At 37.0% G+C, this 57,671-nt stretch carries 62 protein-coding genes (1 of these 62 running past the window's edge); 52 read left to right on the forward strand and 10 right to left on the reverse strand.

The window, feature by feature from the left end:
- Positions 1-259 precede the first annotated feature (259 nt).
- The gene (locus tag ACIQZG_RS04235) at positions 260-2,155 is read right to left on the reverse strand and encodes an S-layer homology domain-containing protein (RefSeq protein WP_402753920.1); all 1,896 of its coding nucleotides are present in this window, start codon (positions 2,153-2,155) and stop codon (positions 260-262) included.
- A gap of 334 nt (positions 2,156-2,489) precedes the next feature.
- Between ACIQZG_RS04235 and ACIQZG_RS04240 the strand changes: the two genes are divergently transcribed.
- The 4 genes from ACIQZG_RS04240 (at position 2,490) to murJ (ending at position 9,274) form a co-directional block, all read left to right on the forward strand.
- On the forward strand, positions 2,490-4,754 hold the full coding sequence (locus ACIQZG_RS04240) for an S-layer homology domain-containing protein (protein WP_402753921.1): 2,265 nt from the start codon (positions 2,490-2,492) through the stop codon (positions 4,752-4,754).
- Positions 4,755-5,496: 742 nt separating this feature from the next.
- Complete coding sequence (locus ACIQZG_RS04245; protein WP_402753922.1) at positions 5,497-6,642, forward strand: polysaccharide pyruvyl transferase family protein; 1,146 nt, start codon at positions 5,497-5,499, stop codon at positions 6,640-6,642.
- A complete protein-coding gene (locus tag ACIQZG_RS04250) occupies positions 6,639-7,739 on the forward strand; it encodes a glycosyltransferase (RefSeq protein ID WP_402753923.1) in 1,101 nt (366 codons plus the stop codon). The genes ACIQZG_RS04245 and ACIQZG_RS04250 overlap by 4 nt, the downstream gene beginning before the upstream one ends.
- Entirely contained in the window at positions 7,736-9,274 is a 1,539-nt protein-coding gene (murJ, locus tag ACIQZG_RS04255) for a murein biosynthesis integral membrane protein MurJ (protein ID WP_402753924.1), read from the forward strand. The genes ACIQZG_RS04250 and murJ overlap by 4 nt, the downstream gene beginning before the upstream one ends.
- A gap of 237 nt (positions 9,275-9,511) precedes the next feature.
- Here murJ and ACIQZG_RS04260 read toward each other — a convergent pair whose 3' ends face one another.
- Together ACIQZG_RS04260 and brnQ are read right to left on the reverse strand one after the other, a co-directional pair.
- On the reverse strand, positions 9,512-10,897 hold the full coding sequence (locus ACIQZG_RS04260) for a S41 family peptidase (RefSeq protein WP_402753925.1): 1,386 nt from the start codon (positions 10,895-10,897) through the stop codon (positions 9,512-9,514).
- A 109-nt stretch (positions 10,898-11,006) separates the two neighbouring features.
- Positions 11,007-12,323: a branched-chain amino acid transport system II carrier protein gene (gene brnQ / locus ACIQZG_RS04265; RefSeq protein ID WP_402753926.1), complete on the reverse strand. Its 1,317-nt coding sequence runs from the start codon at positions 12,321-12,323 to the stop codon at positions 11,007-11,009.
- Between the two features lie 249 nt (positions 12,324-12,572).
- Between brnQ and ACIQZG_RS04270 the strand changes: the two genes are divergently transcribed.
- Positions 12,573-13,448, forward strand: a complete 876-nt coding sequence (locus tag ACIQZG_RS04270; protein ID WP_402753927.1) for a C40 family peptidase — start codon at positions 12,573-12,575, stop codon at positions 13,446-13,448.
- Between the two features lie 617 nt (positions 13,449-14,065).
- Here ACIQZG_RS04270 and ACIQZG_RS04275 read toward each other — a convergent pair.
- Together ACIQZG_RS04275 and secA2 are read right to left on the reverse strand one after the other, a co-directional pair.
- Complete coding sequence (locus tag ACIQZG_RS04275) at positions 14,066-14,968, reverse strand: accessory Sec system S-layer assembly protein (RefSeq protein ID WP_402753928.1); 903 nt, start codon at positions 14,966-14,968, stop codon at positions 14,066-14,068.
- On the reverse strand, positions 14,968-17,334 hold the full coding sequence (gene secA2, locus ACIQZG_RS04280; protein ID WP_402753929.1) for an accessory Sec system translocase SecA2: 2,367 nt from the start codon (positions 17,332-17,334) through the stop codon (positions 14,968-14,970). Before secA2 ends, ACIQZG_RS04275 begins: the two co-directional genes overlap by 1 nt.
- A gap of 224 nt (positions 17,335-17,558) precedes the next feature.
- Between secA2 and ACIQZG_RS04285 the strand changes: the two genes are divergently transcribed.
- Positions 17,559-18,635 carry a glycosyltransferase family 4 protein gene (locus ACIQZG_RS04285; RefSeq protein ID WP_402753930.1) on the forward strand — a complete coding sequence of 359 codons (1,077 nt, stop codon included), beginning with the start codon at positions 17,559-17,561 and terminating at the stop codon, positions 18,633-18,635.
- Between the two features lie 402 nt (positions 18,636-19,037).
- Here ACIQZG_RS04285 and ACIQZG_RS04290 read toward each other — a convergent pair whose 3' ends face one another.
- Together ACIQZG_RS04290 and ACIQZG_RS04295 are read right to left on the reverse strand one after the other, a co-directional pair.
- Positions 19,038-20,102, reverse strand: coding sequence for an LCP family protein (locus ACIQZG_RS04290; protein WP_402753931.1), 1,065 nt, complete (start codon positions 20,100-20,102; stop codon positions 19,038-19,040).
- Positions 20,103-20,212: 110 nt separating this feature from the next.
- A complete protein-coding gene (locus tag ACIQZG_RS04295) occupies positions 20,213-20,848 on the reverse strand; it encodes a YigZ family protein (protein ID WP_402753932.1) in 636 nt (211 codons plus the stop codon).
- Positions 20,849-21,020: 172 nt separating this feature from the next.
- On the opposite strand from ACIQZG_RS04295, the gene ACIQZG_RS04300 reads away from it, so the two are divergent.
- The 4 genes from ACIQZG_RS04300 (at position 21,021) to ACIQZG_RS04315 (ending at position 24,817) form a co-directional block, all read left to right on the forward strand.
- Positions 21,021-22,166 (forward strand): sensor histidine kinase, encoded by a 1,146-nt coding sequence (locus tag ACIQZG_RS04300; protein ID WP_402753933.1) that lies wholly within the window; start codon positions 21,021-21,023, stop codon positions 22,164-22,166.
- 40 nt (positions 22,167-22,206) lie between these two features.
- On the forward strand, positions 22,207-22,881 hold the full coding sequence (locus ACIQZG_RS04305) for a response regulator (protein WP_402753934.1): 675 nt from the start codon (positions 22,207-22,209) through the stop codon (positions 22,879-22,881).
- Between the two features lie 295 nt (positions 22,882-23,176).
- Positions 23,177-23,725, forward strand: coding sequence for a Cif family virulence factor (locus tag ACIQZG_RS04310; protein WP_402753935.1), 549 nt, complete (start codon positions 23,177-23,179; stop codon positions 23,723-23,725).
- A gap of 249 nt (positions 23,726-23,974) precedes the next feature.
- Positions 23,975-24,817 (forward strand): DegV family protein, encoded by an 843-nt coding sequence (locus tag ACIQZG_RS04315; RefSeq protein ID WP_402753936.1) that lies wholly within the window; start codon positions 23,975-23,977, stop codon positions 24,815-24,817.
- A 613-nt stretch (positions 24,818-25,430) separates the two neighbouring features.
- Here ACIQZG_RS04315 and ACIQZG_RS04320 read toward each other — a convergent pair.
- Positions 25,431-26,819: a recombinase family protein gene (locus ACIQZG_RS04320; protein WP_402753937.1), complete on the reverse strand. Its 1,389-nt coding sequence runs from the start codon at positions 26,817-26,819 to the stop codon at positions 25,431-25,433.
- Positions 26,820-26,892: 73 nt separating this feature from the next.
- Positions 26,893-27,549 carry an XRE family transcriptional regulator gene (locus tag ACIQZG_RS04325; protein ID WP_402753938.1) on the reverse strand — a complete coding sequence of 219 codons (657 nt, stop codon included), beginning with the start codon at positions 27,547-27,549 and terminating at the stop codon, positions 26,893-26,895.
- Between the two features lie 117 nt (positions 27,550-27,666).
- On the opposite strand from ACIQZG_RS04325, the gene ACIQZG_RS04330 reads away from it, so the two are divergent.
- Entirely contained in the window at positions 27,667-27,951 is a 285-nt protein-coding gene (locus ACIQZG_RS04330) for a helix-turn-helix domain-containing protein (protein WP_402753939.1), read from the forward strand.
- 4 nt (positions 27,952-27,955) lie between these two features.
- Positions 27,956-28,207 carry a hypothetical protein gene (locus ACIQZG_RS04335; protein ID WP_402753940.1) on the forward strand — a complete coding sequence of 84 codons (252 nt, stop codon included), beginning with the start codon at positions 27,956-27,958 and terminating at the stop codon, positions 28,205-28,207.
- A 225-nt stretch (positions 28,208-28,432) separates the two neighbouring features.
- On the opposite strand, the gene ACIQZG_RS04340 is transcribed toward ACIQZG_RS04335, so the two are convergent.
- Entirely contained in the window at positions 28,433-28,771 is a 339-nt protein-coding gene (locus tag ACIQZG_RS04340; protein ID WP_402753941.1) for a hypothetical protein, read from the reverse strand.
- Positions 28,772-28,831: 60 nt separating this feature from the next.
- Between ACIQZG_RS04340 and ACIQZG_RS04345 the strand changes: the two genes are divergently transcribed.
- The 40 genes from ACIQZG_RS04345 to ACIQZG_RS04540 all read left to right on the forward strand — a co-directional run.
- The gene (locus tag ACIQZG_RS04345; protein WP_402753942.1) at positions 28,832-29,257 is read left to right on the forward strand and encodes a hypothetical protein; all 426 of its coding nucleotides are present in this window, start codon (positions 28,832-28,834) and stop codon (positions 29,255-29,257) included.
- Positions 29,241-29,393, forward strand: coding sequence for a hypothetical protein (locus ACIQZG_RS04350; RefSeq protein ID WP_402753943.1), 153 nt, complete (start codon positions 29,241-29,243; stop codon positions 29,391-29,393). Before ACIQZG_RS04345 ends, ACIQZG_RS04350 begins: the two co-directional genes overlap by 17 nt.
- Positions 29,394-29,409: 16 nt before the next feature.
- Positions 29,410-29,625: a hypothetical protein gene (locus tag ACIQZG_RS04355; protein WP_402753944.1), complete on the forward strand. Its 216-nt coding sequence runs from the start codon at positions 29,410-29,412 to the stop codon at positions 29,623-29,625.
- 12 nt (positions 29,626-29,637) lie between these two features.
- Entirely contained in the window at positions 29,638-29,910 is a 273-nt protein-coding gene (locus ACIQZG_RS04360) for a transition state genes transcriptional regulator AbrB (protein ID WP_402753945.1), read from the forward strand.
- An 8-nt stretch (positions 29,911-29,918) separates the two neighbouring features.
- The gene (locus tag ACIQZG_RS04365) at positions 29,919-30,107 is read left to right on the forward strand and encodes a hypothetical protein (RefSeq protein ID WP_402753946.1); all 189 of its coding nucleotides are present in this window, start codon (positions 29,919-29,921) and stop codon (positions 30,105-30,107) included.
- On the forward strand, positions 30,104-31,222 hold the full coding sequence (locus tag ACIQZG_RS04370; protein WP_402753947.1) for a hypothetical protein: 1,119 nt from the start codon (positions 30,104-30,106) through the stop codon (positions 31,220-31,222). Before ACIQZG_RS04365 ends, ACIQZG_RS04370 begins: the two co-directional genes overlap by 4 nt.
- Complete coding sequence (locus ACIQZG_RS04375) at positions 31,223-31,492, forward strand: hypothetical protein (protein ID WP_402753948.1); 270 nt, start codon at positions 31,223-31,225, stop codon at positions 31,490-31,492.
- Positions 31,493-32,080 carry a host-nuclease inhibitor Gam family protein gene (locus tag ACIQZG_RS04380; RefSeq protein ID WP_402753949.1) on the forward strand — a complete coding sequence of 196 codons (588 nt, stop codon included), beginning with the start codon at positions 31,493-31,495 and terminating at the stop codon, positions 32,078-32,080. It begins immediately after the preceding gene.
- A 12-nt stretch (positions 32,081-32,092) separates the two neighbouring features.
- Positions 32,093-32,482, forward strand: coding sequence for an organic solvent tolerance protein OstA (locus ACIQZG_RS04385; protein WP_402753950.1), 390 nt, complete (start codon positions 32,093-32,095; stop codon positions 32,480-32,482).
- Between the two features lie 24 nt (positions 32,483-32,506).
- A complete protein-coding gene (locus ACIQZG_RS04390) occupies positions 32,507-33,211 on the forward strand; it encodes an AAA family ATPase (protein WP_402753951.1) in 705 nt (234 codons plus the stop codon).
- Positions 33,212-33,213: 2 nt separating this feature from the next.
- Positions 33,214-33,696: a DUF669 domain-containing protein gene (locus tag ACIQZG_RS04395; RefSeq protein WP_402753952.1), complete on the forward strand. Its 483-nt coding sequence runs from the start codon at positions 33,214-33,216 to the stop codon at positions 33,694-33,696.
- 78 nt (positions 33,697-33,774) lie between these two features.
- Positions 33,775-34,485, forward strand: coding sequence for an AP2 domain-containing protein (locus tag ACIQZG_RS04400; RefSeq protein WP_402753953.1), 711 nt, complete (start codon positions 33,775-33,777; stop codon positions 34,483-34,485).
- Positions 34,485-36,833: a phage/plasmid primase, P4 family gene (locus tag ACIQZG_RS04405; RefSeq protein WP_402753954.1), complete on the forward strand. Its 2,349-nt coding sequence runs from the start codon at positions 34,485-34,487 to the stop codon at positions 36,831-36,833. Before ACIQZG_RS04400 ends, ACIQZG_RS04405 begins: the two co-directional genes overlap by 1 nt.
- Positions 36,834-37,127: 294 nt before the next feature.
- Positions 37,128-37,553 (forward strand): hypothetical protein, encoded by a 426-nt coding sequence (locus ACIQZG_RS04410; RefSeq protein WP_402753955.1) that lies wholly within the window; start codon positions 37,128-37,130, stop codon positions 37,551-37,553.
- Between the two features lie 109 nt (positions 37,554-37,662).
- Complete coding sequence (locus ACIQZG_RS04415) at positions 37,663-38,082, forward strand: YopX family protein (protein WP_402753956.1); 420 nt, start codon at positions 37,663-37,665, stop codon at positions 38,080-38,082.
- Positions 38,079-38,618 (forward strand): ERCC4 domain-containing protein, encoded by a 540-nt coding sequence (locus ACIQZG_RS04420; RefSeq protein WP_402753957.1) that lies wholly within the window; start codon positions 38,079-38,081, stop codon positions 38,616-38,618. The genes ACIQZG_RS04415 and ACIQZG_RS04420 overlap by 4 nt, the downstream gene beginning before the upstream one ends.
- Positions 38,619-38,629: 11 nt before the next feature.
- Positions 38,630-38,848, forward strand: coding sequence for a hypothetical protein (locus ACIQZG_RS04425; protein WP_402753958.1), 219 nt, complete (start codon positions 38,630-38,632; stop codon positions 38,846-38,848).
- 120 nt (positions 38,849-38,968) lie between these two features.
- Positions 38,969-39,481: a hypothetical protein gene (locus ACIQZG_RS04430; RefSeq protein WP_402753959.1), complete on the forward strand. Its 513-nt coding sequence runs from the start codon at positions 38,969-38,971 to the stop codon at positions 39,479-39,481.
- On the forward strand, positions 39,478-40,017 hold the full coding sequence (locus ACIQZG_RS04435) for a nucleoside triphosphate pyrophosphohydrolase family protein (protein ID WP_402753960.1): 540 nt from the start codon (positions 39,478-39,480) through the stop codon (positions 40,015-40,017). The genes ACIQZG_RS04430 and ACIQZG_RS04435 overlap by 4 nt, the downstream gene beginning before the upstream one ends.
- Before the next feature lie 15 nt (positions 40,018-40,032).
- The gene (locus ACIQZG_RS04440) at positions 40,033-41,190 is read left to right on the forward strand and encodes a DNA cytosine methyltransferase (RefSeq protein ID WP_402753961.1); all 1,158 of its coding nucleotides are present in this window, start codon (positions 40,033-40,035) and stop codon (positions 41,188-41,190) included.
- A 34-nt stretch (positions 41,191-41,224) separates the two neighbouring features.
- The gene (locus ACIQZG_RS04445) at positions 41,225-41,641 is read left to right on the forward strand and encodes a transcriptional regulator (protein ID WP_402753962.1); all 417 of its coding nucleotides are present in this window, start codon (positions 41,225-41,227) and stop codon (positions 41,639-41,641) included.
- Positions 41,642-41,815: a hypothetical protein gene (locus ACIQZG_RS04450; protein WP_402753963.1), complete on the forward strand. Its 174-nt coding sequence runs from the start codon at positions 41,642-41,644 to the stop codon at positions 41,813-41,815.
- Between the two features lie 240 nt (positions 41,816-42,055).
- A complete protein-coding gene (locus ACIQZG_RS04455) occupies positions 42,056-42,256 on the forward strand; it encodes a hypothetical protein (protein ID WP_402753964.1) in 201 nt (66 codons plus the stop codon).
- Positions 42,257-42,531: 275 nt separating this feature from the next.
- The gene (locus ACIQZG_RS04460; RefSeq protein WP_402753965.1) at positions 42,532-42,897 is read left to right on the forward strand and encodes a hypothetical protein; all 366 of its coding nucleotides are present in this window, start codon (positions 42,532-42,534) and stop codon (positions 42,895-42,897) included.
- Positions 42,898-42,899: 2 nt separating this feature from the next.
- Positions 42,900-43,247: an HNH endonuclease gene (locus ACIQZG_RS04465; RefSeq protein WP_402753966.1), complete on the forward strand. Its 348-nt coding sequence runs from the start codon at positions 42,900-42,902 to the stop codon at positions 43,245-43,247.
- 186 nt (positions 43,248-43,433) lie between these two features.
- On the forward strand, positions 43,434-45,152 hold the full coding sequence (locus tag ACIQZG_RS04470) for a terminase large subunit domain-containing protein (RefSeq protein ID WP_402753967.1): 1,719 nt from the start codon (positions 43,434-43,436) through the stop codon (positions 45,150-45,152).
- Between the two features lie 53 nt (positions 45,153-45,205).
- Positions 45,206-46,369 carry a phage portal protein gene (locus tag ACIQZG_RS04475; RefSeq protein WP_402753968.1) on the forward strand — a complete coding sequence of 388 codons (1,164 nt, stop codon included), beginning with the start codon at positions 45,206-45,208 and terminating at the stop codon, positions 46,367-46,369.
- Positions 46,347-47,117: a head maturation protease, ClpP-related gene (locus tag ACIQZG_RS04480; RefSeq protein ID WP_402753969.1), complete on the forward strand. Its 771-nt coding sequence runs from the start codon at positions 46,347-46,349 to the stop codon at positions 47,115-47,117. Before ACIQZG_RS04475 ends, ACIQZG_RS04480 begins: the two co-directional genes overlap by 23 nt.
- A gap of 26 nt (positions 47,118-47,143) precedes the next feature.
- Positions 47,144-48,283, forward strand: a complete 1,140-nt coding sequence (locus tag ACIQZG_RS04485; RefSeq protein WP_402753970.1) for a phage major capsid protein — start codon at positions 47,144-47,146, stop codon at positions 48,281-48,283.
- A gap of 34 nt (positions 48,284-48,317) precedes the next feature.
- Positions 48,318-48,497, forward strand: coding sequence for a termination factor Rho (locus tag ACIQZG_RS04490; RefSeq protein WP_402753971.1), 180 nt, complete (start codon positions 48,318-48,320; stop codon positions 48,495-48,497).
- Between the two features lie 9 nt (positions 48,498-48,506).
- A complete protein-coding gene (locus ACIQZG_RS04495) occupies positions 48,507-48,815 on the forward strand; it encodes a hypothetical protein (RefSeq protein WP_402753972.1) in 309 nt (102 codons plus the stop codon).
- Positions 48,802-49,167 carry a phage head closure protein gene (locus ACIQZG_RS04500; RefSeq protein ID WP_402753973.1) on the forward strand — a complete coding sequence of 122 codons (366 nt, stop codon included), beginning with the start codon at positions 48,802-48,804 and terminating at the stop codon, positions 49,165-49,167. Before ACIQZG_RS04495 ends, ACIQZG_RS04500 begins: the two co-directional genes overlap by 14 nt.
- A 1-nt stretch (position 49,168) precedes the next feature.
- The gene (locus ACIQZG_RS04505) at positions 49,169-49,522 is read left to right on the forward strand and encodes an HK97 gp10 family phage protein (protein WP_402753974.1); all 354 of its coding nucleotides are present in this window, start codon (positions 49,169-49,171) and stop codon (positions 49,520-49,522) included.
- Positions 49,522-49,842 (forward strand): hypothetical protein, encoded by a 321-nt coding sequence (locus ACIQZG_RS04510; protein ID WP_402753975.1) that lies wholly within the window; start codon positions 49,522-49,524, stop codon positions 49,840-49,842. Before ACIQZG_RS04505 ends, ACIQZG_RS04510 begins: the two co-directional genes overlap by 1 nt.
- A 12-nt stretch (positions 49,843-49,854) precedes the next feature.
- The gene (locus tag ACIQZG_RS04515; protein ID WP_402753976.1) at positions 49,855-50,472 is read left to right on the forward strand and encodes a major tail protein; all 618 of its coding nucleotides are present in this window, start codon (positions 49,855-49,857) and stop codon (positions 50,470-50,472) included.
- Positions 50,473-50,516: 44 nt separating this feature from the next.
- Positions 50,517-50,855 carry a hypothetical protein gene (locus ACIQZG_RS04520; RefSeq protein WP_402753977.1) on the forward strand — a complete coding sequence of 113 codons (339 nt, stop codon included), beginning with the start codon at positions 50,517-50,519 and terminating at the stop codon, positions 50,853-50,855.
- Positions 50,856-51,185: 330 nt separating this feature from the next.
- Positions 51,186-55,025, forward strand: a complete 3,840-nt coding sequence (locus ACIQZG_RS04525; protein WP_402753978.1) for a hypothetical protein — start codon at positions 51,186-51,188, stop codon at positions 55,023-55,025.
- A gap of 5 nt (positions 55,026-55,030) precedes the next feature.
- The gene (locus ACIQZG_RS04530) at positions 55,031-55,831 is read left to right on the forward strand and encodes a distal tail protein Dit (RefSeq protein WP_402753979.1); all 801 of its coding nucleotides are present in this window, start codon (positions 55,031-55,033) and stop codon (positions 55,829-55,831) included.
- Positions 55,832-55,843: 12 nt separating this feature from the next.
- On the forward strand, positions 55,844-57,439 hold the full coding sequence (locus ACIQZG_RS04535; protein ID WP_402753980.1) for a hypothetical protein: 1,596 nt from the start codon (positions 55,844-55,846) through the stop codon (positions 57,437-57,439).
- Positions 57,436-57,671 carry the 5' portion of a hypothetical protein gene (locus ACIQZG_RS04540; RefSeq protein WP_402753981.1) on the forward strand. Its footprint extends 187 nt past the window's final position, so only the first 236 of its 423 coding nucleotides appear in the window; its start codon is at positions 57,436-57,438; its stop codon lies beyond the right edge, outside the window. Before ACIQZG_RS04535 ends, ACIQZG_RS04540 begins: the two co-directional genes overlap by 4 nt.

Here is a 57,671-nt window from a genome sequence, read left to right on the forward strand (position 1 = left end):
CTAGTCCGTCCTTTAATCTTGAAAGTCTAGTATATAAAAAATACCGGCAGTTAGCACACTCTTTTTCAAGTGTCCTAACTACAGGTACCATATTATATTGCAGCGTGGATATCACCTTTTCTTTTTATTCAGGAGACATTAGATTTTAAAATTGTAGAATATCTAGAGCCTAGTTGTCGTCTAGGCTAAAGCGCTACATCCCGATGGCGTGGTTTGTTTCCGCGGGCAAAAGTGGTGGAGCGCTTTAGGGTATTTGTTCTTATTTAACAGTTTCAATAATTTGAATGTACTCTTTACTAATATAAGCAGGTCCAGTATGAAGTTTATCTGAAATAACCTCGTACCAGCCATTTGTAGATTTGTTTGTCACGATGACAGGCATGCCGCTACGTGTGTACGCAAATAGTGGGCTATTGCCAGTTGTCGGTTCTGGACGTACGTTTAACCCAGTCGTTGTCGTTAAGCCGATTGTATACGGATTACCTGCATCTTTAAAGCCCATTGTTTTTTCAGCGCGATAATAATGCCCAGCGATTTTAGCCCCCCAATATGGATCAGAAGCGTATTTTACGTTAAAGCCCATTGCTTTTGAGCCAATCACAGCACCATTAGCAAAATTTCTACCAGGAGCGCCTCCGGGTGTAATGTAGTTTGGTTGTAAAAACTTTTCTACAAGTTCATTGATATTGGCTGCAACACTTTCAAAGTTTTTATTTAGTGGATTTGTATCGTATACATACAGTCCAAATAAATTATTTAGCTTTTGTGCGTGATCACTCATGCCATAAGCACTTTCATGTTGAGCAAGAGCTAATATAAGCATTGCATTAATCTGATGCTTCGTTTCGATTTCTTTTAAAGTAGTTCCTAAACCAATTAATTTACTTTTTGTTGTTGCATCTTTATAAATTCCGGCGCCTGAACTCTCTATTTCAGCGAGCTTTTTTGTGATATATTCATCAATTTCCTGTGCTGTATAGTTTGTGGTAGCACGTGCGGGTAGGAATTGATAGTAGTTATACGCATTACCTTTTGATGAACCGTTACCATTTGTAAAGTAAATACCATTCCAGCTAAAGTAGCTTTCACCTGGCTTCATAAAAGCAGGTGCTTTTCCGTAAATATAGCTAGCAGAATATTTATTCGTTGCATGATCGTAAATCACATGTTTATTTTCACCGTTTTCATTTATATAATACGAACGACCTTTACTTAACGAGAATGGGATTAACGTAACGTCCGCTTGTTTTAAATAACCTACTTGGTCAGCTAATCGCACTTTTACTTGTGTTGCATCACTGCTTAAGTATTCCATTTCAGTGTTTCCGGCTACAGCGATTTGATCTTTAATCGTTTCGGAGTACAGCGCTACATATTTATTGGTTACAACATAACCAGAAGACATTTTGACGATTTTGTCATTTTCAACGATGACTTGGTTGTTTTTAGTTAGTGCTTTTTCAGCATCTGCGAAATTTGTAAAACCTTGATTGCCAACGAGTGCTCCGTTTGAAATCTCCTTAATAGCATAAGTAAAGATATCTGTATCTTTATCATCTGTTAGAAGCATTAAACGTTGAATAAATGTAGCTGCTTGTCCAATAGTGGCATTTTTTTCTGGCATAAAGTAACCGTTTGAGCCATTAATGATTCCTAAGTGAGCCCCTATTGCCACAGCAGGTCGATAGTCTGAAATAATTGAATCGTTATCCTTAAATGTAATAGAAGAAGTACCTTTCGGGATTTTTAAATAATCAATTGTTCTCTCTAGCATGATTGCCATATGCTGTCTAGAAATTGCAGCAGTCGGTTTAAATGATCCATCGCTGTAGCCAGTAATGATACCAGCTGTTGTAGCAAGCTGAATGTCTAGTGTATATGCATATGTATCATCAACATCGTTGAACTTTATCCCATTATTCTCTGAGAGATGTAAAACTTTCGATAGGTAAGAAGCAAATTCGCCACGTGTAACGTTATCATTTGCACGATAACTACCATTTTTATCTGGGACTAAAGCATTTTTAGAAATTAAGTAACGTAGTCCATTTTCATGAGCATGACCAGTAAGTTCATCTGCACTAGCAATGCTTTGATTCCATAAAAATGTAGTTATTAGAGCGAAAAGTAGTGTGACGTTTAATATTTTTTTCATATTCTAACCTCCTATATTTCTACTTTATTTTAACAGAGAATAATAGGAGTTATATGGGTCGATTGTTTGAATTTTTGGAATGTAAATGACAAAATTCGTTCTCGAACTATGTAAAAAAGAGTAATAGGCCCGAATGTATTATGGAAATCTAGGCATATTTTTGATAGTGTTATATAAGTAAAATGTAGAAGGGAAGGTGAGAGCTCTACTCTATCAAACACACTTTGGTGTTCGGAATGTCAGATTTTCAAACTCTATGACATTCACCAGAGGCTTTAACTTCGTTCAACTAGCAGTTAGATCTGTGTTGAAGGAAGTAAGAGGGGCGAAATAAATGAAAAGAATAGCAAAAATATTATTAGTTTTAGTCGTAATGGTGTCAATGGTTTATAGTCCGGCAAGTGCATATGCATTCCAAACAGTTAAAAAGGATATTCCACTTTCTAAAGGTGTTCAGTATAAGCAATATACATACAGCAATACCTATACGAATTCAATCAATCATTTGGCAATCAACGTAGCAGATTCAACGACGGCAGTCCAATTAGGAATGCCTGCAAATGTTAATGGAAAAGAATCTACAGTAGCCAATGCCAATCGTCTTTCACGTGAAGGGAATCGCGTAGTTGGTGCGATTAATGCGAGCTTTTATAATATGTCGGAAGGGTATCCATTATTTTTACTTGCCCAAAACAATGTGATTTTAAATGGTGGAGTTGTTTCAAATGGTTCTGACGAATACATGAACGTACCTACTGCTTTCGGGATGACTGCAGATGGTCGTGGAACGATTGACTACTTTGATTTTGATGTCACACTTTCTCATAAAGGTACGAATTATGAAATGTCAGGTTTAAATCGTACACGTAATATTTATGAAGCTGTGATTTACACACCGCAGTTTTATAGTAAAACAACAAATACGAATGAGTATGGTTTTGAAATTGTAGTAGATACAGGCGCACCGATTACTGAAAATACATTCGGTCAAACTCTAACAGGAACAGTAACGCAAATAAAACCGTATGGCTCTAAAGAAAAAATAACGATTCCATCTACTGGCTTTGTCGTATCACTTCAAGGCGGAGATTGGCATAGTAAGTTAAGCCATGTAGCAATTGGTGATGAAATGAGTGTGAATTTCTCCATCGATAAACTATGGCAAGATGCGCAATTTATATTAGCTAGTGGACCGTATCTAGTAAAAGATAACAAGCCTTATATTATGATGAGCACAACAAGTGCTCGTGCCAAAGAAATCGCACCACGTACGGTTGTCGCTACAAGTAATAATGGACAAACAGTACATTTTATTACAGTAGATGGTCGTCAAAGCCATAGTAAAGGCATGAATATGGTACAGTTAGCAAACTACTTAGTATCATTAGGTGTCGAGAGAGCAATAAACCTTGATGGTGGCGGTTCAACGACAATGGGTATCCGTAATTATGGTAGTAATAATGTTGTACTAGCAAATCTACCTTCTAATTCAGGTAATACGCAGCGTTTAGTATCAGCAACTTTGCATGCTGTAAGTACTGCGCCTAATGGTAAGGGAACACATATTAAGTTCACGAACAGTACAAATAATGCCACACTTTTAGTAGATGCATCTTCTAGTGTAGCTGTACAATATGTATTAGATGAAAACTTTAATACACTACCACTTGATGGACATTTATCATTAGCTTCACAAAATGAAGGACTATCAGTAAATGGTCTAAGCTATAAAGCTACAAAGGCTGGAGACGACCGCATTTATATCGGTTATGACGGCTCAGCTGTTCAATCGTTTCCTGTTAAGGTTGTAGACGCACCTACGACATTAAATATTACACCGGGCTCGAAAACAGTAAGTGCAGGTGAATCGGTTACCTATACTGTAGATGCTAAGGATGAGAATGGTAAAGCAATTGTCTATAATCCTTCTCAAGTAAAATGGTCAGTCGAAGGTAACATTGGAACGATTACAAGTAACGGTAAATTTACTGCACAAAATCCAGGTACAACAGGGGAAATTATTGCAACCTTAGGTACGAAAAGTCAAACTGTCACTGTAAGTGTAGCAAAAAAGGCCTTGTTTAAAGATATTCCAAACAACTATACGTACTTTAACGAAGTAGAGTATTTAACATCAAATAAAATAATTACTGGCTATTCGGATGGTACATTTAAGCCTGATAACAAACTTACACGTGCACATGCAGCTGTTATTATAAGCCGTGCGCTAGGGTTAAATACGTCTAATGTGAAAAATCCAAGCTTTAAGGATATACCAGCTAATCATATTTACTACAAAGAAATTGCAGCAGTCGCTGAAGCAGGTATTATGAGTGGACGAGGCAATAATAAGTTCGACCCAGATGCAACATTAACACGTGCACAAATGGCGAAAATTGTAGCACTAGCTTACGATTTAAAAGGAACAAGTAATATTGTTTTCAAGGACGTGCCTAAGAACGACTGGGCACACGCATATATTCAGCAGTTAGCAGCGAATAAGATTACAACAGGTTATCCTGGTAATCTGTTTAAACCAAACGAGTCAATTAGTCGTGTTCACTTTGGTTTATTCTTATACAGAGCAATCCAACAATAATTATGTCAATAAATTCTTTGTGAAGGTTTATGAGGTATGTTCAAGGGACCAGTTGCTTTCCGTTACAGGCGGCGCTTTCTATTGGGCGAGCCTTGAGCCGCTTCGTCGCTGCGCTCCTGCAGGGTCTCAAGTTGCTCGCTGATCCCCTAGGAGTCGTCGCCTTTCACTCCAATCAACTAGACTGTTATTAGAAGGGAATTTATGATTTACTAGCAGAAAGAAATGTATAAATTTAATTTTGCTAGTAGGTCTATATAGGTGATTACCCTAATCAGAAATTTTAAAAGTACCATCTTTTTAGCAAAACACACGCTACTCCTAAGGAGAAGATAGTGTGTTTTTTCTTGTGAATAGATCTTTAAGAAAGATTTATTTGGTGATTTCTATGGGCAAGATATTTTATCAACAGAATAGCGACTTCCAATTTTATGTGAATCTACTTTCGGATTTGTTGATTAGAGGAATGTTAGGTTATTACTTACTTGAGAATTACTTGTTTTACTCTGAAAACTAGCTTTTATATCTATATTCTTAGTTGATTGTAGCGGAGGGTGCTCGACTCCTGCGGGAATGCAAGCAACTCGTAGCGAAAATCAGCTCCCCACTATAATAGAAGTAGTGAAAATTGAGCAAGCACAATTCAAAATCCGGACGTAATTATATAAAATGCGTAATTGATAAAGAAAGAAAATGCTCATATGTGGTATAATCTCTGTATTAAAAAGTAAAAGGATGTAGTTGAATGAAAATAGGTATTGTGGGGAATTACGGCAATGATAATAATGGTGATGAATCAATATTGTTCGGCATTCTTCAACAAGTAAAACAAACATTTTCGGTAACGAATGAGGATATTACCGTTTTTAGTAATAACACACAACAAACATCCGAACGCTACGGGGTACATAGCTATCCATTGTATTATAAAAAGGGTAATTTATATAAAACGTTTATCCATACGTTTAGAAACAATAAAGAGTATGTATCGAATTTCGACCTCCTTATTATTGGTGGCGGCGGTATTTTAATGGATTTTTATAGACGTGAGGCCCATCTTTATTTAACGTATGCAATGATGGCAAAGCAATGTAATATTCCGTACATTATTTATGGATGTGGAGCAGGCCCACTTGATACATTATCAGGGAAAATTAGTATTCGTTTAATGTGTCGTTATGCAGCCAATATGTCTGTACGTGATCCGCAGTCGAAACAATTACTGCAAAGTATTGGTGTGAAAAAGCCAATTGAGATCATCGGTGACCCAGCATTTACATTAAAAGCAGACAGAGAAAACTACGCCGAAAAACCAAAGAATATTGGCGTTTCTGCGGTCCCTTACTATAATGCAAACTATTGGCCTGAAGGTGATGTTGCAAAATATGAGAAGTATATAACAAGTATGGCAAAAAATCTTGATAATGTAATAGCCAATCAAAATGTAAATATTACATTTTTTGCAACGAAATTCCCACAGGATGTAACAGTTACAAAAGATATTCAAAAGAAAATGCAATTTAAGCAGCAAACTAATATTATTGATGAGAATCTTGTACCTGAGCGTTTATTAGAAGTAACAGGAGCGCTAGATATTGTGATTGGGACAAGATTACATTCCTTAATACTGGCAACAAATTCAGAGACACCTATAATTGCCGTGTCTTACCATACAAAAGTTCAAGATTTTATGTCCTTTGTCGATGCCTCAGATCGTTGCTTACAAATGCAAGATTTGCAGGATGATGAGGAAGCTTTATCCAACGTAGTTGGAAGACTGAGTAGCAATTGGCAGCAATCAATTGCAGAGACGAAACAAATTGCTACACAAATTCATCAAGAGGCTATGCATGGTCAGGAATTAATGAAAAAGGCAGTGACACGTCTATGAAAAAAATTCTCGTCATAAGTAATATGTATCCAACATCTAATCATTTATCATTCGGTATTTTTGTGAAAAATCAGGTCGCTGCATTAAAAGAGGCGGGGCTAGATGTAGACATAGCTGTAAATACAAATCCAGCGACTGGCAAAAAAAATACCATTACGAAATATTTAAAATGGGGATTTTCCACATTGATGAAAGGTTTTAAGGGTCGAAAAGCCTATGATGTGACACATGCACATTATGTCTTTCCGTCAGGCATGCTGTCGTTGTTCTTAAAAAAATTATTCGGTATTCCATTTTTCGTAACAGCACATGGTGGAGATATTGAGCGTATGGCCAAAAAGAGCCCGAGAATACGAAACTGGACAGAGAGTATTTTACATGAAAGTGAACATATTATCGCAGTTGGCCCTGTACTAGCTCAGCAAATTGAACAGGATTTCAATATTGCCCAGGAAAAGATTTCGGTTGTTAGTATGGGTGTGAATCGTGAAGTATTCACAAAAGGTGAACAAGCTGTTGTTCGAAAGAAATTACAATTAGCACCTGAACCATTTATTTTCCTTTTTGTAGGTAATGTCATTAAGCAAAAAGGAGTAGAAGAACTGCTGCAAGCATTTCAAATGATGAAAACAAAAGCTGATCGCCCAGTTGAGCTTGTGATTATAGGTTCAAGAAGAGATGAGAATTTCGTGCAATCATTGCACCCATTCATTAGTGAAGAGGTTCGCTTTGTAGACCCATTAAAGCAAACAGAATTAGTTGAGTGGTTCCAAGCAAGTGATGTCTTTGTATTACCATCACACTTAGAAGGTTTTGGACTTGTTGCCTTAGAAGCATTAGCGACAGATACACCTGTTATTGCTTCAGAGGTAGGTGGATTGGTGTCGCTACTTGGCGAAGGTGCAGGACATTTAGTTGAGCCTAAAAATGCTATTGCATTGTCAGAAGAACTGCTTCGAGCAGTAAATACGCCAAAAGAGCAATATATGAATCGTGGAGCGGTTGAAAATGTGTTAGCTATTCATGATGAAAAAAATATTACTGCACAATGCATAGAGATTTATAAGTCGGCCATCAAAGGTGGCGAAGGCTTATGAACAAATTTTTCAAAATAATCGGTGCCGTAGCAATTATCAATATCGTTGCACGTGTATTTGGCTTTTTACGGGAAGTAATTATCGGTGTTCAATACGGTAGTGGTCATATTTCCGACAGTATTTTCACGGCGTATACGATTCCAAATTTTTTATATTTAGTTGTCGGTGGTGCATTTACGACAGCGGTCATCTCGATTTATAACCGTGAAACAACCGATCGTGCTGTATTCGTTAAACAATCGTTTACAATAGTTATCACGACAGTCACACTTATGACCGTTATTATGATGGTTTTTGCAAATCCTATTATAGAAGCTTTTAACAGTGAAAAAATAGAGAAGGGCCTTATTAGCCAAAGTGACTTAGATCTAACGAGATATTTATACTATTGGATGATGCCGTCTTCTATCTTACTTGTATTATCTTCTTGGTATAGTGGTTTATTGAATGTAAATCAAAAATTTCACTTATCAAGTTTTGCGATTTTAGTCTACAATGCCATCTTTTTAGTCATCGCCGTAGGATTGTCATTAACTTCCCTTGACGCAATAGGATATGGTGTTAGCGCTTTATTAAGTGCAATGATAATGGTGTATTTCTTAATAAGAGGATATCGTAAACTAGATTCGTTTCCAGTAGGTCTTTCATTTGAACGTAATGTCTCATCGAAACAACTCTGGATTTTAGTACTTCCGCTTATGCTCGGTGGTGCAACGATTCAGCTATATGCATTACTACATCGAATATTTGCGGGAATGCTATCAGAAGGAGCAGTAGCTGCTGTCAATTATGCTTCTAGGTTAATGCAGTTCCCACAAGCGATTTTAATTACAGCGGTAACGACAGTTATTTTTCCAATATTGAGTCAAAAGGAAGCTATTCAAGACAATGCTTCTATAAAAACTTTATATTCTAAAGGGTTGCATTATTTATTTTTATTAATGGCTCCTGTAACAATTTTTTCATACTTTTATGCAGAAAATTTAGTACAAGTTATTTTTGAGTACGGTAAATTCGATGCAGACTCAACTGCAATGACATGGCCTGTGCTCGCAATCTTCGTACTTTCCATGTATTTCCTTGCGGTTAACGCCTACGTGACACGCTTTTACTATGCAAAGGGTGACTCAATGGCACCGGTTATTTTCAGTCTAATTAATGTATTCGGTGTGAACATTGTAGTAATTATGATGTATATCGGTACAATAGGGGCAGTGGCGATAGCGTGGGGGACATTAATTAGTTCGATTGTGAATTTTGTCATGTTATTAGTATACGCAAGCTTTAAGTACGGTTTAAAAATGGGGATTTTCAGTAAAGAGCTGCAGTTCTTTAGAGCGATTCCACCAATGATTATTATTTTTATAGTCGTATTTTTCTCAAGTAAATATTTAGTTTTTGACTATAAATGGATAACTTTCGGAGTAGGACTTGTCATATTTAGTGTGACAGTAGTCGGTTCCTATGTATTGTTTGGTATAAAGGAAGTCAAAGAATTAACAGCCAAATTAAAACGGAAATTTTTTAAACAATAACAGAAAGACAGTGGTCCCTTATTTTGAGGAAACCACTGTTTTTTGGTTTTACTATCCTGTTGCTGACGCTTCGCTTTCATTACATAAATGACCTGTATCCCCAAGAAGCCGCCTTCTGGAATGAAATCAACGGGTCCCTTGAACGAACTCTCATAAACGCTCACGAAGTATTTTTTGACGTAATTGTTTTTAGAAAATGTAAGATGCCATCTCCTAACAGATAGGAGATGGCATTTTTTATTTTGCAACAGCTATATGGAGGTAAGTACCTTGTTTTAATTTAGTGCCTTTTGCCGTTTGAAGTGTTGGATGTACGAGTAACATGTACTCTTGTCCTTTTACTAATGGCGTTGTTGGCGTAATGAGTAATGCATTGTCTTCTTGAACTGCGGCAGTGCAGGCAACCTCATTACCGCCTAAAGAAACTAACTGAACACTTCCTTTTGGAACAGTTGTTGCTAACTTTTGTGAAAATTTCACTGTGAAGGCTTTTGTAGTAGACACATTTTTAAAGCTTTTTTGCTCTTGATAATTTGCAAATTGCTCTTTTAAAGCATCGTAGTGCGCTTTATAAATAGGATCTGACTTTGTTTGAATACTTGGAATAACGCCCTTTTCGTGAATCGTTTTCCCACTAGGTCCTGTAAATTTGCCAACTGTTAATTTTAAATAACTACCATCATGTAATTCGTAAAAGCCTTGCATAGCGCCTTTGCCATAAGTTGTTTCACCGTATAAAATAGCCGCTTTTTGATCTTGCAGCGAAGCGGCCACCATTTCTGAGGCACTAGCGCTATAGCGATTGACCAGAACGCGTGTATTAGCAGGGAATTTGATGCTTTGCTGTACCGCTTTTACTTCATAAGATGCATGTGCTTCTTCTAGTAAGTAGGCGATCTTTGCTTTGGGGAATAATCCTGATAATTCTTCTGCTGTTGTTACATAACCGCCGCCATTATTTTGTAAATCTAAAATAAAGGAAGAAGCGCCTCTTTGCTTAAGTTGCGTAAGAGAATTTCTCACTAATTTTGCGCCGTCTTCAGAAAAAGATGACATAGAGATATAACCAACATCTCCAAATAATAATTCGGACTCTACATTAGGCAATGTGAATTTCTTGCGTGTAATAGTCTTTATAGACGTACGACCGTCTTCATGTAATAGGGTAACTTTCACTTGCGTGTTTTCTTTGCCAGTTAGAAGGGAAGAGACTTCTTGTATGGAGCTACCGATAATGGATTGATCATTAATTGCAGTAATAGTATCACCAGCCACTACGCCTGCTGAAGCAGCGCCACCGCCATCAATAACCTGTAAAATATTAATGCCGTTTTCATGTTCTTCAATAACAACACCAATCCCAGTTGTAGAAAGGTTTATGCTATTTGTATATTCATAATACTCTTCTTTTGTAAAGTATGTTGAATAAGGATCTAGCATGTCGATAATTTCTGGTATAGTTTTTGCGGTATTTAAATTTCCATCAATTGTACCAACGTAATTTTCTGTGATGATTTCTTTTATTTCTTTAATAAGCTTTTCATTTGTAGCAGCAGAGGACTGATCTACTGATAAGACAAATAAGCTAATGATGAAAAGTAAAGACCACAATGCTTTTTTCAATGTCTGCACCTCGTTTCTAAATATCTCCATTATATATGAATTTTTCTAATCCAGCTAATACAAAAAAGACACGCTACCGTTAAAGGACTGCGTGTCTTTTATGATGACCCTATTTGGACAATTTATGAATGATAAAGCCAATTGTCGCACCAACAATTGCTGGAATAAGCCAAGCAAGGTTTTGTTCATGGAGTGGTAATGTATTCAATAAATTTTCATAAAACGGAACTTGAATCTTTAATTGTTTTAATCCATCGTATAGACTTACAAAGAATGTAGGGATTAACGCTAAAATATAGACGATACGTCCACCTTTAAAGAAGTTATCTGCAAGAGATAATATCATTAATACCATTGCTAGTGGATAGATGATTAATAGAACTGGGAGAGATGTATCAATAATCGTCGATAGTCCAAAATTAGTAATAATTAAACTAAAAACCGTGAAAATGATAATATACATTTTATAAGAAATTTTAGGGAATAGTCGGTTAAAATACTGCGCATTGGCATTTAATAAGCCTACTGCCGTAGAAATACAAGCAAGTAAAATTGTAACTGATAAAATAATGCTTCCAAGCTTACCGAAAAGTACATCTGCTGATTTGGCAATTATAACACCGCCATTATCAGAAGCACCAATAACATCTATACTAGTATTTCCGATTTGACCAAGAGATATATATACAAATGCTAGCCCAATTGCTGCTACAAAACCTGCAAAAATTGTTGTTTTCACTTGTTTTTTAGAATCATGCATGCCCATCCCGCGTAATGCTTGTAATATAACAATCCCAAAAACAAGTGCACTTAATACATCCATTGTTAAATAGCCTTGGATAAAACCTTCAGACAGAGGTGATCCAACGTATTTACCAATTGCGTCTCCAGGGTTTCCCATTGGTGTTGCAAAGCTCTTGACAGCTAATAATAAAATCACAAGTAATAGAATAGGTGTCAAAATTTTACCAACACGATCGACAAGTTTTGTCGGGTTGAGCGCTAACAAGAGGATTAACGTATAAAATAGTACTGAAGTAATAAATAGTGGTGCCCAATGACTGGCTATTGTTTCCGGTAAGAAAGGGGCAATACCAATTTCATAGGACACAGAGCCTGTACGAGGTACTGCGAAAAATGGCCCAATAGCTAAATAAACAATCGAGGTAAAAATTATACCGAAAGTAGGCCCAACTCGATTCGCAAGAAGTTGTAAATCGCCTCCTGCCTTTGCTACTGCAACGATGGCTAGTAGTGGTAATCCTACTCCAGTTATTAAGAAGCCAATCATTGCCGGCCCCATATTTTCGCCGGCTTGCTGCCCGAGTAATGGAGGGAAGATAATGTTTCCTGCTCCAAGGAACAAGGCAAATAGCAATAAGCCAACTGCTAGATTCTCTTTGATGAAGGACAAGATTTTACTCATATAAAACAGAAACTCCTTTTAAAATGAAAAGATTAAACTTTCAAATAATTTTGAATATGGTGTATACTATCATATTATTATTAATTATACAATTAAATTACTGTCGCAATCTAGTAGAAAATCATAACAGTTTATGTGAATTGCTATAATGTTCAGAAAATAGTTAGGATTTCCGATGTAATAATACATTAATTTTTAGTATGATATACATACAACTACACATTCTAACATGAACGGAGGCAATTGGGTATGCAAAAGTCAAAAAAATGGGGAATATTCACTTTGAGCACGATTGCAATTTCTTTTTTTGCAATTCAAACAGCACATGCAGCAACATATACTGTGCAGAAAGGTGATACTTTAACCAAAATCGCCCAATTACATCAAGTAACGATTGCGGATTTAAAAAAGTGGAATAATTTATCGAATGATATGATATATGAGGCACAAAAACTACAAATTGGTATAGAGGTACAGACGCCTATTGAAGTGCCAAAGCCAATTGTTGTCTCGCATACGGTTGCGAAGGGTGATACTCTTTCAAAAATTTCAACCCAATATCGTGTAACGTTAAAAGAACTTAAGGACTGGAATGGTCTAACAACTGATAAGATTTATATTGGACAAGTACTAAAAGTTACGCCAGTTGCTATAGAAAGTGACAAAGACGAGGTACATACGAATCTTCCAACTTATGAAGATGTACTCTCGCAAGTTATAGCAAAAAATCCTACTGCAAACGGACAAGCTATATATAGCAAAACTATTAATATAGCTAATACATTAATTGGAACACCATATTTATATGGTGGAAATTCACCAGAGGGCCTAGACTGTAGTGGTTTTATATATTATGCGTTCAATCAGGGTGGTTTGAATATTGCTCGAGATAGTAGTGAAGGATATTTTTACGGTAAAACAACGAAGGTGAAAACGCCTTTAGCGGGGGACCTTGTTTTCTTCGAGAATACGTATAAGGCCGGTATTTCACATATGGGAATTTATATAGGAAATAACAAATTCATTCATGCTGGTACTGTTGGTGTAGAAGTCTCTGATGTAACTAACTCTTACTGGTCATCGAGATTAGTAGCTTATAAACGTTTCGATGAAATTCCTTCCTAATTAAAATAAAGATACATGTATAAGAGATATCGACACTAGTAAACGGCCAAATAATTAATAGATAAACAGCTAAATTCCTTCTGCCTAAGTGGGCACTGAAAACTTTTTTATGCAATGCTCTTCAAAAGTAAACCTGCACTTTTTGTTTCGAACAGAAAGTGCAGGTTTTTTAATATTAAGTAAACTATAGATTATTTAACTTTGGAAAACATAGGACATTGTTGTCTAGGCTAAAGCGCTACACCCTCGAGCTCACGTCGATTCTTCGGGCGAAAGTGGTAGAGTGTTTACTTTCGCTTCAAACTCGCAAGTAGCTGTCAGATGTGAATAGCTGCTTTAGCGCATATGTTTTTAAGAGATAGATGTAAATCTAAAAGAATGGAGAGCTTAGGAAAATTGATGAAATTAGTTGATTGGAGTGCAGGCAGCGACTCCTTGTGGAACTAGAGAGCGACGAAAGCGAAGAGACAAGAGTCAACGAGGAGGCTCTAGGTTTTGTCCCCCCAGGAGAGCGTCCTCAGGAACGGCAATCAACGGCATCGAAGAAAAAAGCCATGGTGGAAACGTAATTGTTTCTACCATGGCTAAAATTCATGCTAAAGATATTGTTTTAATTATTATTGTGTAACACGTGCTGTCCAACGTGAAAGGTCTGCACCTTTTGGGTTTACTAATGTCGGAGGGAATATAAATGTCCATGGTTTAGTAGAATTTGGCTGAACAGATAAGATAGGATCCATTTTAAATGAGCCCTTCGCAATTTGTTTATTGTTAGCATCAATAATCTCTAAAGGTAATTGTTCAAGATTAATAGCTTTATTATGACCGTTACGAATAAAGATAGAAACATTTAAACTGCCGTCATTCGCAAATTTAGCTTGTAGACCTGTAAAGTTTACTTCAGTTTCTCCTAATTCCGGTAAAGTTTTGACGATTTTTGCAAGTTCTTCTTTTTGTTCAGCTGGTAATTGCTCTTCCCAAGTTGAATCCAACTCTAATTGGTGACCACGTAATGATACTAAGTTGAAAGCAATTTTCCAGCCTTCTTCTGGTATTTCTTCTGTTTTTAAAGTTGATTTTTCGAATTCAAATACCCAAGGGCGCGCACTTTCGGCAGGAATTGTACCTAGTGCTTTGAAGTCGAATTTTTTCGAAGCAACAAGCTCATCATCTTTATCCATGATAAATAGCTCGATTTCGCCTAGCTCAATATCTTGAGGAAGTGAAGAACGGAAGAATGCACGCACTAACCATTTACCTAAACGAGCATCTTCTTCAATACTAATGGAAGAAAGAGATAATTGATTTGGTTTTAATGGTTCTAATTCATTGGCAAGGAAGTTGAAAATGTACTTTTGTTCTTGTGGCACATCCCAATCAGGGTGAAATGACAGTTTTGTTACGATCTCACTGTTGTCATTTTGAGCATCAGATGCCACGTTTCCTAGTAAGTCTTTCGAGTCAATTGTATTTTCTTGTCCAACTTTGTCTGATTTTTTAAAGAATGAAAATAAACCCATTATTGTTGGTCCTCCTGTTCGGCTTCGATCATTTTCATGAAACCTGTAATTTCAATAATAATAGCACGACGTAATTCTTGGAAATTTTTACCGAATAATTCAAGTCCTTCGCGTTGATAAATACGCATTGGATCTTCTTGTTGGTAATGACGTAAGCCAATGCCTTCTTTTAAGTGGGCCATTGCTTCTAGATGTTTGACCCAGCCGCTATCCAAGTAGCTAAGCATTACTTGTGGAATAACCGCTATGACACGATCGTTTTCAGCGAATTTTTCCATTTTCATCGTAAGCTCATCAACCGGTCCTTGAAGTGAATCTAATATTGCTGTTACTTTACCAACCTCTCGATCAACAGTTACAGGAGATAGGAAGAGACTGTTTAAAGCTTGCTCCATTCCATCATAATCCCACTCGGTAAAAGGTAATTCCTCAGGAGTTGCATCGCGAACTGCAAAATCAACTGTTTCATAGAACATCTGCTTCAATTGGTCCATTAACTCGTCACCAAGTAAAATTTTATCACGTAGACCGTAAATAACAGAGCGCTGATCATTAATGACATCGTCTAATTTTAAATTGTATTCACGCATGCCATATTGTGAGCCTTCAACGATACGTTGTGTGCGGTCAATTAGTTCTTGTACTTCTTTGTTTTGAATAATGTCGTTTTCATCGACAATCATTTTCGTTGTAAATTTCTCTACTTCTTCTTTTGCATAGCGACGGAACATATCATCTTCAATAGACAGGATGAAACGACTTTCACCAACGTCACCTTGACGACCAGAACGACCACGTAGCTGATTATCAACACGACGACTTTCATGTTTTTCTGTACCAATTACATACAGACCACCGAGAGCATGAACTTCTTCACCTAATACGATATCTGTACCGCGTCCAGCCATATTTGTTGCAACTGTAATGCGTCCTTTTTGACCTGCAGCAGAAATAAGCTCTACTTCTTGTTCGACAGTTTTAGCATTTAGTAATTGGAATTTTAGACCTTCTTTTTTCAAATAATCAGCAACTGTTTCTGATTGTAAAATTGAAGTAGTACCTACTAATACAGGCTGTCCTTTTTCATGACGCTTTTTGACTTCAGCTGCTACATATTTGTATTTGGCTTCTTGTGTTTTAAATACTAAGTCAGGCTGGTCGTTACGTTGACGTACACGATTCGTAGGAATTTGTATAACTTCCATGCCATATACTTCACGGATTTCTTTTTCTTGTGTTTTTGCAGTACCCGTCATCCCAGACAATTTCGGATACATACGGAAGTAGTTCTGAATTGTGATTTGCGCTTGCGCTTTATTTTCTTCAGTAATCGTAACGCCTTCTTTTGCTTCAATGGCTTGGTGTAAACCATCAGAAAGCGAACGTCCTTCTAAAATACGACCTGTAAACATATCAACAAGCTCAATTTTGTCTTCTTTTACGATATAATCCACATCGCGTTTGAACATTACATGTGCACGTACGGCTTGGATGACATAATGATACAACGTCTGATGCTCAAGGTCATATAAGTTGTCTACGTTGAAAGCAGCTTCTACTTTTTCGATTCCTTTATCTGTTAGAGAAGTGGCTTTCGTTTCATCGTCGAAATCATAATCTTCTTCTGCTTTAAAGCGTTTTGCTAGCATGGCTGCAATACGGTGTAGCTCTTCGTTCGCAGCCATTTTACCAGCGATGATCAGTGGCGTTTTTGCTTCATCGATTAATACACTATCGACTTCATCGATAATTGCGAAGTGATAAGCACGCTGTACTTTGTCTGCTAAGCTATGTGCCATATTGTCACGAAGGTAGTCGAATCCAAATTCAGTACCGACGCCATATGTAATATCTGCATTATAGGCATCTTTTTTGTCACTTGGCTCCATCATAGGTACGTTTAAACCAACAGATAAGCCAAGGAAACGGTGAATTTGCCCGACAAGCTCGTAGTCACGTTTTGCAAGGTAGTCATTTACCGTGATAACGTGTACACCTTTACCTTCGAGCGCACGTACGTAAGATGGTAGGGAAGCAACAAGTGTTTTCCCTTCACCTGTAGGCATTTCTGCGATATTTCCTTCTGTTAATACAAGACCACCTATTAGCTGCACATCAAAATGACGCATGCCTAATACTCGCTTTGAAGTCTCTCGTACAACAGCAAATGCTTCTGGGATAATAGAGGTGATTGGTTCACCTTGTTCCAATCGCTCTTTGAAAACAAAAGTCATAGCTTTTAGCTCAGCATCTGACTTATTTACATAATTTTCTTCAATACTGTTAATTTGGTCTACTATTTTGTAGTAGCGTTTTAATTGACGAGCACTAGTTTGCTCGCTATTACGTTTGAAAATTGAGAACATGAGTTTACGCTCCTTTAATGTTGTCTAGTGGTTAGACACTTCATTATTCTATCAAATTTTATGTATACTGACTACATTTCTTACAAGATAAAGGAGATATAATATAGGTAAATACTCCAATAAAAAAATGTTCGTTTTGGACAGAAAGAGTATATTTCAGCATAAGTTCATGCTATAATCAGAATGGCTTGAAATGCATATTATTTTTTTTGAGGAGGAGAGACATGATTTACGTGTCTTTAATTGCAGCATTCGTTGCTTCCATTTTGTTAACTCCACTAGTTAAGCGCTTAGCGTTCAGAATAGGTGCTGTTGATGCGCCAAATTATCGAAAAGTCCATGCAAGAATAATGCCTCGACTTGGTGGTCTGGCGATATTCCTTGCGTTTATAATAGGTGTAGCAATTTTATATCCATTTTTAATGAGTATTCAACAACCACTGAATACGGGGAAATATCTTTTAGCGTCAATTATTATTGGAGCAGTTATTATTGTTGCAACAGGTGTCGTTGATGATATGCGAGAAATATCAGCAAAGGCGAAAATGCTTGGTCAACTTGTGGCTGCGTTAATCGTTGTTTTTGTTGGTGGAATTCAAATTGACTTTATCACATTACCATTTGTTGGTGAATTGGATTTTGGCTTTTTAAGTATTCCTTTAACAATTCTTTGGATTGTTGGTATAACTAATGCCATTAATTTAATTGATGGTTTAGATGGACTAGCAGCAGGTGTTTCATCGATTGCACTTATTACTTTAGCATGTATGGCATTTATGTTGAGCAATATGTTTGTTCTGGCTATTGCGTCAATTTTAGCAGTAGCGACAATAGGCTTCTTATTTTATAATTTTCACCCAGCGAAAATTTTCATGGGGGATACAGGTGCATTATTTCTTGGATTTATGATATCCGTTTTAGCATTACTCGGTTTTAAAAACATAACAGTTATTACATTAATTATCCCGGTTATTATGCTAGGTGTACCGATTTCTGATACATTCTTTGCAATTGTACGTCGTGTACGTATGAAGAAAAAATGGTCAGATCCAGATAAATCACATTTACATCACCGTTTACTCGATATAGGCTTTACACATCGTCAAACGGTACTCATTATTTACGGAATTGCTATGATGTTCGGATTAGCGGCAATCATCTTCTCGATGGCAAAAGTATGGGGCGCTATTTTACTGATTACGGTCATTTTAGTGGCAATAGAAATTTTCGTTGAGGTAATCGGTTTGGCAGGTAAAAACTATAAACCGTTGCTGAATTTTGTACGAATCTTTAATAAGTGAAACAAAAGAAGTTATCATGTGTGTAGACACATGGTAACTTCTTTTGTTGTTATATAAGTGTTAAGGTCAGCGTTCGTCGAGGGGGATTTAGCATTCAGAGCAAACAATCATTGTTCACAGGGAAAGATTTATTTTTCACAGAAAAAACACCTCTCCTGAGAGAGGTGTCAGAGTGTCGACAAATTAATTTTCGAGCAGAAAATTGGTTTGGTCTGACGCTCTTTTACTTTTTTAAAAAGAATTTCTAAATCTAGAACACCTCAAGAAACACTGATATTAAAGGATTTTTAAAGTTACAGTTTAATTGCTGGATATTTGATTCAAATCAAAAATAGTAGACAAAGTCGAAAAAATCGACTTTGTCTACAGTCTGACACCTCTCCTGAGAGAGGTGTTTTAAATTTATTGTGCAGGGTCTTTCGTGGAAGAATCGTCTTCAATAGCAGAGCTTTCAGTCCCTGTTTTAGCATTTGTCAAACTTGAAGAAGACTCCTCTTTCTTTAATCCAAGATGATTTTTTAGTGTGTTTGTCACTTCTTCGATTGAATTTTTATCCAGTTGATAATAGTATACGCCAGTAGACTGATCATCTAAACCATCTAAAGTTAAAGAATCGATACGTGGCATTCCTTGTGATAAGAAGGAAAGGAATGATTTCATTTCATCGAAAGTCATATCTGTTTTCATATTATTACCAAGAGCCTTAATGACATCGTCGTATTTCGTAATCGAGCCGACAGAAGTCACTTGTTTAATGATTGCAGTTAAAATTTCTTGTTGACGTTTACCACGTTCAATATCGTTATCTTGTTTACGTGTACGAGCGAGTGCTAATGCTTGACGACCATTCAAGTGCTGTAAGCCAGGTTGAAGCTTCACGGTATTACGGTCGAATTCATCTTTTTCATTAAGTGCATACGGAACTTCTGCTTCAATCCCACCAAGTGCATCGACGACATCAATAAAGGCATTGAAATTCATACGAACATAGTAATTGATTGGTATATCAAATAGTTTCTCTACTGTTTCAATTGTTGTAAGTGTGCCACCATAAGCATGCGCATGCGTAATTTTATCATTATAGCCAACTTTAGGGATGTAGACGTAAGAATCACGAGGGATACTTAGCATTTTAATTGTTTTCGTTGTATTATTTAATGTTGCTAAAACAAGTGCATCGGAACGAGAGTTTTCAGAACCTTGTCCACGATTTTCACTGTCGTCCACACCAACAAATAAAATTGATACATTATCGTTAACTGGTGTTACTTTTTCTTCACGCAGTGCTGGTACATTTCGACCCTCTAAAGCTTCGAAGGATTCATCCGCTGCATACTTAACTTGTTTTGTGATATATACGCCATAAGCTGTAGCACAGATCAGTAAACTTGCTACGAGTAGTAACGTAGTTTTTATTATTAACGAAAATTTAGAAGACTTTCTCTTTTTTGTACTTATTCTTTTCATATAGTAATTATTCTCCTCTAAGTATGGGAATCCTGTATTGCTAGTATTGTAAAAATAGTTCAATATTAAAAGTATACTATGTTAGTTCTGTATTCGACAATTAAAATTGTCTAGTTCACATTAAATTCGATAAAATGTGCATGTTCAAAAGTGACAATTGCTTGTCCATTTGTCATTTCAGTTATCCATTTTCGAAACGCCTCTTCACGTTCTTTTAATACAGACACAATGATTTCAACCCCGTCTAAATAGTGAATGTTCTCCAAAGTATAATCAGAACTTCGGATTTCATTTTCAACTTTTCCTAGCCATGTGTAGTCAATAGCAATTTTCATAGAGTGATGCACTTTACGTTCGACAACTTGTGCAGCAAGGAGCCCTTCTGTCGTTGCTTTACCATATGCACGAATTAGACCTCCGCCGCCAAGCTTAATGCCTCCGAAATAGCGTGTGACAACAACAACTGTGTCTTTCAATCCTTGTTTTTTCAACACTTCTAGCATAGGGACGCCGGCTGTACCACTAGGTTCCCCATCATCGTTAGCTTTTTGGATATGATCATGCTCCCCAATAATATAGGCAGAGCAATTATGCGTTGCTTGATGATGCATTTTTTTTATACGATCTATGAATAAGAGTGCATCTTCTTCCGTTTCTGCACGTTCAATATAAGTAAGGAATCGAGACTTGGAAATAATGATTTCGCTTTCTCCGTAACCTTTAACAGTTAGATAATTTTCTCGCATATGTGAAAGCCTCCTGTAGAATAAATTGAATTTCAATTAATTAGTAAAGAAAAAACATTAAATTTTATGGTTGAGATGCTATAATAAGAATAGACTACTTAATTTACATAGAATGAAAAGCAATTAGTTATTTTTTTTGAACGAATAAGGTAAAAAGACTGGAGAGTACTTTATGTTTTCAACTGAAACTTTCGATCTAAAGTCGCTTGATGGCGTATTCAATCGAATGTTAGAGACAATTATGAGCTCTAAAGATGATATCTTCATTATAAGCGAACAAAGCCGTAGAAGCTTCGAAGATATGCAAAAAGAGTTAGAAATTGTTCGGAAACACATATCTGTTGTCATCGATGAAGGCGATGCTCTAGAGAAAAATACGCAACTTGCTAAACAACGGCTCGTCTTAGTCAGTAAAGCTTTTAATAATTATACCGAAGAACAAGTTAGGGATGCATACGAAACAGCCAATGATTTTCAAGTGAAGCTCTCAGTTAGTAAAACACAGGAAAAGCAATTACGCGATAAGAGAGATGATTTGGAAAGACGATTAAAAAGTTTGCTGGATACAATCGAACGTGCTGATCATATTGTCAATCAAGTAAATGTCGTTTTAAAGTATTTAACATCAGATTTGAAACATGTTGGTTTAGCATTAGAGCAAGCAAAACTAAAGCAAGATTTTGGTATTCGTATTATCACAGCTCAAGAAGAAGAGCGTAAACGATTATCGCGAGAAATACATGATGGCCCAGCACAAATGATGGCCAATGTATTGATGCGTACAGATTTAATTGAAAGAACGTACCGCGAAAAAGGAATTGAACAAGCTATTGCAGAAATTGCAGATTTGAAAAAAACGGTGCGTAATGCACTATCGGAAGTACGTCGTATTATTTACGATTTACGTCCAATGGCACTCGATGATCTAGGAATTGTGCCAACGCTAAAAAAATATGTATCGACAGTGACAGAGTATAATCCAGGGGTGTCGATTCATTTCCAATCTAGAAGTACTGAACAGCGTATTCCATCAAACTATGAGGTATCCATCTTCCGACTTGTCCAAGAATGCGTGACGAACGCAATGAAGCATGGTAAATCGAAAGATATTTGGGTGAAACTTGAATGGTTAAAAAACTCTGTCAATATTGTTATTAAAGATGATGGTGTTGGGTTTGATACGCAAGTAGTCAAAGACAATTCTTTCGGTATTATTGGCATGCGAGAGCGTATCGAATTACTTCATGGGAATATGTCTATTCAAAGTGAGTTAAATAGAGGTACAACGGTATTATTTAAAATACCACTAGAAACATAGTGAACTATCTTGTTGCAGAAATTTAGGGGGTAAAAGACTTATGACTAAAATTATTATTGTAGATGATCACCAACTATTCCGTGAAGGAGTAAAACGTATATTAGATTTCGAAGATACATTTGATGTTGTTGCTGAAGGTGATGATGGTACAGATGTAGTAAGTTTATATGCTGAGAATCGACCAGACGTTGTGTTAATGGATATCAATATGCCACGAAAAAATGGTGTGGAAGCAACGGCGGATTTAATCGTAGAATTTCCAGATGCAAAAGTTATTATGCTTTCCATCCATGATGATGAAACATATGTAACGCATGCATTAAAATCAGGTGCATTAGGGTATATGTTAAAAGAAATGGATGCGGATGAAATCGTTGAAGCGATTAAAGTTGTAGCAAACGGTGGTTCTTATTTACATCCAAAAGTAACGAAAAATTTAGTGGCTGAATTCCGCCGTCTTTCAGAACATGAAAATAAAGGGAACTTCCATCAAACTGAAATTCGTAGACCTTTCCACTTATTAACAAAACGTGAATGTGAAGTATTACAATTACTAACTGATGGTCAATCAAATCGTACAATTGGTGAGACGCTATTCATTTCAGAAAAAACAGTGAAAAACCATGTTTCTAGCATTTTACAAAAAATGAATGTAAACGACCGTACACAAGCAGTTGTGACAGCTATTAAAAATGGTTGGGTGGAAGTACGATAATTGCATAGAATATGATTAAAAGCTGTTTTTAAAAGCTACTCTAGTATAGAGTAGTTTTTAAAACAGTTTTTTATTGTATTGATAATGAAATGAAAGGGCTCCATTCACTTACCTATAATGAGGTGTGTGCTAAATCTAGTATATGTTTTGGTAATGGCCCAATAAATATGCAACAAATTTCTTTAAAAAGCGTCACAGTGAAAGATGGTAAGTTCCGATTAATAAAACGCAACTAAATTCCTATTAAAGATTATTACTTGTTTATATGCTACAATATTGCGCGGGAGGTTTTGATATGTTGAAGAAAAGTATATTGGCGGTTTTATCCTTATTAATGTTAACTGCCTGTAGTGATAAAGATGATGAATTAACCGCTGAAGAAAGACAGCAAATAATTGATGACGGTACAATTGGATTTGAAGAGGTAGACGGAAATGTTACAAAAGCTGAAAATATCCCAGTTGATGAAGAACAAGCTATATTAGCGGCGTTTGACGAATATATAGTAGCATTAGATGGAGAAGATATTGAGCGTTACTTGCAAGTAATCTCAAAGAACCCAAAAGGTTTTGACCTTGACGAAGACAAGGAAAAGATTAAGGAAGCTTTTGAAAAGAATGATGTCCAACGCGAGGTTAAAGATACGGTAATTATAAAATATAGTGAAAATGAAGCGCATGTCCATGCAAAAATAACTGCGCGTTTATTAGAAATAGAAACGAACGCTCAACTTGAAGATACCCGTCGCCAAGTTACGGTTTTTGTTAAAGAAGATGGCAATTGGAAAGTAACGAGTATCTTTGCCTATAGTGGAGATAACCCAAATGCGAGTATGAGTAATTAATCGAAAAAAAAGCTTTTATTTCTTTAAAAAAAGACAAGAAAGCATAAAGTTTTATCTGTGACTAAATGGAAGTGACAATCTCTCCAAATCGTATCGATATTTTAGGTGAGTGATGAAAATGCATTGTCATTTTAGGTCATTTAATGCTTTCTTCTATACATAGTGAATGAATGTGAGATGAAAGTTAGATTTCGTTTCACATTCATTTCTTTATACGGTAAACTATGAGACATAGGAGAGTGGAAATTCATGAGAACGGCAGTCGTTACAGACAGTACCGCATATACAACACCAGAGGAACGATCACGCTTAAATATTCGCATGATTCCTTTGAGTGTAAACATAGCTGGAGAGTTATTTGCGGAAGAAGTAGATATTACAGCATCTGAATTTTACAATAAAGTACGTGGTACAAAGGAATTTCCCAAAACAACACAACCACCGATTGGCGAGTTTGTAGCTCTATATGAGGAACTCAGCAAGGATTATGATGAGGTGGTATCTATTCACTTATCGAGTGGCATAAGTGGTACATATCAAGGAGCGGTCCAAGCCGGCGAAATGGTCGAAGGCATTGATGTGTTTGCATTTGATAGTGAAATCTCTTGCGCAGTGCAAGGCTTTTATGTATTACGCGCAGCAGAGATGGCTGCAGAGGGCGCATCAGCGAAAGAAATTATGGATGCATTAGTGGACATGCAACAATCCGTTCGTGCTTACTTCATTGTAGATGACTTAGCTCACTTGCAACGTGGCGGTCGTTTGTCTTCGGCGGCGGCATTAATCGGCGGCTTATTACAGGTAAAGCCTGTGTTACATTTTGTAGATAAAGTAATTGTGCCGTTTGAAAAAATTCGCACACGTAAGAAGGCATTGAAACGAGCGGAAGAATTATTAGCAGAGGATGCTAATAAATATGAAGCAATGGATGCGGTTGTGATTCATGGAAACTGCAAGGAAGAGGCAGAAGTATGGATGGCACAACTTGCAGCAAGCTACCCGGATATTAATTTTAAACTGAGCTATTTTGGCCCTGTTATTGGTACGCACTTAGGTGAAGGTGCAATGGGTCTTGGTTGGACGAAAAAGTAATTTTAAAGCGAAAGCAGTCTCTACATACTTTGTGGGGGCTGCTTTTTTGCATATTATGGGGGAATTGCAGATAGAACGGTGAACATCGCCGATAAAACCGCGACAATGGCTGATAGAAAGATATTCAAACAGAGGAAGGAGTAAAGTAGATGAAATATAAAGGTTGGCTATTGCCACCAGCATTGCGAGATTTTTTTATGGGACGAATTTGGTTAAAGAATCATGCACCTTTTCACGAAAGCGATATAAAAAAAGCAATCGAACGACACTATTTTCAAGTAATAGAAGGGATTCAGCAACAACCTACCCTAAAATGCATGCGATGTCACAATGAAGATTTACAACAATTTACGCATTTTGACTGTTCGGTATGTCAAAAAATCTGTGTATATTGTCGACATTGCTTGAATATGGGACGAATTAGTTGTTGTACAAAACTATTACTTTGGCGAGGATCAAAAGTATGCAAACAAAGGAAACATCAATTTGTATGGACAGGTCAATTTACTCCCCTGCAACAGCAAGCTGCGGATGAAATGTTAGAAAGTGTGAAGCATCAACGAAATCATCTAGTGAATGCGGTTTGCGGGGCGAGGAATGAAAACGGAACTTCTCAAACAGAGAGATTCCATTCAAATTCAATATCTTTGCCATCTATTACAATCCCGTTCAACACTTTCTCTACAATAACCCTCTTAGCTTCGAAATCAAGCGTTTTGAAGTTTCCTATACTTTCTCTTATCTCTTCAACCGTAACAGCTTGCTGTTGATTTTGAGCTTCCTGTGACTGTTCTAATACTATGTTTTCTTTTTCTTTATTCAATTTATTAATTTTAGTATCTAAAACCTTTTTATCTATATCACCTTCGGCATACAAATCGATAAGGCGATTAATTTTTTCATCTAATCGTTTGATTGCTAATGCGTAATTTTTAGTTGTTCGAGTATTAGTTTCTGAAATTTCTTTTGTCGCTATCGCCATTTGCAATTGTGATAAAAATACATTTTCTATCTCTTCATTTTTCCAAGTTTCATTAAAGCATTTTTCATCGTATTCACTTGGCAACCTTCTAGCGCGACAAATATATGACCTTACATAATAATTCCCTTTAGTTTTATTTTCAACCCTGTAACTATAGGTAGTGTAAGCCTCCCCGCAATTACCACAAGTGATTAGTCCACTAAACAAGCTTTCTTTTACCTTGCCAGCGTTCGCGCCTTTTGGATGACGAGAGAGTATGACTTGTACACGTTCAAATTGTTCTGTAGATATAATTGGCTCGTGCAATCCTGGGTAATAATTATCTTTATATCGTACTTCACCAATATATAATCTATTCCCGAGGATTTGACGTATTGTACCGAATTTCCTTCTTACATACCCTTCTTCTTTTAACACTTTCTGAATTTTTGTTATCGAATGATATTGTTCATACAAGTCGAAAATCCTTTGCACTTTTTTTCCTTCAATTTCATCAATCACCATGACTTCATCATCTTCTACTTTTTTATAGCCTGTCGGCATATAGTTACCACTTGCTAGACGATACCCGGCTTGGATGCGCTTTTCAATACCGCCACGCATGCGTTCAGTGATTGTAGCACGCTCTAATTCTGCAAATACAGCTAATATACCAATCATAGCCATGCCAAAAGGCGTTGTAGTATCTAACGTTTCTGACACGCTTACAAAGGCTACATCATTCTTTAAAAAGTAATCCTGTATAAGTGTCATCGTATCTCTTTGAGAGCGTGAGAGGCGGTCTAAACGGTAAACCATAATAACGTCAAATTCATCCAACCTCGATAACAAATTTTGTAGTGCTGGTCTTTCCATGTTAGACCCACTATAGGCAGCGTCAACAAACTTATCTGTTACTTCCCATCCTTTAGATTTGCATGTAGCTTCCATTCGCTCAACTTGTATTTCGATACTGTAATTTCCGTCTTGTGAACTTGTGCTATATCGGCTGTATAAAGCTACTCTCTTTTTGTCCTCCACAATCATCCCTCCGTAAATATAAAGAAAGAGCAGCGGATGAGCTACTCAAAATTTTAATTGCAAACGTTTCTAATCAAAAGCATGGATCTGTGAAGTATTTTACAACCTTACCATGTATCCTAATAGAACTCTCTAAATTCTCTAACCGTATAACATATTGTCTGAATGACCTATCAGATGAATCTGGACTGAATATTACTTCAGCATTTTCTGTGTCGATAAATATTCTTTTTACAGAGTATTCGTTATCACCGTTACTAAATACTACTATGTCGTCATTTTTCAAAGCACTTAATTCGATTGGTTTTACTGCTAAAATAGAACCGTTTACGAATATGTTATTCATGGAATCACCATTTGCTTTTAAAAAGTAAATATCTTGATGATTAGCCCATTTACCCATAAAAACATCTGGCAATGTAATCTTTTGAACATCTTCTTCACAAATTCCTTCTACACTACTTGGCAATCCAGCTGCTACTGGTACGTCAATAAAGTCGTATGAAGTTGAAAATGAAAGCGGATCTTCGATTTGCCACCCCATTAAATAAGCGGGAGGCACATCATACAGCATTGCTAACTGCTCAATCGTCTCTAATTTTAGGTTTTTGATATTGCCACTTTCGTACCTTTGTACTGTAGCTTCGGTTTTACCTAAAACTTCACCAACAAAAGCTAACGTAAGGTTTCTCTTTTGCCTAGCCTTACGTAATCTGTTTCCTACATCCATTAATTTCACCCCCTTGCTTTGTTTATTATACAACAAACTTACGTAAAATGAAAGTTTGCTTTCAGGATTTTCAAAACTTACATATTTTTGTTGAAAGTTATTATTCTTCTTGCTACTATGAACTTACGCAAAACGAAAGTAGGTGATAATAATATGAAACCTAACATTAATTCAGAATTACTAGAGTCAAAGATGGTTTTAGCAGGTTTTAAATCAAGGAAGTCATTTGCTGAGGCGCTTGAGGTTTCAGACCACAGTGTTAGTAACCTTCTGAACAAGGTATATACTCCTTCATTCGATTTAATGAATAAGATATATTTACTACTAGAATTAAATCCTGAAGAAGGACATGAGATTTTTTTTGGTAATTACTTACGTAACACGAAAGTTAAGGTGGGGTGAATGAATGGGTTACAAAGTTACGATACCTTTTTTACAGATTGGAGATTACGCAGTCAGAACACCTGACGGATTGTCCGAACTGTTAGCTCCAATTTGGTTAGAAAAGGCTGATAACACAGAAATTGATGAATTTGCTTCTCAATTTACTTTCACAACATTTGTAAACGACGCAGGTAGATTAGTAACGAAGTGTATAAGAAAGAAGGTGATACCAATTGAAAATCCAACCAAAACAATGGCTGACACTATCGTTTGAGGTTAAGAAGGATTTGATTAAAAAGGCAATGGAAAAGACAGTAGCAATGCGTCAGAAGTAAATCTATCAATCTATTGGGAGGTTAAGTTGTAGTGGAAAAATCGAAAATAATACCTGCTGAAACAATGCAATGTACATGCAACGTGTGCAGTAAAGAATTTCACATAGAAATAGCTATTTATTGCACACGTTGTGGAACAAAGCTTGATTTGAAAAATGTTATTACTAGAACGGAATTTCATCAACCATCTTGAATTGTGATTGTTTAACTACTTCAACCTCTGGGTATTTCACTTCGACTAATTGCTCTTGATTGAAGAGTGAAGGTGAAGCGCATTTTGGACAATATGCAGCATCGGGTTCAAGAACGAATACTTCTTCATTTTCAAAGTCATGTTCAACAGGTTCGTTGATATCAGTAATAAATGCAGATGTTCCAGTACATTCATTACGAATAGGTGAACCGCATTGAGTGCAATAAATATGATCTTCAGTTAAATCGGTAATTTCATGATTGCATCTCAAACAATTTTTTAAGTATTTATTTTCATGAGTTTCTATCATTTTTTTACACCACCTTTCTACCAATAGTTTAACAGAAAGGAAATATAAGGAGGAATAAATATGAAAGCAGTATTAAACGTTAAAGGTACGAAGTTATCGGTTTTATCAATTCATTATCGTTCTACAGGAGAAATTGCTTCAATTTATGCAGCAGATGAAAATGGTCGTGAATCTCGCTATATTGAAAAGTCGCATAGTCAGTACGAGACGACACCACATGTAGCGTTGGATAGCTTAGAAGATGCGCTCGAATTCCCTGAGCATGAAGTAAGAATTGTGGAGGACCTACAACAACTTCTTAGTGATTCCAAAGATCATTTAACTGTATTAGAAAAACAAATTGTCCAAGAGGCATTATATTGTAACGGATTACCTTTTGGAGATAGCAATCTTCCTAATCTAGTAAAAGAACACAAGGAACATAGTGATTACATTGATGGCGTTGTATCAGCATTAGAGGTAGTAAAACGTGACAACTATGCGTGAGCAGTTGAAGCGTAAAAATGTCATTGATCAGTTGCGTAAGTATGACGTCCACACGATTGATGGACAACCACTTGGTAAGGTGAAGTATTCCGTATTACTCAAGACTTTAGCGCTTAAACGTGCTGCTGATAATTGAGGGGAGGTGATTGTGGATGAAAACAGTAAATGTTAACTATTTCAAACCAAGTGGCAAATGGTACACAAAAGAAACGGTTGAAATATCAGAGGATTTAAACGGTTATGAGGCATTATTTCATGAGTTACCAAAGCATCATCGAATTAAAGATATGTACATGTTAGTTCAGGATAGTAACGACAACAAAGAACCATATATAGTTCCACATCTATTTAAACCAATTTCAAATTAAGGAGGAATTTTCGTGAAAAGTACAGGTATCGTTCGTAAAGTCGATGAATTAGGTCGCTTAGTTATTCCAAAGGAGTTACGTCGCACATTAGGAATTAATGAAAGAGATTCTTTAGAAATCTATACAGATGATGACAAAATCATATTGAAGAAGTTTAAGTCTAACATGGAATGTGCTGTAACTGGAGAAGTATCTGAGGATAATTACATTTTGAATAATGGCGCTTTAATTCTTAGTCCAGAAGGTGCGGAAAAGTTAATTGCGGAAATTGAGCGAATTAAGTAGGTGACCATATGCGTATAGGCTACACACACGCAGAGTACGACAGAGAATCGGAATACTGGCAAGACATCGAAGATGCACAGAATGCCCAAATTGAGGCACAAAAAAACTTGTCAAAGGCTGCAACCAATGACAAGCATGTTGAAAAAATAAATCAAAATCAAATCACTGGTATTTTACCACAGGAGGATGCGAAATGACAAAGTTTAATGTTGGGGATAAGGTTCTACCTATTTCAAAATATGGCAAAAAAGAATTCCACTCGGTTGTATGGAAAAGAGCGAAGGAGAATAAACAAGACTTCATATTTGTTAGTGGTTTTCGCGGCGATATAATCATTTGCTCAAATGAAAAAACGGCCCGTGAAACTGGTGATTTCTTCAGAGAAATAGACTTGAGGTTATATAAAACCAAACCAACCAAAAACCAACGTATCACAGCACTCGAAAAAGAAGTATCTGAACTAAAGTTAATCGTCCATGAATTATGTGACCGTCCACAGTTAACGACGGTTGTTAACAATATACAGCAGCCTTCCACAAATAATACTGTGGAGGACATCATCGAATTTGAAGGGCAGCAATATCGCAAGGTTGATCGTGAAGCACGTGAGGGTGATGTTGTTATGTTTTCTGTTAATAACATTCATTACCGAAGTAACAAATCGTATAAAGTGATTCGGAATGTAGAATTCACAGATGAAGACGGAAAGGTAATATTTGTATACAACAAACTTAAACGTACACCTGAAAACGTAGACGTATACGAACTAATCAAAGCCGAACCATTATCACCAAATCAACAACGTGCTGAGATTATTTTGAAGGCTAAGGAGTTTGTAGTGGAAAACAAAAGCAAAATACACCCAGGTAATGGCGAAAGAACTACAGTTCGTTTCGTTGGAAATTTCACAGATATTTTAGAGTTCGTTGTAAATGTAGAAAAAAGAACAGTCGTCGCTTTGATAAAAGGGGTAGCAAGTGGTGACTTATATGCTAAAGGTATCGCCAAATGCAATCCATCTGACGTATTCAACGAACACATTGGCAAAGCTATCGCACTAGGACGAGCGCTAGGTCTAGATGTGAGTGAGTTTGAACAGGCTGTGCAGCCGACAGAAATTGTTAATGGAGCTATTTACGAAAGTGTGTACATTGACGGCACTATTAACTATAGAGAAGAAGCAAACGTAGGCTTAAATTTTGAATATGTTAACGAAAAATTGGAGCATGGAAGACGCGGAACCTTTAATTCTACAAATCACAACGCAAGAATCATCAACGATTCAAATGCTCAATATGGAGGTGTTGAATAAATGGCTAACAACTTAATCGAAAACGAAACAAAAGTATTTTACACAGTGCGTATTAAAGATGGTTTATTCGTTAAACATGCTGAAATGTATAGAGGTCGCATTGAATCGACTAAGACGACTAGAGAGGAAGATAGCGCTGAGGTATTTGCTAATGAATTAATTGCAAGTGAAGTCGCTTCTTATGTAGACGGTACGGTGACAAAACACACTCGAACAACGATTGTTACTGAAATCACAGAGGATGTTGTTCCGAAAGGGGATGCTAAGTAAATGGCTAATCCATTACGTGAATACGAACTTGAAGCGCCAGCACTCGAAATTGTGGAAGGCGAACAAACAGAAGAAATCAAACAACGCTATGAAATTACTAATCTTGAAAGTTTAAATTGGGCATTCCGTCAAATTGCTAATGCGCAAGCTGAGTTAAATAAAAATCAAGCGTTAGCAGATGTTGAAATTGACCGCATTAAACGTTGGCAAGAAGATGAATCGAAGTCTCATCTAAATACAGTGGAGTTTTTCCAACATTTAATTGCTGAGTATCATGCAAAAGAATTGGCAGAAAACCAAAAAAAGAAATCCATTTCTACACCATACGGTAAATCGAAATCGACTACTTCTTCAGCACAACCAGAAAAGCCGACTAAAGCTGATGAAGAAAAGTTATTAGTATTTGTAAAAGAGAATAACAAAAAGTTGATTAAAGTCACTGAGGAAGTGCAGTGGGGTGAATTCAAGAAAACGCTCAAAGTCGTTGAAATTGACGGTCTTGAAAAAGTTATTGATGAAAACGGACAAGATGTTCCAGGTGTAACTATTAAGCCTAAAAATACAACGTTTAAAGTTGAAACAGTATAGGAGGAAAAACACATGAAGAAATTACTCAATCAAAAAGAACAATGGTACGCAGATACATTGCCGGAAGCAAAAGAAATCGTAAATGAAGCACAGGAAAAAGGCAATTTAACTTCACAAAAAATCACAGGAAAAAGCAATAAGTTTGGTCCGTATAATTTAGTGGATTTAACGTTTAGTTATGAAACACCGCGAAACCTTATGGAAGAACGCGAAGATGGTGCGCCAGAAGGTCAAATGGATATGGATGATATGCATGAAGGTGTACCATATACAGTCGATTCAGGTGGTGGAGTTACGATGGAAAATACTGATGAAGAACTTCAGGGATTCGAAGATCCATTTGAAGAAAAGGAAGATGAAGAAAAGAAAGAAGATGTTACTGATGAGGAATTACCATATTAATAGATTAGGAGTGTGGAAGGCAATATGAAAATTTCAAGTGCAACTGATATACAAATAGATGCTTCAACGTTTTTACTCTATGCTCCACCTGGTATGGGCAAGACGTCCACTATCAAATATTTAGATGGCAAAACGCTATATGTCCCACTTGATAAAACGCATTCGGTCTTAAAGGGGTGCGAGGATATCGACATTGTGGATTTCAATAGCCACAAGGCATGGGAAGAATGGAATGCGCTCATGCGAGATTTAGCACGTACCGACCTATCAAAATACGACAATCTTGTGTTTGATAATATTTCAGAATTAACTCGTTCTATGCTTGGTAATTTAGGGCGTGACGGCAAAAACAACCGAGTGCCATCGATGGCGAACTATCAACAAATTGATTTTTTCATCATCGATAGTGTTCGCTTTATTCAAACGTTAGGAAAACGAGTGGTATTCACCGCATGGGAAACAACTGATAAATGGGAGTTGCCAAGTGGTCAAGCAGTAAACCGTTCATATCCGGACATGCGAGACAAGATTTTGAATAACTTCATGGGTCTATGTCATGTAGTCGGTAAGCTGGTCATTAATCCTGAAACGCAAAAGCGTGGATTTATTTTAGAACCAACTGATTTTTTATTCGCTAAGAATCAATTGGATAATCGTAAGGCATGTTCGCAAGAAGATATTTTCAAGGTTGGCCATGTGCCTTCCACAGATAATAAGGGGGAAAAATAATTATGTCATTCAAAATTAATTTCGATTCGGAAAACGTATCATCAGGTGAATTTCAATTAGTAGCAGAGGGTAAGTATGAAGCTTCAATCATCAATGCAGAGGCCAAAGAGTGGCAAGGTCAATATTCAATCGGATTTGATGTTGAAATTCGCTCAGACGTTGAACAAAAGCATCAAGGGGCAAAAGTTCTTTATAACACACTTTATTTAAGTAGTACTAACCCTGAATACGCCGAAAATACGGAAAAGAAAAGAAATTCATTCTTAGTGGCTTGTGGTTATAGTGGTAAGCAAAGCCTTGAGTTAGCTGAAGTGGTTAAAAATATTATAGGAAAATCTGTATTGGTGTATATCAAGCATGTGGAAGATAAAAACGATAAGGAGCGTAAATATCCACGTGTTTCATTTGTTGCTGAATCTAAAGTTAATCCGCCTCAACCAAGTGCGCCACCAATTATTGTCGGCGAAGGGGATCTTCCATTCTAATTAAAATTTCATAGAGAGGTCTGTTTTTAGCGGACTTCTCTATTTTTATACCTAAAAACAGAAGAAAGGGTGACAAATATGGTCAAAGAAATACCGTTACAAAATGGAATGGTCGCTCTTATAGATGATGAGGATTATGAGAAGGTAATTAGATACACTTGGTCTGTGCATACATCCAAGGGCATTCCGATGATCTCCAACGCAAAAAAAGGTTATATGAGCAGATTCATAATGGGCGTTGTAGATAGCAATAAAATAGTGATTTTTCGAAATGGAGATAAATTTGATTTAAGGAAAGTGAATCTTATTGTCGGTGATTCAGATGTGAAAAACCGTGTAAGAAAAGGTAATAAAAAATCTACTTCAAAATATAGAGGTGTTTGTTGGGATAAGAGTCGCTCTAAGTGGAAAGCGACTATAGAAGTAGATGGAAGAACTATTCATTTAGGTAGATTCGATAACGAGGACACGGCAGCAAAAATATATAACGAAGCAGCTTTAGAATATTTTGGGGAAAACGCATTTCAGAATTCAATCGGAACAGATAATTCAGCGCTTGAATTTAATTTCGAGAAAGGGTCGCAAAAAAGAACTAAAGATTTGGAGTATAGAGGTGTGTATAAAAGTCACTTAAAATGGTTAGCGAAATGCAGTCATTTATATTTAGGTTTATATGATAGTTCCGCTTTAGCTGCTAAAGCCTATGACCAAAAAGCATATGAATTGTATGGTGATAAAGCAATCTTAAACTTTCCGGAATTAATAGAAGAATATAAGGTGACTCAATAATGAAAGAACACTATGACTTTAACTCTATACCTTCGGAATTAAAATCACTTCCCCAGTGGATTTTATGGCGCAGTGAGGAACGGAATGGCAAGCCGACAAAGGTTCCATACCAAGCAAATGGTGAAATGGCTCAGGCTAATAACCGGAGGACCTGGTCCACTTTCGCGACGGCAGTTAAATTCTATTTAGAGGGCGACTACGATGGAATCGGTTTCGTTTTTAGTAGACAAGATAATTATATTGGAATCGACTTGGACAAGTGTGTTGTGGATGGAAAACCAAATGCATTCGCAACAGAAATTATTGATACGTTAGATAGCTACACAGAGTTTTCGCCAAGTGAAAAAGGGCTTCACATTATCATTCGAGGTAACCTTCCGCAATCTGTTTTAGGTACTGGACGTAAAAATACTAAGCACGGTTTGGAAATTTACTCATACGGAAGGTTTTTTACCTTTACTGGAAATCGTGAAAATTCGAATAAAATCTATGAACGTACTGATGAGCTTGCAGAGGTATTCGAGCAATATTTCGACGATAGTGACATTCAAGGTCGTGTCAACTTGGCAGAGTTTGAAAAGGATGAAATCAAGCTATCAAATGAATCACTTTGGGAAAAGATGTTTCGTTCTAAGAACGGTGATGAGATTAAAGCCTTGTACAACGGCAACCTTATAAATGAAGATCCATCAGCATCGGATTTGTCACTATGTAACCATCTTGCATTTTGGACAGGTAAATCAGCAACACGAATGGATGCAATGTTCCGCGAAACCGGTTTAGCGCGTGATAAATGGGATGTTATTCATTTCCGTGATACGAATGAAACCTATGGCGAAAGAACGATTGCAACAGCCATTTCTTCTACTACCACAACTGTGTTGGACCACAAACATGAAGAAGAGTATGCAGAATTTAACTTTGACTTCCACAGTGATGCAGTAGCAGCGGATGAAGTGGAGAAGGCTAAAAAGAAATTTCGATTAAATGAATTGGGAAATGCTGAACGTATCGCATATGAATACGGTCATGTTATTCGATACGTTAGTGGTTCAGACCATTGGTATATCTGGGACGGCAAACGATGGCACATCGATAGCAAGAAGCAAATTGAACGCATTGCAAATAAGGTATTACGTGAACTCGAAAAATCCGATGATGAAATGGAATCAAAGTGGGCGCGTAGTTGCGGAAAGAGGAATATACGCATGAATAGTATTAAGGATTTAATGCCATTAGTGCCGGCTGAGCGTGAAGAATTTGATCGTCATAAATTTTTGTTCAATGTCGAAAACGGCATTATAAATTTAAAGGACGCCAAGTTGCAGCAACATGATCGTGACTTTAAATTATCCAAGATAACAAATGTCATTTTTGATGAAAAAGCTGAATGTCCGACATGGATAAATTTCTTGAATCAGATATTTAAAAATGATGCTGAACTAATCGACTATATGCAACGTTTGGTCGGTTACAGTTTGACTGGCGATATTAGTGAGCAGGGAATGTATTTTTTGGTCGGTGGCGGTTCAAATGGTAAGTCTACATTTATTAATATTATTAAAAATTTGATGGGTGATTATGGTGCTCAAACAAATTCGAATACGTTTATTAAAAAGAAATCTGATGGTGCAAATAACGATATCGCAAGGTTAGCCAACGCACGTTTTGTATCAGCTGTAGAGAGTGAAGAAGGTGAGAAATTACAGGAGTCGCTAGTTAAAACAATCACAGGTGGAGAACCGATTTTAGCACGTTTTTTACGACAAGAATTCTTTGAATTTATTCCAGAGTTTAAAGTTTTCTTCACAACAAACCACAAACCCATCATTGGCGGGGTAGATGAAGGGATTTGGCGCCGTGTCAAAATCATACCATTTACGCTAAATCTAAAGCCTCATGAACGTGATAAAAAATTGGAAGAAAAATTATCTCTTGAAATGAGTGGAATCTTAAATTGGGCGTTGGAGGGTTGTATCGAGTGGCAGCAGTCGGGGATAAAAGAACCAAAAGTTGTTATGGATGCAACAGGTAATTACAAAGCTGAAATGGATATTCTAGCACCATTTTTAGATGAAATGTGTTATACCGACGAACCTAAAAATGAAGCAATTCGTATCGAGGCAAAAGAACTATACAACGTTTATGACCGTTGGTGCTCGCAATCAGGGGAGCGTCAAATTGGAAACCGTTCATTTTATCGAATGCTCGAAACAAAAGGATTTGGAAAAACGAAAGGTGCAGGAAATAAAACGTTTTTAACGGGAATTACCTTAAATGAACGAAAACCTGTTACCAAAGGCGTTACCGAAAACGCAAAAACAGGCGGTTTTAAGCTATCCTATTAACTGCTTTGAGTGTTGAATAACTTTTAATAACTTTTCAAAAAATCAGCCATACCAAGGGTTAACGGAGTGTTATTTAAACCTTTAGTTACTATAGTTATTTATTTTTATATTAATTAAAAAAATAAAAAATATATATAAGGGTTATATAGAGCAGTAATGCCAAAACCCAATAACGAAATTAACTATTTTCTTTCAAACCCTTGTGGCTGTAAGGTTGAATCGAGTTATTGTTTAATAACTTTCGTTAACTTATAGGTGTTTTGTTAACTTTCAATAACTAGGTGGTGGGAATAATTGGTTTTACATGTTTTATCGCTAATTTGGAAAAGTGGCGCTGAAATATATCGTGATGAATCGGATGGGCGACTAGCGTTGAAAAATGCGAAGTTGGTACCAGCTGATGTATTAAAAGCTGCTAATCCAATTTTTCCGAAAATCGAAGAATGGTTTAAATCATGGGAAGGTGCAAAATCAATAGACATTACGATTAAAAAGATACTGCATCATAACTGTGGATGGCAGGCAAACGAAAAATTAAACGATTGGATATGTAGCGATGAGGGATCATTACAACTGTGGATGGCGTGGCAAGAGGTTATGGCTAAAAACGGTTGGAAAGATATTTACTCTGACTACAGACAATTTGAAAATAACGAATCAAATTCTATAAAACAAAAAATTTATGAACGGGCTATTTTATACGCTAATCAAAATAAGTGATTTGCAGTCGATTCTAGACGTTTTAGCACAATGGTGATAAATATATCCAACTTTTAAATAGAACGTGCGTACGGTTCTGATAATGAGCAAAAACGAGGGGGTTAAGAGAATGAGAGAGATTAAGTTTCGCGCTTGGGAAATTCTTAGTCTTGAAATGGGTATGATGCGACCTGTTAGATGTATAAATTTTGGTAGAGAAGTGGTTGATTTTGATGGCGTGTCTACAAATTATTTAAAAAATACAAAACTTATGCAATACACAGGCTTAAAGGACAAGAACGGCAAGGAGATTTATGAGGGGGATATAATCCGTTTCACTAATGGGATAGACGAAGTATATGAGGAAGTAGGCACAGTCATTTTTGATTTAGAAGAGTGTGGATATAAAGCACAATATATCGATGATGGTGTTACACGCTGTATTTACCTTATAAACCCGAAAGTCTTCGCTGATAAATATACAGAAATTACGTATGAAATAATCGGCAACATTTACGAAAATCCTGAATTGCTAGGTGATTCACAATGATTCACTACCATTACACAGACACCGAACTAAACAAAATTCTAAAAACACTTACGATTGTAGTGGATACGCGCGAACAAGTAAATGGCCATATCATGGATTATTTACGCAGCAAGGATGTGCCAATCAAATTGAAAAAGCTAGACACTGGCGATTATGGAGCAATGATTCCGAGAAATGAAGAGCTTGGTATTCAACGTGATATTTATTTAAATAGTCGAGTTGAGCGTAAAGCCAGTGTAGACGAGATTGTAGACAACCTTGGTAAAGACGAACGGACACGCTTTGAAAATGAATTAATAAGGTCACAAAGCGCACCATTCACTTTGCTTTTAGAAGATCCAGAGGGCTACAAAAAAATACTAAACGGAACCTACAGAAGTAAATACGACCCACTTGCATTACTTGGCTCGTTGAATACTTTCAAGGCTCGTTACGGCTTTGAAATTGTCTACTTAGATAATAAGTTTAGTGGGAATTTTATTTATTATCACTTTTACTATCAGATGAAAAACTATCTAAAGAGAGGGGTATTTTGACCATCGTGAACATGCGAAACGGGATTCCTATTGTTCAGTCGGTGAAGAATACAAGTCGTCCACAGGGTAGATTGTGGAAGGCCATAACAAACCCATACAAGCGATATATCGAAATGGCAATGATTGTCGATGGATGTGAAGCGATTGTCGTTATGCCATATAAACGTAAGTGGGTTCGCCAGTACATTAAAGAAGGTTGGTCAATCGTAAAGGAGTGGTCGGTCTCATGAAAATAAATGATGAAATTCTAGACCGTCTTGGCGTGTATTTTGTATATCACAATGTACATGCCAAATACGGCATAACATTTGAGAGATTCGTAGACCGGTGGCAGAAGGGTGTGAACTTTGATGGATGCTAAAATGCTCGAAAAGCGAATCGCTATCTTAAAAGAAGTTAATAGACTTACATCAAAATGCAATTGCCAATCAGCGAAAGAGTCCGAGTCTTGTGCTAATTGTATGAAAATCCAAAATTACGGTAAGCGATTGTTGAAATTGGTAAACAAGCGAGTTCAAACTAGTGTAGTTAGTGGCTCTGATGAAGGCCCTGACCTTCCCAAAACGATTTGGACAGAGGATATGTTGCGAGTTATCCTCCTTAATCATAAGAAAATGACATATACCCAGTTGGCAAATAAATTAGGAGTAACACGAAGACAGGTAAATAGCAAAATGGATCGATTGGGATTGAAATGTAAGGTAGAAAGCGCGTTATTCCAACTTTATGTAGATGGTGTATTTGTATGTGAAGGCAGTATTCGAGATATCGCAAATGAGACTGGCTATGGCTATCACAGATTATATCAACGTACCAGAGTGCATGCAAAACACGATAAATTGAGAATGGAGAGAGTGAAATGAACATAAATGAATTTCAATTTAAATCAAGACGCACGTTTCCGTTGCAAGGTAAACCAAGGAATGATGTGGAAACGAATTGGATTTTATCAAACTATTCACTAGGACTCATCGGTGAAGCCGTAGAGGTTTTTGAAGCATTCGTTAATGGGATTGTATTTGAAAAAGATTTAGAAGAGTTTATCCATGAAATAGGTGACGTCACTCATTATGCTGCTGGTTTAGCATCTATTTATCAATTAAAGTTACCAACTGAATATCCGACTCCAATCGGTAAAGTTGAAGAATGGATTGCGGAATTACTTATTAACTGTAAAACAATTTCGGAATTCACTAAAAAGAATGTGTATCACAGAAAAGATATCGCATTCCCTCATGGATCATTGAATGAAGTGTTTGTTCTGTGTGCAGCTATCGCTAAACATTATGGTTACGAATACGGACAAGTAATGCAGATGAATATTGATAAATTAAAAAATCGTCATCCGAATGGGTTTAATGCTAATGATAGTATCAAGCGTGTGGATACGGTGCAGTAGAAAGAAGGTGAGGAAATGAGATTTTTAGACCTCTTTGCTGGCATAGGAGGATTTAGATTAGGACTTGAACAAGCAGGACATGAATGTGTCGGCTATGTTGAGTGGGATAAATTTGCTAGAAAAAGCTACGAGGCAATACACAATACAGAAGGAGAGTGGACATGGCATGACATCACAACAATTGACTACAGAAACGTACCAAGAGCAGACTGTTGGACATTCGGATTCCCTTGCCAAGACATTTCAGTCGCAGGAGAACAAAAAGGATTTAGTGGAAATAGATCCTCTTTATTCTTTGCAGTCACTAAGCGATTACGCCAAATCAAAGAATGGGGTTCCGAAAAAATGCCTACCTACTTACTCATTGAAAATGTTAAAAACTTTCTATCAGTTAATGGAGGTTGGGACTTCATGCTTGCCCAAGCTGAATTGGATGAAATCGGGTATGACTTGGAATGGGACGTACTCAATTCAAGAGATTTCGGAGTTCCACAAAACAGGGAAAGGGTGTTCATTGTCGGACATCTTAGAGGAAGAAGTACCAGAAAAGTATTTCCTGTCAGAGGAACAAGTAGCGAGGCTAACTCTATCGAAATAATAGCTCATAGAAAAGGCTATCGAAGAAATACACAAGTCTTTAATCCAACTGGTATTACAGAAACCTTAGACACAGGTCAAGGTGGAGGGCGAGGTCATTACACTATAATGATGAACCGCAATGAAATAAAGGGTGAAACAGATGTTAGTCATAGTTTAATGGCTCGAGATTATAAAGGGATTGGAAATCAAGCTATGGCTGCGGTTGCGATAAAATCAACTGAAATAACAATTAAAGAGAACGGCATAGCAATTCGAGAAGCTACTAAAAAAGGATTTGATACAGCTTATCCAGGTGATTCTATCAACTATTCTTTACCAAACTCAAAGACTCGTAGAGGACGTGTAGGGAAAGGAGTAGCCAATACATTGGACACTGGATGCCAACAAGGTGTACTTACAGAAGAATACAGTATTAGAAAACTGACACCGCGTGAGTGTTGGAGATTACAAGGCTTTCCCGATTGGGCATTTGATAGAGCTGTAGCTGTTAACTCAGATAGTCAGTTGTACAAGCAGGCGGGGAATAGTGTAACAGTGAATGTTATTGAAGCAATCGGAAAGAAGCTTTACTAAAAAACGAAATAAACAAACAAGGTAGGTGTTGCATATGCCTACGTTATCGCGTAGTGAAATACAGAACATCGAGAAATACTGGATTGAATACGAACAATATAAGAAGAAATTAAAATATCGCGAGTGGGAATTGTTGCATCCACATAACGATGGTGGCGAACTGGTAGGTGGTCGTAGTAACACAATTTCTGATACAACAGCCAAGAAAGCCATGGTGCTTGCTAGCGATGCTTATTATCAAAATCTAAAGCGCATTATAAAGACTGTGGAAGACCTATACAGGGACTTAGACGAGGATATGCGTACCATCGTTGACATGCGTTACTGGGACAAGGATGGTTGTTACGAGTGGGAGGATATTGCGGATAAATTATATATGTCCAGACATAAGGTATTGCGTAAGCGAAATATCCTTATTGATAAAACAGCAGAAAGGATTGGGTGGGTGTAAATGCTAAGGTCAATAAAAGAAAGGAAATTAAAGAAAGTAATATTTAGTGTTATTGGATTTGGAGCTGTATTTGCTATGTTCATCTCCTGGGTTGTCAATAAGTCAATTCTTTGGGCAATCATTCACGGTATTTTTGGATGGCTGTATGTGATTTATTATGTAATAAAAAAGTGAACTTCCTAACACTAGCGAAGTTCGCAAAAATCTATAGTAAATTGATATTGTGATAGTTTTCAAAAGCGCACGGAAATGCGTTAATCAAATTTCCTTACAATAATAAGTCGTTTGCTTGTACGACTACTTACAAACAAGCGTGAGAGGCTACTAGTTATGGGTAGTCTCTTTTTAGTTGAGTAATTTATATGACAATACATTCCATTTATACTATCATATAGGTAGAATGGAGGTGTTGGTATGGGCGAAAAGGTCGAGTCTTCAGAAGTAGATTTGGAATTAGCGATTGAAAAGGCTGTTGTAAACGGAGCTTCCGATGCACTAATAGTCTTATCGGCAGTAACTGGACTTGCAGAGTTATTAGATGAGAAAGGTATTATTGAATACGAAGAATTCATTGAAATCTTTAAAGAAAGATTGAAAATGAAATATGAAAAGTAATTGATATATATAGAGTCACATCTAACGAGATGTGGCTTTTTATTATGCCTTGAATACTGCATATCCTATCGGCCATTAAGTAATCGTAGGCGTTAATCGCGGGGTGTGAATAGGGTGTGCAGTCTTGAAGATATAAGAGGTCTGGTTCATGTTGAACTAGAGCTAAAGTAGGCGGTGGTTCACATAGAACTATCGTCTTTTATTATGCAGTCGAAAGCTAAACAGACTATAAAAGCTAATGAGCATCTATTATGAATTGTGGAGGGCGAAAGGAAATGAGAGAAACAGGAATGGTTATCGAGTGTGAAAGCAAGCGTCATAAATTCTTACTAGGATTAACTGACGATGGTTATCGTCGTGAGTGTCCTTTTTGTAGCAAATCCTTATTACAACCACGAGGTGCTTATAGCGCAAGTGAGATATACGGAATAAAAACTATAGGTCAAGCGTGGCGAGAGAAACGTAAAGAAGAATCCGATAAACGAAAACCATTAAGTATTGAAGTTGATGTGGATACAAACAAGATGCAATTAAAGTTACGAGCAATAGCAAAGCATACTGAAGCATTGGCTGATGAGTTAGATAAGATTGATGCAATGAATGATGAAGAAGTACCAACACGATTGGAAGGTTCAGATTAATCGTGACTGAATACAAAACACGTGAACAACAACAGCGATTTTACAACACGAAATCATGGCGCAAGTTGTCCTATCAAATTAAAAAGCGTGATAACTTCGAATGCCAAGAATGCAAACGACAAGGTAAAGTATTCATCGACGATGGTCGCATGAGTAAAACAGCTAACAGAAAAAAGATACAGCTTATCACGCATCACATCAAAGAGTTAGCACATCATCCTGAATTAGCAATGAATCCTGATAACTTAGAATGTATCTGTGTTAACTGCCACAATCGTGAACATAATCGCTATTTCCATAAACCATTTGCAATTAAGAAGAATAGGTTCGCTGATGATGAAAAATGGTAAGTGTACATCCCCCGGGGTCAAAAGTTTGTAAAATCCACGCCAAGGGGACATCGGTCATAGGGGTAGGTAACTGTCTGGATTTTTTTATTTCATAATCAATTTAAAGGGCATTTCTAGTGCGTCTAAGACGTTTTGGAAATTGTCTTATTTGTCGTTCCTCCAAACAATCAGAAAGGCGGTGGCGCTATGGAAATACCTAAATACGTCACTGACTATATTCAGTTGTGGCGAGACGGGAAAATAACTTTAAATGAAGAACGTGTGCAGCTTATTGAATGGCTGAAAGAAGATATTTTGACGATGAAAGATGCCTATTTCGATGTTGAGATGTTAGAACGTTTTATAACACGCACGAATGAACGTTATTTTCCTTTACAACCTTTTCAAACGTTTTTTAGTTCTTTCGTTTTCATGCGATACACAGAAGATGAAACACTAGTATTTGACGAGTTTTTACTTTACATGGCACGTGGTGGCGGTAAGAATGGTTTGATTTCTGCATTAGCTGATTTCTTTATTAGTGAGCTTCATGGTATTGAAAATTACAACGTTTCGATAGTAGCCAACAGTGAAAAGCAGGCGAAAACATCATTTGTGGAAGTCTACAACAAACTGAATAGTAAAGATGAATATAAAGAGTTGTATAAGATTCGTAAAGAAACAATCGAGAATAACGAAACACAATCGGTATTCCAGTTCCATACAAGCAACGCAGGAACAAAAGATGGTTTGCGTGATGGCTGTGTAATTTACGATGAAATACATCAATACGAGGATTCAACAATCGTTGATGTATTTGCATCAGGTCTTGGTAAAGTTGCGGATTCACGCCAATTTTATATCGGTACTGATGGTTATATTCGAGATGGCTTTATCGACAAAATAAAGGAACGTGCGAAGAATATCCTGGAGCGACAAGTAAGCGTTCAAGAAGATTCCCTTTTCCCCTTCCTCTGCACTGTGGATGACGAGGAAGAAATGCACGATTCGAGTAATTGGGAGAAAGCAAATCCAATGTTTCATAAGCCGTTATCACCGTATGCGAAAACTTTATTACGTGTTGTTACAAAGCAATATCGTAAGTTAGAAAACGATCCTAGTGGTTATGAAGAATTTGTAACCAAACGAATGAATTTACCAAAAGTAGATTTAGAGAAAAACGTAACAACGTGGGAAAAAATCCTATCGACTGATCAAGAGTATGATTTGAACAGTTTGAAAGGTCGTGAGTGTATCGGTTGTGTTGACTACGCATCCATTCGAGATTTTGTAGCATGTGGTTTATTGTTCTTGAAGCAAAACAAATACATACTGCCGAAAGAATTAACTTACTCGTATGTATGTAAACCATTTGCGGATAAGCATTACGCATACAGTCGTGATAAAGCAGAAGGTAACAATAAAAAAGATCATCGTAAATTCGCGCCAATACGTGAGTGGGAAGAAAAGAAACTACTTAAAGTATTGGACAAAGAATCAATGGATCCGTTTGTTGTTGTGAAATGGTTTGTTGACATGCGTGACAAAGAAGGTTGGAACATCAAGAAAATTATCGGAGATAACTTCCGTATGGAAATATTACAACCATTGTTCGAAAAAGAAGGATTTGAAGTTGAAGTCATTCGGAATCCGGATGCTGCAAGTGCATTGTTGGCACCGCGAATTGAATTAGCGTTTGATGAAGAACGCATTGTATGGGGGGATAACCCATTAATGCGATGGTATTGCAATAACGTATTGGTTGAGATAGGTAAGAACGGTGAAAAAACTTACAAGAAAAAAGAACGAGTGAAGCGTAAGACAGATGGCTTCATGATGTTCCTTTATGGATTATGGGCCACTCGTGATTTAGAAGATTTCGATGTTGATGACACGTTAGATGCATTAGATGCACTAAATTTCTAATCTGCTTCTTCCTCATAATCTGTGGAAGGCAAGGGAGGAGGTGAGACAAATATATGAGTTTTTTATCAAAGGTTTTTCAACGTAACAAATCACTTGATTCATCTTATGATTTTAATTTTGATGGTATCGAGATTGAACAAAGAGCCTATTTAAAAAGCATGGCGTTAGAAATTTGCATCGGTTTCATCGCTCGTACAGTAGCGCAATCGGTATTCCGTATTTCTGAGGATGGTAAACGTGTGTATGACGATTGGGATTACTTATTAAATGTACGTCCAAACACAGACCAATCAGCTGCTGATTTTTGGCAAAGGTTTGCGTATCGTGCCATTTTTGATAATGAGGTCCTTGTCATTAAAACAGATAGTAATGATTTATTAATTGCTGATTCATTTACACGCAAAGAATACGCCGTTTTGCCCGATGTTTTTTCAGATGTGACGGTGAAAGATTATACATTCAAGCGAACATTCAACATGGATGAGGTTATCCATATTACTTACAACAATGAAAAGTTGGATAAGTTTATGAAAGGTATGTTTGAAGATTATACGGAATTATTTAGCCGCATGATTCAAACGTCAATGTATTCTAATCAAATTCGTGCATTAGCTGGTATGGAATCAAGCCAAGATTTAAGCCCCGAGAAGTTAGCTAAATTACAATCGTTCATCGATAAGATGTTTAATGCATTTAAGACAAAAGCATTTGCTATCGTACCTAAGCTTAAAGGTTTTGATTACACCGAACTTACCAATGGTGCGAATGGTGGTCGTTCCATTGAAGATATTACGAAGATATCTGACAAAGCGGTTGAACATGTAGCGCAATTACTAGGTATTCCAGTTGCATTAGTTCGTGGTGATATGTCTGAGTATGAAACGGCTTTAAAAGCTTATGACAAGTTTTGTTACAGTCCGTTTTTAAAGAAAATTTCTGATGAATTGAATAATAAAACCATTGAGAAAGAGGACTATCAAAATGGTCGTAAAATTCAAGTTCGCGGTATCACTATGGAAAGTCCGTTAGATTTATTGGCAAAGGCTGATAAAGGGGTTGCTAGTGGCATTATCAATCCTGATGAAGGTCGTGAAATGATTGGTTTAGAGCCAACAGGTTTACCTGAAATGCAAGCTTATTACATCACGAAAAACTATGAAAAAGCAGAACATTCGAAGGGAGGTGAAAAGGGAAATGAAAGTAAAACGTCTGTTTAATTACAAAAACTCGCAATACGATGAACAACTAATGTCGGTACCGCATAATTTTGCTGTAAAGCATGATGAAAACAAAGCGGTCACGGAAATGACGATTTATGGCATTATCGGTGAAAGTTATTGGAGCGATAAATATACATCTGCAATTGATGTAGACAATGCGCTGAAAGAAGCAAATGGCAATAATGTTGTCATTCGTTTAAATTCACCAGGTGGTAGCGCGTTTGACGGCATTGCGATTTACAACCGTTTAATGAGCTACAAGAAAGAGTATGGTGCCAAAATCACAATTTACGTTGATGGATGGGCGTGTTCTGCTGCATCTATTATTGCAATGGCTGCTGATGAATTAATCATGGGCTTAGGTGCTATGTTTATGATTCACGAAGCGTCTAGTGGTGTTTGGGGTGCTAAGAATGACTTCCGAAGTGAAGCTGATTTATTGGAGCAACTAGAAGAGGGTATCATTGATATTTACATGACAAAAGCAAATGTTGACCGTAAAGAAGTTCGGAAGAAGGTTGATGCCGAAACATGGTTCAGCGCATCAAAAGCAATTGAAATCGGCTTTGCTACTTCTGCTGCTTCAACAACTGTGGAAGACAACCCAAAAGACGAGTTATCCAATTTACGAGCGCAAAATGCAAACTTACAAAATGAAATTTCACAATTAAAAAATCAACAAAATCAGGAACCTACGCCAGAGCCGGTACAACCGACTAACAAGCGTAAAGGGTTCCTTTTTTAATACACAAAACTAGGAGGTAACCAATAATGGTTATGAAATTAAACAATCACACTGACGCTTATGAAGAAGCGAAATTAAATTATGCAAATGTAGTTAAAAACGAAGAGTCAACACCAGAGCAAGTTGAAGAAGCTTGGGTGAACATGCAAGATGCGTTAGTAAACTCTTTAACAACTCAAATCTCGAACGAAGTAGCTAACAATACATTAGATCAAGTTGTTTTATCTAACCGTGGTGTAGATGTATTAACATCCGAAGAAACTAAGTTCTTCAATGTTGTTGCATCTGACGGTTTCCAAGATGAAATTGTTCTCCCATATACGATTGAAGAACGTATTTACGATGACCTAACAAGCGACCATCCATTATTATCAGTAATCAACTTCCGTGACTTAGGGACGATTACATTAACTGCTATTACATCGGAATATGAAGGCGCAGCTGTATGGGGTCCTATTTTCGGAGATATCAAAGGTCAATTGAACGCGGCATTCAAGCAAGAAAAAATTGCACAATCTAAATTAACAGCGTTTGTTGTATTGCCGAAAGACCTTGCGAAATTCGGACCTAAATGGGTAGCGGCTTATGTCCAAACGCAAATTACTGAAACATATGCAGTGGCATTGGAAAATGCGGTTATCAACGGCGCTGGTCCAACAAAAGAAGAACCGATTGGTTTAATTCGTGATTTAGCGGCGGCTGTAGATCCAACAAATGGCCATGCGAAAAAAGCGGCAACAGGGGCATTGACATTAGCTGACCCGAAAACAATCATTAAAGAATTCGCTGGAATTGGTAAAGAATTATCAGAGAAAGAAAATGGTAAGCCTTTAAACGTTAGCGGAAAGGTCGCACTAGTGATTAACCCTGCTGATGCTTGGGATTTAAAAGGTGACTTTACTATCCAAAACTCACTAGGTGATTACATTACAAAACTTCCTTACAATTTCATTCTTATCGAATCGGAATTTGCTACAAAAGGTGAGTTAGTTGCATTTGTAAGTGATCGTTACGATGCGTACCGTGGTGGTGGCATTGAGGTTACAGAATACAAAGAAACGTTAGCTATGGAAGATTGTAATTTACACATTGCGAAAACATTTGCATTCGGAAAACCGCGTGATAATAAAGTGGCAGCAATCTACACATTACCAGTAACTCCTTAATTCTAAGGGGTTACAGCTTTAAGGAGGGATAGCAATGTATAAAGTAGTCCGAGATTTCAAGGATAAAGATGGTCGTTTTTATCGAGAGGGTGACGTTTTCCCGGCACCTGACGCTAGAAAACAAACGACTGCACGTATCAAAGTATTGTCGTCCACAAATAACACATATGGTCAGATTTTCATTAAGAAAAACGAAACGCCAAAAGAGAAGTAGGTGAGTTAAATGAATGAAATCACAGTAGAACTTTTAGCTGAATTTAAAGAGCGTATGAAGTTAAGTGATGATGAAGATAGTAATTTAACTCGTATATTAAAAGCATCCGTTGAAGATTTAATTGATAAATGCGGAGACTACGACTTGTATACGAGCGAGAGATTCAAAGAACTCGTATTTGAGCGTAGTCGCTACGTTTACAATGATGCGATTGAATATTTTAATGATAATTTTTTATCGCAAATTACAACACTAGCAATTTCAAAGGTGCTCTCTACTTCATCATCTGTGGAGGGCAATGTCGGTGAAAAAGAATAATTACAACTACAACAATCAAACAGGCATGTATCGTCATAAAATTCTTTTACGTCAACGAACGATTACAACAGATGAACTTCTACAAGAAATCGAAACATATGAAGATTACGACCATTTTTGGGCCATGGTGAAAACATCGAAAAACGGTGAATCAATTACAGCCGGACAAGAATCAACAAAAGTTCAAAAGCGATATGTAGTGAAGTATTCATCTAAACTAGACGAATTTATCAATGCTGAAAAAACATCGTTCGAGGTTGTTCATAAAGGCGTTGTATTTGATGTAAAAGAGGCAATCAACGACAACGATACGAACGAAACTGTCACTATTTTTGTAGAGGGGCGTGTGTGATATGGCGAGTATTGGACAATTAGCCGCTGAAATCAATCGTCAACTTGCCCTCTATGCAAATCAAACTGATGAAACGGTTCAACAAATTGCTGAAAAGACAGCCCGAGAAGGTGTTGAAGAGTTAAAAGTAAAATCACCAAAGGATACAGGGGAATACGCTGAAAGTTGGACTTATAAAAAAGTTAGAGGGAAGTTTGTCGTCCACAATAAAAAACACTACCGTTTAACTCACTTGCTAGAAAAAGGGCATGCAAAAGTAAATGGAGGACGTGTTGCTGCACAACCGCATATCAAACCTGTTGAAACACAAATGGTGCGTGATTTCGAGGATGAATTACGAAGGGGGTTGAGTTAATGATGACTTTACCTGAATTGGCGCAAGCGTTAAATAAACTTTACCCGACGCGCTTTTCACATTTCATTTCTAAACAGGAGCCGCCGTTCATCTGTTACATTGATACAGATTATGACAACGTAAGCGCCGACAACGAAGTAATTGTCGAAGGTGTATACATTGATATAGAGCTTTACACAAAGACAAAAGATCTAACAGCAGAACGCAAAATAAAAGACTTTTTAAACACAAATAAATTGCCATACGGACAAAGCCCTACGATTTTCATCGAATCGGAAGGGCTTTTTCAATGCATTTTTTCAATCACATTAATTAATTAGGAGGTTTCTTGGATGAAATCAAACGAAATGAAAATGTTAATGCCTTTAGATATTCAAATGTTTGCGAACCGAGTTCAATATGGTTTGAATAACGTTCACTATGCAGTTTTAACACGTGCCGCTGATGGTTCTATCACTTATGGCAAACCTGTACGTATTCCTGGTGCTGTATCGATAACAACTAGCCCTACTGGTGGTGCTAATAACTTTTACGCAGACAACGGGATTTATTACGCTCGAAATGCTAACACGGGTTATGAGGGCACTTTATCTATCGCTCTTATCCCTGAACAATTCAAAATCGATGTATTAGGTGAAAGGATTGTTAACGGTATGTTAGCGGAATTCTCAGACGCGAAAAGTAACGATATTGCTTTATTGTATGAAATTGAGGGAGACGAAGAACAAGATCGCCTAGCGTACTATGACGTTACCGTAGCTCGCCCTAACAACAATGCTAATACTACAGGAGATACGATTGAAATCTCTCCAAATGAGTTGGCTATCACTGTTAAACCACGTACTTCTGATAAAGCTATCAAAGCTATTTCTAATAAAACTTTAGATCCTGATGTTTTCGCCAATTTCTTCACATCTGTACAAGAACCTGTACCAACTCCTACTCCGTAATTTAAATAAAAAACTAACAAATAAATGAAAAGGGGTCACATTAAATGGCAGAAAAAGTTATTAAGATTGGCGGAAGAAATACGAGTTTTAAAGTGGATGGATTTACTCCAGTTAAATATATGGAAGAAACTAATAATGACTTTATGGGAGATTTCCTGAAGTTCGAAAAAGCGATTAAGGGAATAGGCAATGTGGATACTATGGCGTTCTATCGTATGGCATATATCACTGCAAAACAAAGTGATGCTGGAATCGGGTCAATGAAACAATGGCTCTCGTCATTTGATGAGTTTCCGATTTTTGACGTCGTTGCAGAATTAATGCCACTTCTACAAAAGAATTTTATGTCTAATAAAAAGGACAAACTAGTAAGAAAAAAGTAGATAACGAGGAACCTATAACAACTGTAGAATATATTCTTTTTGCGAAAGAAAGCGGGTTGTCTTTGTTTGAGTTGCAACTCATGTCAATCGGCATGGTTTTGGATCACATACAATCATTTGCGGACTTAAAAACTCCCGAGAACAAAAAGGTTAGAAAAGCTACGAAAGCTGATATACAGGCGTTAAAGGCCATGTAATGAGGATTGGATTAATTTCCAGTCCTTTTTATTTTGCAAGAAAGGAGAGATTGTTATAGCTAGTTCACGTATCCGAGGCATCACAATTGAAATTGATGGTAATACCGACGGTTTAACAAACGCATTGAGAAGTGTGGACGACCAAGCAAAAGACTTGCAGAAAGAATTAAAAGAAGTAGATCAAGCATTACGATTAGATCCGACAAATGTGGACTTAATGGCACAGCGTCAACAAATTCTATCTCAAACAATTTCCGTTACTAGCGAACGATTAGGTGTTTTACGTCAAGCGCAAGCGCAAGTGGAACAACAATTTGCGAATGGTGATATCGGTGCAGATCAGTACAGAGCATTTCAAAGGGAATTATCCAATACTGAGGCACAATTAAACAGCTTATCGAATGAAGTTACATCGTCTCAAGCTAACCAAGAAAGATTGATTCAGTCCACACGTGATTTTAATACTCTGTTAGGTGCTACAGGAACAGAGCTAAATGATTATGTGGATTTACTAGGTTCAAGGCTAACTAGCGCTATACAGAACGGTACAGCTTCTGCAGACCAGATTAATAGAGCTATTCGATTGGTTGGTCAGCAAGCTATAGGTAGCAGTGCTAGTTTACAAGATTTACAACAAGCAATTCGTCATATTGACGACGGCGCTTCTTTTGATGATGTAGCCAATGATTTGCGAAACCTGGGAAGTGTAGCCGAAGACGCAGGAGATGAGATTGAAGGTCTAGGTGGGAAGCTTAAAGGAGTCGCCGCGGTAGGTGTAGGTGCTATGGCTACTTTAGGAGTTGCTATTAAAGAAGGATTAGACATGTCTCGTTTGGACACACAAATCGAAATGTCTTTGAGTTTAAATGAAGAGGATACTGCAGTTGTTAAAGAATCTATACGTGAAGTTTCCGCTGCACTAGGCGATGAAGAATTAGCATACGAAGGTGTTAGGCGTCAAATGTCTCTCAATCGAGATGCTTCCGTGTCTACCAATCAAGAGATTATTAAGGGCGCTTCATCTATTGCGTTTGCGTATAAAGAAATTGACTTTAATGAATTAATTCAAGAATCGCATGAGATGGCTAAGACGTTCGGAATTTCACAACAAGAAGCTTTAGGTATGACTCAAGCTTTATTGAAAATAGGATTTCCGCCAGAACAACTAGATATCATTGCTGAATACGGAAATCAGTTAATAGAAGCAGGATACACAGCTCAAGAAATACAAGCTATTATGGCCGCTGGCGTGGAGACTGGTACTTGGAATATCGATATTCTGCTAGATGGTATTAAAGAAGGTCGTATCGTTATGGCTGAGTTTGGCGCTGAAGTAGACCAGTCGATGAAAGACGTTCTAAAGGGTACTAATATCTCCGCTGAACAAATGCAAGTGTGGGGTCAAGCTGTAGCTGAAGGTGGTTATGAAGGCACAGATGCAATGCAAGCTGTTGCTTATGCTATTCAAGAAATAGATGATAAGACTAAACAAAACGAAGTTGGAGTAAAGGTATTCGGAACGTTATGGGAAGAAAACGGAACTAAAATAACTGATACTCTTATCAATATGAACGAACACCTTTCAACTAATGAAGATAATATGTTATCGTTCTCCGAATCTATTCAAGCAATGGATTCGGACCCATTGAATCGTATTAACCAAGCTATCAATGATGTGAAAACAGCATTAGAACCAACACTTTTAGTTATGGCTGAATTTGCAGGTAAAGTTGCTGATATGGTTTCAGCCTTACTAGACGGTGGAGAATCTACAAATGAATTTGCTACAGCAGTTCAAGAAACTTTTGATTCTATCAAAGAATTTGTCATACCAATAATTGATGAAGTTGTTGGATTTGTAAAAGATGAACTATCAGCCCTGAAAGAATATTGGGACGAAAACGGCGCTCAACTACAAGAAACGATAGAAACTGTGTGGAATGCTATTAAAGCCGTGTTTGAAGTGGTTCTTCCCATCATCGTAGGAATTATAACTGATGCTTGGGATAACATCAAAGGCATAATTTCAGGAGCTCTAGACATCATAATGGGTCTTGTGAAAGCTTTTTCCGGACTGTTAAGTGGAGACTTCTCTAAAATGTGGGAAGGAATAAAACAAATTTGGGATGGTGCGGTTGAGTTTATCTTTAATCTAGTTCAATTATGGATTTTAGGTAAAGTAGTAGGAGTCTTTAAAAAGTTTGGTACAGAAGTGAAGAAATTTGTTTCTGATGCGGTAGATACAGTTAAAAAGAAATTTGATGAAATTGTTTCTAAAATCAAGGACGTATTCAAGATTGATGACTTTGTCAAGATTGGTAAAGATGTTATCGACGGTCTAGTTAAAGGTTTTGTAGATTTTGCATTAAAACCTGTGAAGGCCATCGAAAAAATAGGTAAAGACATAATTGGAGCTGCTAACAGAGTATTCGACAGGCACTCACCATCACGCGTATTTAGAGCAATTGGTAATGACGTTATTTTAGGTATGAACCTTGGAATGCAAGACCAACAAAGTGGCGTTCTAAAAACAATGGATGATATCGGAAACAGCCTTATTGATGTTGCTGACCATTACGCTCAAGAAGAACGTAAAATCATGGAAGAATCTAATCAGAAGATAAAAGACATCGAAGAAAAAGCTGCTGCTGATATTGCAAAAATTAAAGAATCTAGTAGCAAAAAGAATCAAAAGTCAGCTAGTGATAACGCTAAAAAGATTGCAAAAATCGAAGAAGATTCTGCTAAAAAGATTCTCGAGATCCAAAAGAAAGCAACTGTGGACGCCAATAAACTTACTGGCGCGCAACGTAAAGCTGAATTAGATGAGATAACTAACTTTATTAGCGAACGAAACTCATTAAATCAAATGGGTGTACTTGAGGAAATCGCAATTTGGAAAACTGCTTCTGAATACTTTGAGGAAGGTTCTAAAGAACGTATCAAATCGCAACAAAACTATAAAAAAGCTGTCGAAGCTGTAAACAAAGAAGTGCTGTCCACAAACGATAAGTTCACTAAAGAAATGAACAAAATTACAGAGGATTTTACTAAAGAATCTGCTAAATTGTGGGATCAATACTATAAAGAGCTAGATGCTATTACCAAGAAGTTAGTTAGTTCTATGGGTGGATTAACATCTATCTTTAAAGAAACCGAAATTTCGGGACAAGATATGATTGCTGCTCAACAATCCCAAGTAGATGCGATGATTCAATGGCGTGCCACGATGGAAGGTTTATATTCTCGAATCGACAATGATGATTTAATCAAAGAACTTGAGGAAATGGGAGTTAAAGGACTTGGTGAAGTAAAAGCTTTAAACTCCCTCTCAGATGCAGAGTTACAAAACTTCGTTACTTTGTACGAAGATAAATTCAGACTTGCTAGAGAGCAAGCAGAGAGTCAATTGGCAGGTTCTAAAAAAGATGTTGAAAAGAATATCAAAGCCATGAAACGTACCGCTGATGATGAACTTGAGATATTACAAGACTCTTGGAATAAAAGTATCAGAAGTATTACTAAATCTACCGATAACGAGTTGAAAACACTTCAACAAGTGGGTGTAGATGCAGGTAACGCATTATTAAACGGTCTGTCATCCACAGAAGGTGCATTAAATGAAAAAGCTAAACAGATTGCTGAATCGATCAAGAATACCATGTCCTCAGTGTTAGGTGTAGATGCCGAAACTGGAAATGCATCATCTACTACATCTGCATTTGGTAGTATCGGTGGTGCACTATCTAGCACAATGAGTAGTGTTAGAAATAGTTTGTCTTCCACAAGAAGTTCTGGCAATGCGTTAAGTCGTAGTGCATCGATATCAAACAATGTGGATGTTCAAGTGCAATCAGCACCTATTTATTTAGATGGCAAATTAATAGCAGAAGCTACTTTCAATACAGTTAACAATATGACTTATAACCAAGCAGCCATAAAAGGAAGAGTGAGAGGATTGACGATGGCATGATAATTATGAACAAAGACGGAAGAAAAACGGATATATCAAAATATAGTTTGAAACGACTTTATCACTTCATACCGTCAATCACTATGTCACACCAGCTAAATCCTGTGGATGGCGGTATTGGTAGCATAATTTCAGATACAAGATATGAAAGCCGCATTATTACAGTGCGGTTTTTGTATGAATCTTATGATATACAGGATTATTATTTGTTGCGAGATGAAATTAACGCTTTATTCACTCGAGATAAATTCTTCTATATCATCTTCAAAAATGAGTCATATAAAAGATATAAAGTACGTTTGAACGGAAACTTTTTGGTAACGCCAGCACAATACATGGAACAATTTGACGTTGAATTCATCTGTGAAGATTTATATGCGGAATCTATATCTACTACACGTACTCATAAAGAGTGGGACTTGAATAGATGGGCTTGGAACGGCGAAATTACATGGGATGACGATTTGCGTTATGCATTCACGACTAATGAATTTACTGTAAAAAACCTAGGGAATGTAACTATAGATCCAAGGCAAGTGTATTGCATGATTGAAATTGAAGGGATTTTCGCTTCTGGAGTGACTATAACCAACAAGACGACAGGTGATGTTTATCATTACAGCGGACCTATCGATGATGACGATATGCTTATATTGGACGGCGTAAGGACTTTTTACAACGGCGAATCTAGATTCTTTATGACTAACAAAAGACTACTCACTTTGGTCCCAGGAGATAACAATTTCATTGTGACTGGCGGACGAGTAGATTCAATAATATTTGATTTTAAATTTTTATATCTATAAGGAGGATAACTAATGACTATAACATTACACACCACAGAAAATCCGATAAATCGAGAACAACGAGTAAGGATTAATCAGAACTGGGATTCTATTATTCGAGGTTTAAACAACCTTCAATTAACAATCAATACATTACCAAACGAAAATGATTTTCTAGATTTAACTAAGCGGGTTCAAGATGCGATTAATAAAGCTAACATTGCATCTGAAAATGCTAATGAAGCCACTATCGAATCTTATAAAGCTACGAACGATGCGCTTAAAGCTATAGCTGATGTAAAAGATCAGATTGCTCTATCAGAAAACACCACTTTACGTGCTAATAAGGCAGCTGAAAGTATTGAAGGTTGGGGAACTGCTACAAAATGGAACCTAACAAATAAATACATTAAAAACAATGTAGTTACTGATAACGGATCAACTTGGCAAGCTCTACGCACTAATGTTGCGGTGAAACCTGTAGAAGGTTTAGATTGGACATGCCTGGCTATGAGAGGTGTGGATGGAACTGGTGCTGTAGCATCTGTTAATGGAGAATTTCCGAATACTGACGGAAACGTAAATATCGACACAGGAAACACGCAAGCTTTATCTCAACATATCACTAACGAAACTAATCAAAAGCATATCGAAATATTCGATGTCGAACCAACTGATTATGTTGGAGTTGGATTAGCGCGAATTAAAACAAGTAGCCCAACTTCCGCACCTGTTAATCCTATAAATTACGTAGACAATTTGAAAGAAAATGATACGACAGGACGAGCAATGCATCCTCAAACTAATACCGGTATTGTATATGATTTCAATGAGGATCAATGGCTAGATGAAACTCTAGCAAATACAAAACAAAACATTAAGGATTTAAGCGATACAGTTTCACAACACTTGACTGAATATGAGAATAAGGCCATAAAAAAAGATGCAGATGACGTTGTGGTCATTACAAATAGTCCAACATCATTGGAAAGTACATTGCGAGGACTTGAATTAGATACTACGCTAATCGCTAATGCTACGCACTCTACTATTGCAGGTATGATTATCAGTCCTGAAATCACTAGAGCTATTTCTGACACTCATCAATTAGTAGCCGGAACTTATTTACGAACTCCTCAAATTTTAGGAAGTGGCAGTAATATTACAGATGCAGCTACTCTTTATATCCAAGGTGCTCCTATGGCTAGTGATATAGCTAGCGCGTTTGGTCTATTCATCAATGGTGGATTTAACAGAATTCGAGATACTTTAGGTGTAGGCGCTGTAACGAGAGCATCAAATACTTTACACGTTGGAACTCTTGCAGGAACTGCTCATCTAGCTTTAGAACGACTTGCAGGTGATGGCAGCCGAGGTAAAACAGTACTAGGTGCAGATGTAGGTGGATTTTATGTCATGGATGAAAATCTTACTAAAAAATTTACTGTAGATAATATCGGAAATTTAACATTATATAATGGAGTTAGGATACTTTCTGGTTCTGGTGCTCCTGAAGGTGGTACTGTTGCTCCTGTAGGGTCATTGTATTTAAGATCAAATGGTGGAGCAAATACAACGCTTTATGTTAAAGAATCTGGAACAGGGAATACGGGGTGGATTGCGAAATGATTGAAACTAAAACAGTTGTTATTCAAGACGGTAAAGTTATCAATATTGGAGATTGGGATTATGGTTACACGCAAGTAGTATTAAATGAAGAGGAAATCAGAGAAGCTCATCAATTGATAAATTTTTTAGAATCAGAACGAGACCGTAAATTAATGGATTTCGAAAAAGAGAAGCAGAAAGAAGGGTATGAAGGACCTGATGAGTTAGTTCTTCCGGAAGTGGATGTCGAAAT

This window comes from Lysinibacillus sp. NPDC096418, assembly GCF_044762775.1.
GTDB lineage: Bacteria > Bacillota > Bacilli > Bacillales_A > Planococcaceae > Lysinibacillus.

What these genes read in the sequence shown, in the direction of transcription:
- ACIQZG_RS04385 (WP_402753950.1), top strand. Translation starts at nt 32,093, where the DNA reads ATGAAGAAATTACTCAATCAAAAAGAACAATGGTACGCAGATACATTG.
- ACIQZG_RS04445 (WP_402753962.1), top strand. Translation starts at nt 41,225, where the DNA reads ATGCCTACGTTATCGCGTAGTGAAATACAGAACATCGAGAAATACTGG.
- ACIQZG_RS04380 (WP_402753949.1), top strand. Translation starts at nt 31,493, where the DNA reads ATGGCTAATCCATTACGTGAATACGAACTTGAAGCGCCAGCACTCGAA.
- ACIQZG_RS04345 (WP_402753942.1), top strand. Translation starts at nt 28,832, where the DNA reads ATGAAAGCAGTATTAAACGTTAAAGGTACGAAGTTATCGGTTTTATCA.
- ACIQZG_RS04355 (WP_402753944.1), top strand. Translation starts at nt 29,410, where the DNA reads ATGAAAACAGTAAATGTTAACTATTTCAAACCAAGTGGCAAATGGTAC.
- ACIQZG_RS04425 (WP_402753958.1), top strand. Translation starts at nt 38,630, where the DNA reads ATGCGAAACGGGATTCCTATTGTTCAGTCGGTGAAGAATACAAGTCGT.
- ACIQZG_RS04390 (WP_402753951.1), top strand. Translation starts at nt 32,507, where the DNA reads ATGAAAATTTCAAGTGCAACTGATATACAAATAGATGCTTCAACGTTT.
- ACIQZG_RS04315 (WP_402753936.1), top strand. Translation starts at nt 23,975, where the DNA reads ATGAGAACGGCAGTCGTTACAGACAGTACCGCATATACAACACCAGAG.
- ACIQZG_RS04415 (WP_402753956.1), top strand. Translation starts at nt 37,663, where the DNA reads ATGAGAGAGATTAAGTTTCGCGCTTGGGAAATTCTTAGTCTTGAAATG.
- ACIQZG_RS04505 (WP_402753974.1), top strand. Translation starts at nt 49,169, where the DNA reads ATGGCGAGTATTGGACAATTAGCCGCTGAAATCAATCGTCAACTTGCC.
- ACIQZG_RS04475 (WP_402753968.1), top strand. Translation starts at nt 45,206, where the DNA reads ATGAGTTTTTTATCAAAGGTTTTTCAACGTAACAAATCACTTGATTCA.
- ACIQZG_RS04450 (WP_402753963.1), top strand. Translation starts at nt 41,642, where the DNA reads ATGCTAAGGTCAATAAAAGAAAGGAAATTAAAGAAAGTAATATTTAGT.
- ACIQZG_RS04510 (WP_402753975.1), top strand. Translation starts at nt 49,522, where the DNA reads ATGATGACTTTACCTGAATTGGCGCAAGCGTTAAATAAACTTTACCCG.
- ACIQZG_RS04490 (WP_402753971.1), top strand. Translation starts at nt 48,318, where the DNA reads ATGTATAAAGTAGTCCGAGATTTCAAGGATAAAGATGGTCGTTTTTAT.
- ACIQZG_RS04480 (WP_402753969.1), top strand. Translation starts at nt 46,347, where the DNA reads ATGAAAGTAAAACGTCTGTTTAATTACAAAAACTCGCAATACGATGAA.
- ACIQZG_RS04300 (WP_402753933.1), top strand. Translation starts at nt 21,021, where the DNA reads ATGTTTTCAACTGAAACTTTCGATCTAAAGTCGCTTGATGGCGTATTC.
- ACIQZG_RS04460 (WP_402753965.1), top strand. Translation starts at nt 42,532, where the DNA reads ATGAGAGAAACAGGAATGGTTATCGAGTGTGAAAGCAAGCGTCATAAA.
- ACIQZG_RS04330 (WP_402753939.1), top strand. Translation starts at nt 27,667, where the DNA reads ATGAACTTACGCAAAACGAAAGTAGGTGATAATAATATGAAACCTAAC.
- ACIQZG_RS04340 (WP_402753941.1), bottom strand. Translation starts at nt 28,771, where the DNA reads ATGATAGAAACTCATGAAAATAAATACTTAAAAAATTGTTTGAGATGC.
- ACIQZG_RS04530 (WP_402753979.1), top strand. Translation starts at nt 55,031, where the DNA reads ATGAACAAAGACGGAAGAAAAACGGATATATCAAAATATAGTTTGAAA.
- brnQ (WP_402753926.1), bottom strand. Translation starts at nt 12,323, where the DNA reads ATGAGTAAAATCTTGTCCTTCATCAAAGAGAATCTAGCAGTTGGCTTA.
- ACIQZG_RS04250 (WP_402753923.1), top strand. Translation starts at nt 6,639, where the DNA reads ATGAAAAAAATTCTCGTCATAAGTAATATGTATCCAACATCTAATCAT.
- ACIQZG_RS04235 (WP_402753920.1), bottom strand. Translation starts at nt 2,155, where the DNA reads ATGAAAAAAATATTAAACGTCACACTACTTTTCGCTCTAATAACTACA.
- ACIQZG_RS04335 (WP_402753940.1), top strand. Translation starts at nt 27,956, where the DNA reads ATGGGTTACAAAGTTACGATACCTTTTTTACAGATTGGAGATTACGCA.
- secA2 (WP_402753929.1), bottom strand. Translation starts at nt 17,334, where the DNA reads ATGTTCTCAATTTTCAAACGTAATAGCGAGCAAACTAGTGCTCGTCAA.
- ACIQZG_RS04395 (WP_402753952.1), top strand. Translation starts at nt 33,214, where the DNA reads ATGTCATTCAAAATTAATTTCGATTCGGAAAACGTATCATCAGGTGAA.
- ACIQZG_RS04295 (WP_402753932.1), bottom strand. Translation starts at nt 20,848, where the DNA reads ATGCGAGAAAATTATCTAACTGTTAAAGGTTACGGAGAAAGCGAAATC.
- ACIQZG_RS04485 (WP_402753970.1), top strand. Translation starts at nt 47,144, where the DNA reads ATGGTTATGAAATTAAACAATCACACTGACGCTTATGAAGAAGCGAAA.
- ACIQZG_RS04455 (WP_402753964.1), top strand. Translation starts at nt 42,056, where the DNA reads ATGGGCGAAAAGGTCGAGTCTTCAGAAGTAGATTTGGAATTAGCGATT.
- ACIQZG_RS04270 (WP_402753927.1), top strand. Translation starts at nt 12,573, where the DNA reads ATGCAAAAGTCAAAAAAATGGGGAATATTCACTTTGAGCACGATTGCA.
- ACIQZG_RS04400 (WP_402753953.1), top strand. Translation starts at nt 33,775, where the DNA reads ATGGTCAAAGAAATACCGTTACAAAATGGAATGGTCGCTCTTATAGAT.
- ACIQZG_RS04435 (WP_402753960.1), top strand. Translation starts at nt 39,478, where the DNA reads ATGAACATAAATGAATTTCAATTTAAATCAAGACGCACGTTTCCGTTG.
- ACIQZG_RS04405 (WP_402753954.1), top strand. Translation starts at nt 34,485, where the DNA reads ATGAAAGAACACTATGACTTTAACTCTATACCTTCGGAATTAAAATCA.
- ACIQZG_RS04430 (WP_402753959.1), top strand. Translation starts at nt 38,969, where the DNA reads ATGGATGCTAAAATGCTCGAAAAGCGAATCGCTATCTTAAAAGAAGTT.
- ACIQZG_RS04240 (WP_402753921.1), top strand. Translation starts at nt 2,490, where the DNA reads ATGAAAAGAATAGCAAAAATATTATTAGTTTTAGTCGTAATGGTGTCA.
- ACIQZG_RS04370 (WP_402753947.1), top strand. Translation starts at nt 30,104, where the DNA reads ATGACAAAGTTTAATGTTGGGGATAAGGTTCTACCTATTTCAAAATAT.
- ACIQZG_RS04365 (WP_402753946.1), top strand. Translation starts at nt 29,919, where the DNA reads ATGCGTATAGGCTACACACACGCAGAGTACGACAGAGAATCGGAATAC.
- ACIQZG_RS04290 (WP_402753931.1), bottom strand. Translation starts at nt 20,102, where the DNA reads ATGAAAAGAATAAGTACAAAAAAGAGAAAGTCTTCTAAATTTTCGTTA.
- ACIQZG_RS04310 (WP_402753935.1), top strand. Translation starts at nt 23,177, where the DNA reads ATGTTGAAGAAAAGTATATTGGCGGTTTTATCCTTATTAATGTTAACT.
- ACIQZG_RS04440 (WP_402753961.1), top strand. Translation starts at nt 40,033, where the DNA reads ATGAGATTTTTAGACCTCTTTGCTGGCATAGGAGGATTTAGATTAGGA.
- ACIQZG_RS04520 (WP_402753977.1), top strand. Translation starts at nt 50,517, where the DNA reads ATGGCAGAAAAAGTTATTAAGATTGGCGGAAGAAATACGAGTTTTAAA.
- ACIQZG_RS04420 (WP_402753957.1), top strand. Translation starts at nt 38,079, where the DNA reads ATGATTCACTACCATTACACAGACACCGAACTAAACAAAATTCTAAAA.
- ACIQZG_RS04515 (WP_402753976.1), top strand. Translation starts at nt 49,855, where the DNA reads ATGAAATCAAACGAAATGAAAATGTTAATGCCTTTAGATATTCAAATG.
- ACIQZG_RS04375 (WP_402753948.1), top strand. Translation starts at nt 31,223, where the DNA reads ATGGCTAACAACTTAATCGAAAACGAAACAAAAGTATTTTACACAGTG.
- ACIQZG_RS04495 (WP_402753972.1), top strand. Translation starts at nt 48,507, where the DNA reads ATGAATGAAATCACAGTAGAACTTTTAGCTGAATTTAAAGAGCGTATG.
- ACIQZG_RS04305 (WP_402753934.1), top strand. Translation starts at nt 22,207, where the DNA reads ATGACTAAAATTATTATTGTAGATGATCACCAACTATTCCGTGAAGGA.
- ACIQZG_RS04470 (WP_402753967.1), top strand. Translation starts at nt 43,434, where the DNA reads ATGGAAATACCTAAATACGTCACTGACTATATTCAGTTGTGGCGAGAC.
- ACIQZG_RS04535 (WP_402753980.1), top strand. Translation starts at nt 55,844, where the DNA reads ATGACTATAACATTACACACCACAGAAAATCCGATAAATCGAGAACAA.
- murJ (WP_402753924.1), top strand. Translation starts at nt 7,736, where the DNA reads ATGAACAAATTTTTCAAAATAATCGGTGCCGTAGCAATTATCAATATC.
- ACIQZG_RS04245 (WP_402753922.1), top strand. Translation starts at nt 5,497, where the DNA reads ATGAAAATAGGTATTGTGGGGAATTACGGCAATGATAATAATGGTGAT.
- ACIQZG_RS04325 (WP_402753938.1), bottom strand. Translation starts at nt 27,549, where the DNA reads ATGGATGTAGGAAACAGATTACGTAAGGCTAGGCAAAAGAGAAACCTT.
- ACIQZG_RS04275 (WP_402753928.1), bottom strand. Translation starts at nt 14,968, where the DNA reads ATGGGTTTATTTTCATTCTTTAAAAAATCAGACAAAGTTGGACAAGAA.
- ACIQZG_RS04285 (WP_402753930.1), top strand. Translation starts at nt 17,559, where the DNA reads ATGATTTACGTGTCTTTAATTGCAGCATTCGTTGCTTCCATTTTGTTA.